Genomic DNA, 54,843 nt, shown 5'->3' with positions numbered 1-54,843 from the left:
CCGTTTCTACACGCATTGGGCGCGGCGCTGGGCTGGCTGGTCTACCTGAGCTCGCCTTCCTACCGCCGCCGCATGCGCGACAACATGGCGCAGGCCGGCTATTCCCGTCACCTGTCGGCCGCCATCTCCGAGGCCGGCAAGAGCATCGTCGAGCTGCCCTTCATCTGGTGCGCCAAGCCGGAGCGCGTGTCGCGCCACGCCACCGACGAGAACTGGGCCATCGTCCAAGCCGAACTCGATGCCGGCCGCGGCATCGTGTTCCTGACGCCCCACCTGGGCTGCTTTGAAATCGTCGCGCAGGAAATCGCGCTGCGCACCGAGCTGATGGTGATGTACCGCCCGCCCAAGAAAGCCGCGCTGAAGCCGCTGATCGAAGGCGCCCGCGCGCGCGACAACCTGCTGCTGGCGCCGGCCAATATGTCCGGCGTGCGCATGCTGGCCAAGTGCCTCAAGAAAGGCAAGCCGATCGGCCTGCTGCCGGACCAGGTGCCGCAGGAAGGCGAAGGCGTGTGGGCCACGTTCTTCGGCCGCGCCGCCTACACCATGACCTTGCCGGCCAAGCTGGCGCAGCTGGGCGACGCCACCGTCATCGTCACCTATGCCGAGCGCCTGCCGGGCGGCAAGGGCTATGTGATCCGCTTCGTGCCCTTCGACGGCACCTTGGACGGCAGCGCCGCCGAGCAGGCGCAGGCCATCAACCACGCGATGGAGCGCCTGATCGCGCGCAGCCCGACCCAGTATTTCTGGAGCTACAACCGCTACAAGGTGCCGGCCGGCATCGATGCGCCCGACTCTACGCCCTCCTCGGGAGAACAGGCATGAAGCTGCTGTTAGGAATCATGTGGCTGCTGCACTGGCTGCCGCTGCCGGTGCTGGGCCGTTTCGGCGACGCCGTCGGCAGCCTGCTGTTCCTGGTGATGCGTGCGCGCCGCCATATCACGCTGACCAATCTGCGCCTGTGCATGCCGGAGCTGAGCGAGGCCGAACGCACCGTCATCGCCCGCCGCCACTTCCAGGCGTACTCGCGCAGCGTGTGGGAGCGCGGCATCCTGTGGTGGGCGTCTGAGGCAAGGCTGAAGCGCCTGATCAGGATCGAGCCGGGCCCGGTGCCGGTGGAGGAAATGACGGCCAGGCCGACCATCCTGCTGTGCCCGCACTTCGTCTGCCTGGACGTGGCCGGCGCCTCGATCGCGATGGTGACCAGCGCCTCGTCCATGTACGTGCAGCAAAAGAACGCCGCCTTCGACCAGGTGCTGCGCGCCGGCCGCGCCCGCTTCAAGCCGGTCAAGCTGTTCACCCGCCAGGACGGCATCAAGCCCATCCTGCGGGCGCTGCGGGACAAGCTGCCCTACTTCATGCTGCCGGACATGGACTTCGGCGAAAAGGACGCCGAGTTCGTGCCCTTCTTCGGCATCGAGGCGGCCACGCTGACCGCCACCGCCCGCATCGCCGCCACCACCGGCGCCCAGGTGATGCCGGTGATCGCCACCTTCCTGCCCGGTTACCAGGGCTGGCGTGTGAAATTCTATCCAGTGTGGGACAATTACCCTGGTCCCGACATGGTTGCCGCCACCCGCCGCATGAACGAGTTCATCGAGGAGCGCGTGCGCGAAGCCCCGGCTGAATATTTCTGGACGCATAAACGGTTCAAGACGCGCCCGAACGGCGAAGCTTCGCTGTACCAGCGTTCCAAGTAACAACACAGGCAGCAGATGAAACTCAAATTCACCAAAATGCATGGCGCCGGCAATGACTTCGTGGTCATCGACGGCATCAACCAGGACATCGACTTTTCGGCCGCGCAATGGCAGCTGCTGGGCGACCGCCGCTTCGGCGTGGGCGCCGACCAGATCCTGCTGGTGGAAAAACCGACCGAGGCCGGCTGCGATTTCCGCTACCGCATCTTCAACGCCGACGGCGGCGAGGTCGAGCAATGCGGCAACGGCTCGCGCGCCTTCGTCAAGTTCGTCGCGGAAAAAGGCCTGACCGCGCAGCGCAGCATCACGGTGCAGACCAAGGCCGGCGTGATCGCGCCCCGCCTGGAAGCGGACGGCAGCATCACCGTCGACATGGGCGCGCCGGTGCTCGAGCCGCAGCGCGTGCCGTTCGACGCCGACGGCCTGCACGGCGAACGCCAGGGCGACGACACGCTGTGGCCGCTGGTGCTGGAACTGGGCGGCGCGCGCGAGAGCGTGCTGATTTCGGTGGTATCGATGGGCAATCCGCACGCGGTGCAGATCGTCGACGATGTCGACGCCGCCCCGGTCGAACTGACCGGCCCGCTGATCGAGCACCACGCGCGCTTCCCCAACCGGGTCAACGCCGGCTTCATGCAGATCGTCGGCCGCCACCACATCAAGCTGCGCGTGTTCGAGCGCGGCGTCGGCGAAACCCTGGCTTGCGGCACCGGCTCCTGTGCGGCCGTGGTGGCCGGCATCCGCCGCGGCTTGCTGGACAGCCCGGTGCAGGTCGACGCGCGCGGCGGCCAGCTGTCGATCAGCTGGGCGGGCGAGGGCCAGCCGGTGTGGCTGACCGGCCCGGCGGTGACGGTGTTCGAAGGCGAGATCGAGATTTAAGGCGCGGGATTTAAGGCGCGAGATTTAAGGAGGCAACTCAGGCGGCGACTCAGGCCGCCAGCCGGTCGTCGTCGGCCGGTTGCCAGGTCTTCAGCCGGTACAGGCGCTGGCGGTAATTGCCCTCCAGGCCGTCCGGGCCGTTGTCGAGATGCTCGAACAGACGGCCGATGCGGTCCAGCGCCTGGCGTTCGCGCGCGGTGCGCAGCAGCACCAGACGCCGCTTGCTGCGGCCATAACTGGCGCGGATATCCACCACCAGGCAATGGCCCTGGTCGGCCGCCTTCACATCCAGCAGCAGCGCTTCCGCCCGGCTCAGGCCGAACAGCTCGGCCAACTCCAGCCGCGCCGCCAGCAGGGGCTGGCTTTCCAGCGCTTCGCGCGTCTTGCCACACAAAATCTCATCGGCCCAGTCCGACGCCTTGGGCGCCGCCGCGATGCGCGCCAGCGCCGTTTCCGCTTCCTCGCAGCCCTGGGCCGCCGCCTTCTGCAACCAGTAGGCGGCGCGCACGTCGCTGTGTTCGTCGGTGCGGCGGTTGCGCCACGCGTACATGCCGCACTCCAGCTGCGCGGCGCAATGCCCCATGTCGGCCGCGCGTTCCAGGTAGGCCTGGGCTTCCGCCACGCAGCGCTGCGAAAATTCCGGTTTCAGATAAATCCGCGACAGCGCATACCAGGCTTCGGCCAGACCCTGGTCGCCGGCCTGGGTCAGCCAGCGGATCGCGCGCTTGAAGTTGACGGCGGCGATGCCGTTGAGCTGCCGCTTGCCGTCGCCGTCCATGCGGGCAAACCACAGGCCCAGCGCCAGCTGGGCGTGGCGGTCGCCGCCGTGGGCGGCCAGTTCGCGGCAGTGATGCAGCGCGTCCCGGTGCTCCGTGTGGCTGTCGAACAGCTCGGCGCAGCGCGCCAGCAAGGTCAGTTGGGCCGGTTCCAGCGGCCAGTCGGCGGCACGGGCCGCTTCGGCGTCGGCCGGGGCGTCGGCGAGCAGCTTGCGCGCCAAGGGCAAGGCGCGTTGCAGAAACGCCGCGCGGTCGCCGTGCCAGGCCTGCTCCAGCACGGCGTACTGGGCGGCGGCCAGGCCGCTGTCGGCAGCCCGCGCCAGCCACTGCTGGCGGACGCTGGCGCGATGCGGCCCCGGGCCGCGCCGCGACGGCAGGGGCGCCAGCGGCGCCGACGACGGCGGCTGCGCGCCGGACTGGTGCGCCAGCAACCATTGCGCTTCGGCCGAGCCGCTGCGCGCGGCCGTCTCCAGCGCCCGCAAAGCCTTGTCGCGCAAATGCGACGTTTCTTGCCCCGCCGCCCGGTTCAACACCAGTTGCGCCAGCACCAGGCCGGCCTGTTCGACGCCGGCGTCGTAGGCGCGGTCATACCAGGACAGCACCGCCGGCAGGCAGTGCTGGGCATGTTCGAAGGGAACGTAGCTGCCGATCAACATCCAGGCTTCATCCTGCTCCTGCAGCGCGGCGCGGTTGAGCCAGTGCAGGGCGGTAGGCAGACTGAGCGGCAAGCTGGCGCCGCCGAACAGGTAGAGCTTGCCCAACGCCAGCTGACAGACCGCATCTCCCGCACGCGCGCCCCGGATGATCCCTAACTCTTCTCGATTAGCCATCGTCTCACTATTAGTCCGATTCATCGAAGTGGCGATACGGCCATGCGGCCTGCATGACCGTTGCTGCTTATGAGTGTAGCGTGCGATCCGCGCCACACACTAAACAATATGCAAAGCGCTTTGATTTCGCACAAACGCCCTACCCCGCTTCGCCCTGTACGCTAGAGCTGTTTTGATGCCTGAATGAAAGGAAATAATAGCGAAACAGGCCCTCATGGCCTGCCAATCAAGCGTTTCAAAAATACAACAAGAAGCCCGGTTTCTTTGGCTTTCGACCAAAACTAGCCGTCATAATCAACCATTCCAGCGTTTTTGACCCGGCGGGATATTAAGGTTCCTACCAACCAAGGGTCGAAGTACGCGACCTGCTAGCTTTGGATGTATGCATGTTCACTCATAAAGGAATAACTCAAATGAAAAAATCTTTAGTGGCTCTGGCTCTCATGGGCGTATTTGCTGGCGCATACGCGCAGTCGTCCGTGACCATCTATGGCACTGTAGATGCAGGGATTTCCAAGCGCACCGGCACCACCACCCAGGTCGGCAAACGCGACAACAACAAACTCGGTTTCAAAGGCATCGAAGATCTGGGCAGCGGCCTGAAGGCCATCTTCCAGCTGGAAATCCGCTACGAGCCGGACACCGGCACGATTGAAAACACCTCCGGCGCCAACAGCCGTCCACTGTTCCAGGGCCAGAGCCGCGTCGGCCTGCAGGGCGACTTCGGTACCGTGCGCCTGGGCCGTGGCCTGACCGCCTTCCAGGAAACCAGCACCGCCTTCGAACCATGGAGCGGCATGCCTGGCGTGGCCGGCTACCAGACCGACCTGCAAGTGGCCGGCTACACCAGCGATCCGCTGAGCCCGCTCGGCAACTCGAACAACCGCTTCTCGAACGCGGTGTTCTATAACACCCCGATGATCGCCGACATCTTCCAGCTCAACGTCACCGTCGCCGCCAAGGAAGCCAACAACAGCCCGGCCATCATCGGCAAGGGCACCGCCGCCGCACCGCAATTCGCGGCCAACGCAGCCCCGCTGACCACGCCTTACTCGCTGAGCGCCACCGCCGCCAACGGCCCGTTCGCCGCCTACGCCGCCTACGAGAAGAACGCCATCGAAACCAAACTGTGGTCGGTTGGCGCATCGTTCAAGCCGATCAACGAGCTGAAACTGATGGGCTCCTACCAGAAGCAGGATCAGAGCAGCAGCACGCTGATCAATCCAAACACCAAGGCATGGCTGCTGGGCGCCAACTACACCGTCGGCGCCGGCCTGATCCGCGTTGGCTATGGCCAGAAGACTCCGGACAACAGCCTGGGCAACCCAGCCCTGGTCAAGACCAAGCAGGCGTCGATCGGCTACGACTACAACCTGTCGGCCCGTACCTATCTGTATGTTGATGCCTCGAACAAGAAGGCAGCTACCACGCTGAATTTCTACAGCCTCGGTATCCACCACAACTTCTAAGCCGCGCAGTCGGCAAGAACTGCCGGCGCTTGGGTTGGGGAATGACGGGCATGGGCAACCATGTCCGTTTTTTTTCGTTTAGAATGACTGTGCCTTTCCAACCTCGCCAATAAAGTACCTCAATGACTGTCCCACTGGATCACACCCTCGTCGCGCAATACCTGACCGAACACCCGAATTTCTTCGAAGAGCACGCTGAATTGCTGGGGGAAATCAAACTGGCCAGCCCGCTGACGGGACGCGCCGTATCGCTGCAAGAGCGCCAGATGGAAGTGATGCGCGACAAGTACAAGGCGCTGGAATTGCGCATGAGCAATTTGATGCGCCTGGCGTCGGAAAACGAAGCGATCGCCAACAAATTCCACCGCTGGACCAAGGTGCTGCTGGAAGCCGAAGATGTGGGTTCCATGCCACACGCCGTGGTCAGCGGCCTGAAGTCCAGTTTTGATGTACCGCAGGTCACGCTGCGCATCTGGGACACCGCCCCCGACTACCTCGGCGAATGGTTCGTCAACGGCGTGTCGGAAGATGCGCGCATCTTCGCCAACAGCCTGATGGCGCCATACTGCGGCACCAACAAGGATTTCGAAGCGGTGCGCTGGCTGCAGGACGCCACCGGCATCACCTCCACCGTCATCATCCCGCTGCGCAAGCCCGGCAACAAGCATGCCTTCGGCCTGCTGATCATGGGCTCGGCCGATCCGGCGCGCTTCACCTCGTTGATGGCCACCGATTTCCTGGTCCACATCGGCGAAACCACCAGCACCGCGCTGGCCTGGCTGCTGGCCTGAGCGCCGCCATGAGCGCCGAACCAGACAGCAAGCTGGCCTGGATCGACGCTTACCTGGCCCATCTGCGCGACCAGCGCCGGCTGTCGCCGCACACCGTCAGCGCCTATGGGCGCGATCTCCAGGAATTGGCCAAGCTGTCCGCCGGCCAGGACTGGCAGCAGCTCGACCATTTCACCATCCGCCGCCTGACCGCCAAGCTGCACGCGCGCGCGCTCGACCCGCGCTCGATCGCCCGCAAGCTGTCCAGCTGGCGCGGCTTTTTCGACTGGCTGGGCGGCCAGACCGCGCTGGCGGCCAACCCGGTGCAGGGCGTGCGCGCCCCCAAGCGCGCCCGCACGCTGCCGCGCGCGCTGTCGGTGGACGACGCCGTGCAACTGGTGGCGCCAGCGCGGCCGCACGCCGGCGCGGCCCCGGAAGCGGCCGAGCTGTGCAACCGCGCCATGTTCGAACTGTTGTATTCCAGCGGCTTGCGGGTGTCCGAGCTGGCCGGGCTGGACCTGGCCGCCGGCAAGGACGCGCTGGGCTGGGTGGCGCTGGACAACCGCGAAGTCATCGTCACCGGCAAGGGCAACAAGCAGCGCGTGGTGCCGGTGGGCGCGGCCGCGCTGGAGGCGCTGGCGGCCTGGATCGCCGTGCGGCCTGCGCCCTCGGACGGCGGCAACGCCCTGTTCCTCAGCACGCGCGGCACGCGGGTGTCGCCGCGGGTGATACAGCAGCGTTTGCAGGCCCATGGCGTGGCCCAGGGCGCGCCGGTGCATGTGCACCCACACATGCTGCGCCACTCGTTCGCCTCGCACGTGCTGCAATCGTCGGGCGACCTGCGGGCGGTGCAGGAAATGCTGGGCCACTCCAGCATCAGCTCGACCCAGGTCTACACCGCGCTGGACTTCCAGCACCTGGCCGAGGTGTACGACAAGGCCCACCCGCGCGCCAAGGTGAAATAGCCGGCACCCGTACTGACGTTGCTCAATCGGACGAATTGCTAGCCCAGGCCAAATTCCGGCATAATCGGCCGGTTGCATTTCCGCATTTGATCCCCATCTAGGGTTTCCTCCTAGACCAGACTGGTAAGCACCATGGCACTGATACCGACCACCATCCTCACCGGCTTCCTCGGCGCCGGCAAGACCACCCTGCTGAACCGCATCCTGCAGGAACAGCACGGCATGCGCATCGCCGTCATCGAAAACGAGTTTGGGCAGGAAAACATCGACAACGAGATCCTGGTGCAGGACAGCGGCGAACAGATCGTGGAAATGAACAACGGCTGCATCTGCTGCACCGTGCGTGGCGACCTGATCGTCGCCCTGAGCGGGCTGGCGCAGAAGCGCGAAGCCGGCGAACTGCATTTCGACCGCGTCGTCATCGAGACCACCGGCCTCGCCAATCCCGGCCCGGTGGCGCAGACCTTCTTCGTCGACGAGGAAGTGGGCGCTCACTACATGCTGGACGCCGTGGTCACCGTGGTGGACGCCCGCCACGCGATGGACCAGCTGGACCAGCACGAGGAAGCCCAGCGCCAGGTCGGTTTCGCCGACAAGCTGCTGCTGTCCAAGACCGACCTGGCCAGCGCCGAGGAGGTGGCCACGCTGACCGCCCGCCTCAAGCGCATCAATCCGCGCGCGCCGATCAGCACGGCCGATTTCGGCCGCGCCCCGCTGTCCGAGGTGCTGGACCTGAAGGGCTTCAACCTGAACGACAAGCTGGAACTGGACCCGGACTTCCTGGAAACCGACCAGGCCCACGACGACGACCACGTGCATGACGAACACTGCGGCCATCATCACGGCCACGACCACGGCCACCACCACGAGGAACACGGCCACAACCACCACCATGCCCACCACAGCGACGATATCGCGGCGTTTGTGTTCAAAAGTACACGCCCGTTCGACACCGCCAAGCTCGACGAGTTCCTTGGCGGCCTGGTAAATGTCTACGGTCCTCGCATGCTGCGCTACAAAGGCGTATTGTTCATGAAAGACGCCGATCGTAAAGTAGTGTTCCAGGGCGTGCACCAGATCATGGGCAGCGACCTGGGCGCCAAATGGGGAGAAAACGACGTTCGAGGCAGCAAAATGGTATTTATCGGTAAAAATCTGCCGAAAGATATCTTTATTAGCGGTTTAGAACAATGTCTGGTATAAACTATCCGGGTTTTGTGGGGATGGCTGAATAGCCACAAACTCCGGGCTGATTAATTGAAAACTCTGTCGTATCGAAGGTAAGCGAAGTTATGACCACCAAAACTAATAAATCGACCCCCGCCGCCGCCGACCGCATCCTGACCGAAGAAGAAATTCTGAAGATGGATGAAAAGGATTATATGAATCCGGCGCAATTGGCCTTCTTCAAAGCCAAGCTGCAAGCGCTTGAAAAAGAATTGTTGAAGAACGCCGGCGAAACCACCGAACACCTGCGCGAAACCGTGCTGGTGCCGGACCCGGCCGACCGCGCCACCATCGAAGAAGAACACGCGCTGGAACTGCGCACCCGCGACCGCGAGCGCAAGCTGCTGAAAAAGGTCCAGCAATCGATCGTCACCATCGACGGCGGCGACTACGGCTGGTGCGAAGAAACCGGCGAACCGATCGGCATTCCACGCCTGATCGCCCGTCCGACCGCCACGCTGTCGCTGGAAGCCCAGCAGCGCCGCGAACTGAAGCAGAAACTGTACGGCGATTAATTCGCTGGGTCTTTAAAAAAAGCACGCAGCCGCGTGCTTTTTTTTACGGCAAACACGAGGATCAGCGTGGGACTGTTCTCCATCTTCAAGAAGACCGACGCACCCGCCCCGCAATCGAGCAACGACGATGACGAGGCGGCGCGGCTGGCCGCCAACAGCGAAGCCGAACGCCTGCAGCAGCAGGCGCGCCAGCGCGAGATCGCCCGCGCCACTGCGATGAAGATCGACGCCATCGAATCGGCGATGACCTTCGACATTTTCAACGAGCCGGAGCCGGCCTGGGGCAGCCAGCGCGCCACCCGCCCGGCCAGGCCCAAGGCCGCCGCCCACGCCGACGGCGGCCCCGACACGCAAGCATTGGCCGACATCCCCACCACCCTGCTGCTGCGCGACGACGACCTGCCGCAACTGGCCGTGGCCGCCGAGACCGCCCCGGTGGTGGAAGAGATCGCCATCCTGTACGCCAACGGCCAGGGCGCCGTGGCCGAGCAGCTGCTCAACGCCAGCCTGGCCGACGCCGCCGGCGACCGCACCGTCTGGTGGATGCTGTTCGACCTGTACCAGGTCAGCGGCCAGCGCGACCGCTTCGACAACCTGTCGATCGACTACGCCAGCACCTTCGAGACCTCGCCGCCGCCGTGGAACGCGCCGGCCGCGCTGGCCGCGTCCTCGCCCGACTTTGCCGGCCTGACGCCGACCGAAGCCTTCGCCGGCGTGCTCGACCAGCACATCGACGCCCAGCTGGAGCGGCTGCGCCAGTCGGCCGCCAACAGCCCGGTGCTGCGGCTGGAATTTTCCCGCGTGACGGCGGTCGAGGCGGCCGGCTGCGCGCTGCTGCTGGACACGCTGCGCAAGCTGCAAGCCCAGCAGCGCGAGCTGATCCTGGTGGGCGCCGACGGCCTGGCCGCGCTGATACGCTCCGGCATCGCCATCGGCCGCCGCGACGACACCGAGGCGCCGTGGCTGCTGCTGCTGGAGCTGCTGCAACTGCTGAACCGCGAAAAACAGTTCGAGGAAATCGGCATGGACTACTGCGTCACCTTCGAAGTGTCGCCGCCGTCGTTCACGGCGCCGCACAAGGTGGCCACAGCGACAGCCGCGGCCCAGCACGTGTCCGCGTCGCCGGACCGCTTCATGCTGCCGCCGCTGCTGGAAGGCCAGCTCGGCCCTTTACTCGGCCAGATCCAGCACTATGCCGATCAATACCAGACCCTGGTGTTCGACTGCTCGCGCCTGACGCGCATCGACTACGCCTGCGCCAACCAGCTGCACGCCAGCCTGGCCCAGTTGGGCAAGAAGATCGAATTCCGCGACGTCAACCACCTGGTGACGGCGCTGCTGCGCCTGCTGGGCTATGCCGACATCGCCAGGATCTACCCGCACAAATATTAGTACCCCACAAGCAAGGGGTCAGACCCCATACGGGGTCTGACCCCGGTGCAGCGCAGTGCGGGGTGAAGCGCTTGCAATTGCGATATCCAGCCCCATTTTTCAGTCTTGAAGCAGTCTGCGTCATTACTTTGAGGTAACTATGGAACAATTTCACGGCACCACCATCCTGTGCGTACGTCGCGGCAAGCAAGTCGCGCTGGGCGGCGACGGCCAGGTCACGCTGGGCAACATCGTCATGAAGGGCACGGCCCGCAAGGTGCGCAAGGTCTACCAGGGCAAGGTGCTGGTCGGCTTCGCCGGCGGCACCGCCGACGCCTTCACCCTGCTCGACCGCTTTGAAGGCAAGCTGGAAAAACACCAGGGCAATCTGCTGCGCGCCTCGGTCGAGCTGGCCAAGGACTGGCGCACCGACCGCGTGCTGCGCCGCCTGGAAGCGATGCTGCTGGTGGCCGACAGTGAATCGACCTTGGTGATCACCGGCAACGGCGACGTGCTCGAGCCTGAAGACGGCATCGGCGCCATCGGCTCCGGCGGCACCTACGCGCAATCGGCGGCCAAGGCGCTGGTGGAAAATACGGAACTGTCGCCGTCGGAAGTCGTCAAAAAGTCACTGACCATCGCCGGCGAATTGTGCATCTACACCAATCTGAACCACATCATCGAGACACTGGACCCAGCATGAACATGACCCCGAAGGAAATCGTCGGCGAGCTCGACAAACATGTGGTCGGCCAGGGCAACGCCAAGAAGGCGGTGGCCATCGCGCTGCGCAACCGCTGGCGCCGCCAGCAGGTCGAGGAACCGCTGCGCCACGAGATCACGCCGAAAAACATCCTGATGATAGGCCCGACCGGCGTCGGCAAGACCGAGATCGCGCGCCGCCTGGCCAAGCTGGCCGACGCGCCCTTCATCAAGATCGAAGCCACCAAGTTCACCGAGGTCGGCTATGTCGGCCGCGACGTCGACACCATCATCCGCGACCTGATCGACATCGGCGTCAAGCAGACCCGTTCGGCCGAGATGGCCAAGGTGCGCACCCGCGCCGAGGACGCGGCCGAAGACCGCGTGCTCGACATCCTGCTGCCGCCGGCGCGCGACTTCGGCTTCCACCAGGCCACGCCGTCGGATACGCCGAAGGAAGGCAAGGAAGGCGACAGCACCCGCCAGACCTTCCGCAAGCGCCTGCGCCAGGGCGAGCTGGACGACAAGGAAATCGAGATCGAGCTGGCCGAGAACGGCCCGCAGATGGAGATCATGGCGCCGCCCGGCATGGAGGAAATGACCGAGCAGATCAAGTCCATGTTCTCCGGCATCGGCGGCAGCCGCAAGAAGGCGCGCAAGGTCAAGATCAAGGAAGCGATGAAGGTGCTGATCGACGAGGAAGCCGCCAAGCTGGTCAACGACGACGAGATGAAGCAGAAGGCCATCCAGAACGTCGAGCAGAACGGCATCGTGTTCCTCGACGAGATCGACAAGATCGCCTCGCGCTCGGAAGTGGGCGGCGCCGACGTCTCGCGCGCCGGCGTGCAGCGCGACCTGCTGCCGCTGGTCGAGGGCACGACCGTCAACACCAAGTACGGCATGATCAAGACCGACCACATCCTGTTCATCGCCTCGGGCGCCTTCCACCTGGCCAAGCCGTCCGACCTGATCCCCGAACTGCAGGGCCGCTTCCCGATCCGGGTCGAGCTGGAGTCGCTGTCGATCGCCGATTTCGAACGCATCCTGACCAGCACCGACGCCTGCCTGACCAAGCAGTACGAGGCGCTGCTGGCCACCGAGAACGTCACCATCGAGTTCGCGCCGGAAGGCATCACGCGGCTGGCGGAAATCGCCTACTCGGTCAACGAGCGCACCGAGAACATCGGCGCGCGCCGGCTGTACACGGTGATGGAAAAGCTGCTGGAAGAACTGTCCTTCACGGCCAGCGACGACAGCGGCAAGCTCATCACCATCGATGCGGCCTACGTCAACGCGCGGCTCGACGCGCTGGCGGTCAACGAAGACCTGTCGCGCTACGTGCTTTAATTGTTTCGCTAAGGAGCCGGGATCATGGCCAACAAGGCGCTGTCCACGCGGCAGAAGATGACGATACGGGTCGAGCCGTCGCAGAAGCCGCCGCGCAATCCGGTGGCGCTGGCGGCCAAGGCGCGCGCCGGTGGCGCCGGTCCGCACGCCAAGCCGGTGTCGACCGACCGCCAGGCCGCCAAGCGCCTGCTGGCGAAGATCAGCCTGAAGCCGGACCCGGAGGAAAAATAACCGTTAGCGGACGCCGGTAGTGGCGTCCGCTCTCGGGTTATCCGGTGCCATCCCTGCTGCGAGGGACAGCGTGCCGCAGTGTCCCCCACTTCCGCGCGATGTACCACCCGATTATTCCAAGCCCCGCTTTTCACGCCGGCGAGTACCGTGTTACGATACCTTTTGTTTTTTTACCAAGGCAGGGTATGAGCTCACCGGAATTGCTGCTGCAAGTGTTGCGGACCCAGATGCGGGCCGCCGGCGTCACCTACAAAATGCTGGCCGAACGGATCGCCATGAGCGAGTCCAGCGTCAAGCGCATGTTCGGCCAGCAGGACATGTCGCTGTCGCGGCTGGCGCAAATCTGCAAGGCGGCGGGGGTGGCGATGGAGGACGTGCTGCGCGGCGCGGCCGACGCCACGCCGCAGGCGGACGCGCTGACGCTGACGCAGGAAAAGTCGCTGCTGGCGCAGCCGCACCTGCTGCTGATGGCGATCTGCTGCCTGGGCCACTGGACGCTGGAGCAGGTGCTGGAAACCTACAACCTGACCGAACCCGAATGCATCCTGCTGCTGGCCGAGCTGGACCGGCTGGGGGTGATCGAACTGAAGCCGCTCAACCGCTACCGCCTGCGCGTGTCGAACGCCTTCCGCTGGCTGCCGGACGGGCCGGTGCAGCAATTCTTCCGCGAGCACGCGGTGGCCGATTACTTCAGCGGCAGCTTCGACGGCGCCGGCGAAACCCTGCTGTGCCTGCCGGCGCGGCTGTCGCTGCCCAGCGCCGAGGAACTGGTGGGCCGCATCCAGCAGCTGGCCGGCGACCTGGCGCGGCTGCACCAGGGCGACCGCAAGCTGGCGCCGCAGGAGCGCGACGGCTTCACCCTGCTGGTCGGCTTCCGCTCGTGGGAATTCGCCGCCTTCACCGCGCTGCGGCGCGCGCCGTCAACCACAACTGGCTACCAGATAGGACCGAGGAACAGGTAGGCGCTGGAGTTGCCGCCCTTGGTGGTGCCGGCGCCCAGGTACAGCGGGCCGAAACGCGTATCGACCGCGAAGAAGCCGCTGGCGGCCTGGTGCAGCGAACCCCAGCGCAGCGGACTGGTCGGGCTATAGGCGCCGCCCGCCTCCAGCGAAAAGCCCAGCCGCACATCGCCGCCCAGCGCGGCCGGCATCGCGCCTATGCTGCGCGCCATCACCACCCGTCCCAGCAAGGTGCGGTCGCCGACGATGGACTGCGGCGTCGAGCCGGACAGGCGCAGGAAGCCGCCCAGGTTGTTCGACGAGGCGCCGCCCTGGCTGCGCGACCACTCCGCATACACATGGCCGGCCCAGCGGTCCACGTGGAAGGCCTGCAAGCCCTGCACGGACTGGTTGGTCGGCACGGCGCCGGTGGCGCGGCTGTGCATCAGGCGCTGCCAGCCCAGCGCGAACAGCGTGCCGCGCGTCGGGAAGGCCACCGTATCGAGGCTGTCGACACTGAAGGACAGCTGCTGCACGGTCTGTATATCGCTGCTCTCGGTGAGCTCTTCCGGTATGCTCTGGTGATACACCTGCTTCTCGCGCGTCACGCTGTAGCGGACATCGCCCCAATGGCCCAGCTGGCGCCCCAGCGACAAGCCGCCGCCCTGGTTGTTGTAGGCATAGCGCGCCTGGCGGAAACCGCTCGGGTTGAAGAGATCGATAGCCGACGAGTTGTAATGCAACTCCGGCGCCACATACCATTGCGATCCCGCGCCCAGCGGCTGCCAGAACTGCACGCCCAGCGCGCGCTCGGTGCCGACCCGGCCGATGGTGCGCAGCTCGGCGCCCCAGTCGTTCAGCGACGACAGCACATGCATCACCTTCAGCTCGAAGGCATTATTCTCGGAGAAATCGCTGGTCAGCTCCAGGCCCACGCGCAGGCGGCTGCGCGCCCAGTCGGCCTCGGTCGGCTTGATCAGTACGCTGCGGCCGTCCTTGTCGTCGTGGATTTCGGTTTCCACCCGCGCCAGGTCGCCGCGCCCGAACAGCTGGTTGCCGGCCGCCTGCGCCTGTTCGCTGGTGACCATCTGCCCCACCTGCAAGCCGGACTGTACTTCCAGCACCTTCGGATTGATGCGGCCGCTCGGCGCCACCTCCAGCTTGGTCAGCCGCACCGGCTGGTCGATGCCCACCGGCGCCGACAGGCGCTTGAGTTCATACGAGGCGTACTGCGCCTCCGGCAGGGACAGCTTGACCAGCTGCGCGCTCATGGACCGCACCGCCGCCTCGCCGGCCTTCATGGCGCGGTCGTGGCGGGCAAAATCGAGGAAGCCGATGCCGCCCAGGTCCGGCGCCAGCAGGATGTCATCGGGACGCAGCTCCTTGAGCGAGCGCTGGACGTTCTGCTCGGTCAGGATTTGCAGCATCTGCTGCGCCACGCTGACCGCGCTGATCAATTCCTTTTCCTGCGCCAGCGGCGTGCCGACGTTGACGGCGATGATGATGTCGGCGCCCATGTCGCGCGCCACGTCCACCGGCAGGTTGCGCACCAGGCCACCATCGACCAGCAGCCGCTGGTTGACGCGCACCGGCGCGAACACGCCCGGCACCGCCAGCGAAGCGCGCATCGCCAGGAACAGCGGCGTGTCGTTCAGCTCCACCAGCTCGCCCGTCACCAGGTCGGAGGCGACCGAGCGGAATGGCAGTTGCAGCAGGTTGACCGGCTTGTCGCGCGCGCCATGCGGCAGCACGCGGGTCAGCGCCAGTTCCAGCGCCTCGTTGCCGGCGGCGGCCGGCGGCAGCGAGACCCCATCCAGCTTGGCGCCGAACTCGATGCGCGACGGCAGCAGCAGGTCTTCCTCGCGACGGCGGTACACCAGCTCGTCGCGCGGCGGACGGTCGGCCACCACGGCATTCCAGTCGGTGCGGCGCACCAACTGCTCCAGCTGCTCGACCGAGCTGCCGGCCGCGTAGGCGCCGCCGACCACGCTGCCCATGCTGGTGCCGACCACGAAGTCCACCGGCACGCGCAATTCCTGCAAGGCGCGCAGCACGCCGATATGGGCGAAGCCGCGCGCGCCGCCGCCGGACAGCACCAGCGCGACTTTCGGCCGCGGCTTGATGGAGGCGTCGGCAGCGACCGAGGTGGCGCCGGTCGCGGTTTGCGCGGCGGCAGGCGCACCGATGGCGGCCGCCAAGAAAAAGCCGCAGCAAAAAGCTGCGGCCAGGGTACGGGATATCACCATGGGCATGGCCTATTGTGTGCGGTCGAAACCGGGAACGGGGGCGATCGTGGTGCCGGACACGCTGGAGCGCGGCGGTGGCTGCGGCTGCGGCTGCGGCTGCGGCGGTTGCTGTTGCGGCGGCGCTTGCGGTGTCGGCGGCGCGATCGGCGGCAACGGTGGCTGGCCCGCGCCGGGCAGCAGCGACGGCGGCGGACCGCCGGCGGCAGCGGCGCCGGCATCGGTGGCCAGCTCCACGCGCTTGAGGGCGCCGCCTTCGGACAGCATCACGTATTTCGGATGGACTTCCTTCACCGTCACGCCGGGCACCACCTCGCGGCCCACGCCCAGCGCCATCGGCTGCTGGCCGTCGACCACGATGATGGCGGCGCTGTCGCTGCCGCCGTTGCGCGCGGCGATCACGCCCTTGAGCTGGTAGTTGCTGACCGCGGCGACCGTGATCTGGCCGCCGAACAGGCCCTTGGCCGCCTCGATATTCAAGGGCGCGGCGAACTGCTGCGGCGGCGCGGCGATCGCGCGCTGCTGCGGCTTGAACAATTGCAGGCCCCAGTAGGCCAGCGACGCCGACAACAGCACCACGGCAAGGACGGTAACGAATAATGGCAAACGCTTCATGGTTCTCTTTGCTTCCTCAGCGTACCAGCTGATTAATTTCGATGATAGGCATCAGGACCGCCAGCACGATCAGCAGCACCACCACGCCCATCGCCAGGATCAGCGCCGGTTCCAGCAGGCCGGCGATGGTCAGCGTGCGGCGCTCCAGGTCGGACTCCTGGGCGGCGGCGGCCCGGTCCAGCATGGCCGGCAGCTCGCCGGTGATTTCGCCGGCCCGTATCATGTGGATCAGCATCGGCGGAAAATGCTTTTGCGCCGACAGCGAGCGCGCCAGGCTGACGCCCTCGCGCACCGCGTCGCTGGCCTCGTCCACCAGCTCCTGCATGGCGACGTTGGACAGCGTATCGCGGCTGGTCTCCAGTGCGCGCAGGATGGGCACGCCGGAACCGGTGGTGATCGCCAGCGTGCTGGCGAAACGCGCCGTGTTCAGGCTGCGCTCGAACTTGCCGTACAGCGGCGCGGTCAGCAGCCAGGTGTGCCAGCGCCGCTTCAGCGCGGGATTCTGCAGGGCCCGGCGCCACATGAACCAGGCGCCCACCAGCAGGATCGCCACCACGATGCCGTAGTTGCGCACGAAGTCCGACACCGCCAGCATGATGACGGTCAGGATCGGCAGCTTCTGCTTGGTGTTGGCGAACACCGAGACGATCTGCGGCACCACGTAGGTCAGCAGGAAGATCACGATGGAGAACGCCACCACCGTCACGATGGCCGGATAGGTGAAGGCCAGCTTGACCTTCTGGATCAGCGCATTGCGGCGCTCGATGTAGTCGGCAAGGCGCGACAGCACGCGCGACAGCTGGCCGATCTGCTCGCCGGAGGCGACCAGCGCGCGGTAGATCTCGGCGAAGTCGCGCGGGTGCCGTCCCAGCACGTCGGACAGCGCGGCGCCGCCGATCACTTCGGAACGGATCGAGGCGATCAGGTCGCGCATGTAGGGACGCTCGGCCTGCTCCAGCAGGGCGGTGAAGGCCTGCTCCAGCGGCAGCCCCGCTTCCAGCAGGCTGGCCAGCTGGCGCGTGAACAGCGCCAGCTCGGTGGCGGACAAGCGCTCGCCGAAGCCGCGGCTCTTGGTCACGCCGGCGGCGTCGACCTGCGCGGCGATGGCGTCCACCTTCAGCGGCACCAGGCCTTGCGTGCGCAGCTCGGAACGGGCCGAACGCGCGCTGTCGGCATTGAGCACGCCCTTCTTGGTGGCGCCGCCGGCGTCGACGGCTTCATAACGGAATGCGGGCATCTTCGGTCGCCTAGTCTTTGGTCACGCGCAGCAGTTCGGCCTGCGTGGTCACGCCGGCGGCCAGCCAACGCTCGCCGTCCTCGCGCATGGTCTGCATGCCGCCCGCCACCGCCGCCGCCTTGACCTCGGCCTCGGAAGCGCGGTTGTGGATCTGCGCGCGGATCTGCTCCGTCGTCTGCAGGAATTCGTACACGCCGACCCGGCCCTGGTAGCCGGTGTGGCCGCAATGCTCGCAGCCGACCGCGTGCCACTGCTTGCCGTCGAAGGTCTTGCAGCTGCCGCACAGTTTGCGCACCAGCCGCTGCGCCAGCACGCCCAGCAGCGACGACGACAGCAGGAACGGTTCGATGCCCATGTCCAGCAAGCGCGTGACCGCCGCGGCGGCGTCGTTGGTGTGCAAGGTCGCCAGCACCAGGTGGCCGGTCAGCGAAGCCTGCACCGCGATCTGCGCGGTTTCCAGGTCGCGGATCTCGCCGATCATGATCACGTCCGGATCCTGGCGCAGGATGGCGCGCAGCGCCTTGGCGAAGGTCATGTCGATGCGCGGGTTGACCTGGGTCTGGCCGACGCCGTTCAAGTCGTACTCGATCGGGTCTTCCACCGTCATGATGTTGGTGGTGGCCGCGTTCAGCAGCGACAGCGCGGCGTACAAGGTGGTGGTCTTGCCCGAGCCGGTAGGCCCGGTCACCAGCACGATGCCGTGCGGCTGGTTGATCAGCGCGTCGAACTCCGGCAGCATGGTCTCGCTCATGCCCAGGTGGTTCAGGTCCAGACGGCCGGCTTCCTTGTCCAGCAAACGCAGCACCGCGCGTTCGCCGTGGCCGGTCGGCAGCGTCGACACGCGCACGTCGACCGGCTTGCCGCCGATGCGCAGCGTGATGCGGCCGTCCTGCGGCAGGCGCTTCTCGGCGATGTCCAGCTGCGCCATGATCTTGATGCGCGAGATCAGCGAACCGTGGATGGCCTTGCGCGGACGAACCACGTCGCGCAGCGAACCGTCGACGCGGAAGCGCACCACCGAGGTCTGCTCGAACGGCTCGATGTGGATGTCGGAGGCGCTGTCGCGCAGCGCCTGCGTCAACAGCGCGTTGATCATGCGGATCACCGGTGCGTCGTCGGACGATTCCAGCAGGTCTTCGATGGCCGGCACGTCCTGCAGCAGCTTGGTCAGATCGAGGTCGGCGTCGAATTCCTCGGCCACCATCGAGGCGTTGCCGCCCGAGCTGGCGTAGGCCGCGGCGATGGCGATTTCCAGGTCGGCGCGCGGCATGCTTTTGAGCTGGACGCGGCCGAAACGGCGCGACACTTCGGCGATGGCCGCCGGCGCGGTGGCGCCGCAGACCAGCACGTCCACCGTGTGTTCGGCTTCGTCGCTCTGCTGCGCCAGCACCACGAAATCGCGGGCGAAAGCGTAGGGTAGGAGATTGCTCATATTACTTCTGCTTGGTTGGTTCGCCGGCGCCCGGTTCGCGCACCGGTGTCGGCGCGGAAGGCAGCGGACGCACCAAGGTGCCGCCCAGCGGCGCACCGTCTTTCAGCGCGGGCAGCATGGGCTGGCCCAGATCTTTGACCAGGATGCTCTCCGGCGGCTGGATCGCTTCCTGCTGGCCGCGCATGTAGTCGTAGCGGTCGGTGGCCAGCGAGGTGCTCTGCTCCTTGTTGCGGATCACCACGGGGCGCAGGAACACCATCAGGTTGGTCTTCTTGCGGGTGCGGGTCTGGAACTTGAACAGATTGCCCAGCACCGGAATGTCGCCCAGGCCGCGCACCTTGTCGACGCCGTCGCCTTCGGTGTCCTCGATCAGGCCGCCCAGCACGATGATCTGGCCGTCGTCGGCGATGACGTTGTTCTCGATCACGCGCTTGTTGATGGTGATGCCGGCGGCCGCCGTCAGCGTGGTCTTGTCGACGCTGGAGGTCTCGTGGTAAATCGCCAGCTTGACCGTGCCGCCTTCGGAAATCTGCGGACGCACCTTCAGCGTCAGGCCCACTTCCTTGCGGTCGATGGTCTGGAACGGATTGTTGTTGGTGCCGGAGGTGGTGGTGAACTGGCCGGTCAGGATAGGCACGTTCTGACCGACCGAGATGGTGGCCAGTTCGTTGTCGAGCGTGATCATGTTAGGCGTCGACAGCACGTTGGCGTTGCCGTCCGATTCCAGCGAGCGCGCCAGCGCGCCCAGGCCAAGGCCGCCGGCGACCTGCTTGAACACGCCGATGGTCAGGCCGGCGCCCGGCAGCGCCGAGGTGGTGCTGGTGGTGCTGGTGCCCTTGCCGAGCAGCGAAGTGGCCAAGTTGCCGATGTTGTTGCCGCCGCTCGAATACGACTGCAGGCCGCCGACGCGGTAGGTGCTGTTCTCGTTGCCGGTCGCGCCCACCCACTGCACGCCGAACTCGGACGCCTTGTCGGACGAGACTTCGACGATCAGCGATTCGATGTAGACCTGCGCGCGGCGCACGTCCAGCTGGTCGATCACGGCGCGCAGGTTGCGGTACACGGATTCCGGCGCGGTGATGATCAGGGTGTTGGTGGTGGAATCGGCCTGGATGTAGCCGGCCGTGCCGCCGCCCTGTTGTTGCTGCTGGCCGGAGCCGGTCAGCAGTGGATTGGACGGGCCGCTGCTGGTGCTGCCGCCGCCGCCCATGCCGCCGCCGGTATTGCTGCTTTGTCCGCCCAGGCCACCCTGGCCCTGGCCTTGGCCGGTCTGGCCGGTGCCGCCGACGCCGGTGGCGTTGGCCGCCGAGGTGTCGCCCGACACCACCGAGCGCAAGGTCTGCGCCAGCTTGGCCGCTTCGGCGTTCTTCAGGTAGACCACGTGGACGTTGCCCAGTTCCTGGGTCGGCTGATCGAGCTTGGCGATCAACGACTTGGCCAGGTTGGAGCGGGCCGCCGACGGCGCGCGCAGGATCAGCGAATTGGTGCGCGGATCGGCCAGCACGCTGACCTTGCCCGCGTCGCCGGCGCCGGCGCCGCTGTCCATCAGTTTGTTGACCATGGCCGCCAGGTCGCTGGCGATGGCGTAGCGCACCGGGATCACATCGAGGTCGGCGACGGCCGGCGCGTCCAGCGCGGCGACGATCTTGGCCAGGCGCTTGACGTTGTCGGCGTAGTCGGTGACGACCACGGTGTTATTGCCCGGATTGGCGTTGATGGTGTTGTTCGGCGAGATCAGCGGACGCAGCACCGTCACCACGTTGGCCGCCGACTCGTAGTTCAGATGGAAGATCTGGCTGACCACCTGGTCGCCCTTGGCCGTGGCCTGGCCGGCGCCGATCTGGGTCGGACCCGCCTGCAGCTTGGCGTCCGCCTCCGGCACCACCTTGGCGTAGCCGTCGCCGCTGACCACCGCATAGCCTTGCAGGCGCAGCGCGGAAGTGAGCAAGCCGAAGGCCTGCGATTTGGTGACCGGTTTTTCCGACACCACCGTCAGCGTGCCCTTGACGCGCGGGTCGATCACGAAGGTGATGTTGGTGTAGTGGCCCACCGCCTTGATCACCGACTCGATGTCGGCACCGACAAAGTTCAGCGCGGCGTCGTCGGCCGCGGCGTGCGCGGCCAGCGGCAGCAGCGCCAGCAACGGCGTCACGACCGGCACGACGCTGGTCGCACAGCACAGCATCGCACCCGCGCTCAGGCGGCGCAGCGCGGGAAGGTTGGATTTGCTCACGGACTGTTTTTTCATTGTCTGAACTTTTATCTGAACTTAGTGGAACTCTAAAGCGATGATGTTGCGCTCACTATTCGGTTTGCGCTGGCCCAGCAAATTCAACAGATTGGCCAGCTGCTCTTCAAATCCTTTTGCTGCCTCGGCCTGCCCGGAAAACTGCAGGCGGCCGTTATTCAGGTTGCCGGAACCGCTCAGCAGCAGCGGCCCCTTGACGGAATTGAGCGTCAATCCCGCCGACTGCCCGTGCCAGTCCAGCGCCAGCGCGTAGCTGCCCAGCGGCCGCACCGACGACAGCCGCGAAGCCATGTCCGTCATCTCCAGCGTGGTGCGGCCGTTGATCGACACTTGGCGGTCGGCCAGCGCCAGCTCCAGCGCGGTCCACGACAGCCGCATGGTGCCGCTGGGCGCCACGGTGTTGAGCGGCGCGCCCAGCCCGGCCAGGCCCTCGGCCGGCAGCAGCAACGCCGATGGACTGAGCTGCCAGTGCGACCAGCTGCCCTTGAAGGTCAGCGGCTGCGCCAGCGCCTCGCTGTTTTCCAGTTGCAGGTCGACCATGCCGACCAGCGCCAGCGGCGAAATCTTCCAGCTGAAACGGCCCGGCAGCAGCGGCGTGACCGGGCTGTTGCCGCCGGCCGCGCCGCCGATAAAGGCCGAACCGCGCCACAGCGTACCCTGCGCGTCCCCCAGCGTCAAACGGCCTGCCGTGCGCGACTCCACCAGGGAGCCCAGCCAGGCGGCCGGAAAGAACACCGCCAGCGTCGCCGCCACGCTCAGCGCGATCGTCAGCAACCATAGCACGGCGCGCTTCATGGACAACCTTTTTGCATCATCGGCCGCCCGCGTTCTGGCGCAGCGTCAGCGTGGCGTTGACCATGCCGGCGGTGTCCTGCGCGCTGATGTTCGCTTCCGAGACGGCGATGCGGCTTTCGGTGCGGATCGCGTCCAGCCAGGCCATCAGGCCGGGGAAGGACACGCCGTTCATCTGCACCTTGGCATATTCGCCGGTGACGGACACCGATTGCGTCACCAGGCCGCGCGCTGTCAGGCCGGCGTTGAGCATCTCGCGCGTCATCGGCGCCGGGGCGATGGTGTTCTGGCCGCGCAGGGCGGCCGCTTCCAGCGCCAACGCCTGCAGTTCGGCGGCCTGCTGGCGCAGTTCCGGCAGCGACTTGCGCAGCTTGGCGCCGCCGTCCAGCGCCGGCGCGATCAGCAGCGAATAAAACACCGCCAGGCCCAGCACGGCGCCGCCGATGCCGAGGAATTTGCGTTCCTGCTCGGTGCGTTCGCTCCAGAAGGCCGAGGCGCGGCCGCGGTACTCTTGTATCGTCAATGTCAGCTTGCTCATGATTTTCCTCCGCCCATGCCGCTCAGCGGACGTATTTGCCAGGTGCCCGGACGGTCTTCCGACAGGTCCAGCTTGCGCGCCGCCAGCGCGGAGCGCAGCTGCGCCAGCGTGCCGGTATCGACGGTGTTCGGCTTCACTTTCATTTGCAGCGCGTGCTCGCGGTATTCCAGCGTGGCGATGATGTCCTTGCGCGGCAACACGCCCAGCGCTTCGCCGAGGGCGGCGCTCAGCGCGGTGAATTCATCGGCGGCCGGCTGGCCGCCGTCGGCCTTGGCCAGCGCGATGTTCTTGCGCATCTGCGCGGCCGGGTCGAGTATCACCAGCTCTTTCGGATAGGCGGCCTTGAAGGTTTGCAGCATCGCCAGGCTGACGGCGTCGGCCTCGCGCTTGAGGCGCAGCCATTCGACGTTCAGGCCCACCACGTTGACCAGCAGCGCCAGCGCGGCGATGCGCAGCGGCCAGCGCCAGCGCTGCCATTGGCGCGCGGAGGCGCCGCTGGCGCCCAGCGCCGGCGCCAGGTCCAGCCCCGCCGAGCGGGAGGCGGCCACCCAGTGCGCCCAGTGGTCTTCCAGCAGCGTAATCCCGTGGCCAATATCGTGGCCGGCTTCGACGTTGGCCACCAGCGGCGCGAACTGCGTCATCTGCTGCGGCGACAGGTACAGCGTGACCGGCTCGTCGCCCGCCATCGCGCGCAGCGTTTGCAGCGCGGCTTGCGGCTGCGCCGGCAAGGTCAGGCCCAGGCCCATGGTTTGCGACTGGCGCAGTATCAGTTCGAAACCGGCGTCGCCGGTGCTCAGCGCGGCCGAGACGGAACCCGGCTGGAACGGCAGGCACAGTTGCGCCGGCAGCACCGAGATGTGGTGCGCGCCCTGCGCCATCAGCGCCTTGACCAGCACTTCGATCCAGCTGCGCTGGACCACGGCCACCGTGCGGCCGCCCTCGGCGTCGGCGGCGCCGGCCGCCAGCACGCAGTCGGCCGGATCGCCCAGCACCTGTTCTTCCACCAGCGCCGGCAGCGCGGCCTTCAGGCGCGCGGCGGACAGGGGGGGCGCCACCACGCGCAGCAGCGTGACGTCGGTGGCGGCCAGCAGCAGCACCACGCGGCGCGCCGATTTCACCAGGTCCGACAGGTTGCCCAGCGGCGAAGCGCCCTGTTGCAGCAGATTGCCGCCATCGCCCACCAGCGCGAACGGGCAGGTCTGGGCCGCGCCGCTGTCGACGCTGGCCTTGGCCGGATAGCGGATAAGTAGTGTAGTCAAAGGGTCTCGCTTTCGTTCACGCTGTCGTTCATAGCTGTTCTAGTTTTCCCGTATCCATAGCACTGTCGTGATGCCGTTCGGCGCCCGCTGCATCAGCGACTGCGTATCCAGCGCCGCCCGGTCCAGCCTCACCCGGCTGTAGGCCAGGAAGTAGCTGCTCTTGACGTCGTACGGCACCTTGGGTTTCTTGCCTGCCACCTGCGACACTGCATCGAAGTTTTGCTTGTCGCGATAATAGCTGCGTTGCCGCGCATTCACCATGGCCGCTGCCTCCGACAGCGACAGCTGCTCGTACATCGCCGACAGCAGTTCGGCCGACACGGTGTTGACGTTCAAATCAGTGTTCCGCGCCGGCAGGATGATGACGAAGTCGCGCAAGCGCTCGATCGTCTGCGGCGTAAAGCCGCTCACCGCCAGCAAATCCTCCACCCGCAACAGATCGATCGGCTGCGGGCCGGTGGCCTGGGGCGACTGCTGGCCCGATGTACCTGCACCTGCACCTGCGCCTGCACCTGTTCCCGTACCTGCTCCGGTTCCGGCACCCGTACCGCCTCCTTGCTGCCCCAGCTGCGGCGTCGCCGTCTGCGCGCTTGCCACCTGGGTGGCCACTGCCTGCGCCAGCGACGGGTCGAGCTTCAGATTGGTCAGCAGCCGCGCGAACACATCCTGTTGATCGCGCTGCGGCTGACGATTCTGGGCCAAATTAGCAAGATTGTAACGCGACTGCGCATCAATCATCTTGCCGGAAAGGGTGGCGTTGAAATTTTCCGCCTCGGCGCGTTCGCGCTCGATGTAATCGTCCAGCCGCGTTTCTTCCAGCGGCGTGGCCCAGATGCCGCCCGCCTGCGTGACCAATTGCGAATCCAGGAAATCCTGGTACAGCACCAGCCGGCTCAGATCCAGCGCGCCGCGCACGATCCAGCGCGTTTGCAGTTGCAGGCGCTGGTTCTCCATCGAACGCACCTGCACCTGCTGCTGCCAGAACAGGCTGGCGACGATGGTCACCGCCAGCGTCGTCAGCAACAACGCCGTGATGACGGCCACGCCGCGCTGGCGCCGCAGCTTCACAGCGCCCCCAGCAGGAAGGATTTGGTCATCGGCACTTCCTGGCCATCCAGCACCATCGACACCTCCATGCCGGTCGGCGCACCGTTGGCCGGCGCCGGCATCACGCCCGCCGCCTGCACCCAGCCCTGCGTGCTCCAGAAGCGCATCGCCATGCGCTGCACGCCAGATTTCAGCGCCACGCTGGCGGCCGGATCGGCGTCGCTGTTGGCCGCCTGCCATAGCGCGTCCAGCTGCGCCAGGTCGCGCGTGCCGGCCGATTCGCGCCGCGTCAGCATGCCGTCGCGCACGCGGTAGGACACCACCTCGACCCGCGTGGCCTCGTTCTCGGCCAGCACCAGGCGCACCAGCGTGATGCGGCCGTCTTCCGCGCTCAGGATGGTGCGCGTGCCGATCAGCGACTGCGGCGCCAGATTGGCGCAATCGCTTTGCAGCTGGGCGAAGGCCAGTTGCAGGCCGCGCGTCTGCTCCATCTGCGCGGTCAGCGCGCTGCGCGAGCGGATGATGCCGTCCAGCCCGCGCCAGCCCAGCACCGCGACGATGGCGAGGATCGAAATCGCCACCAGCAGTTCGATCAGCGTGAAGCCGCGTGCGCGGCGCAGTGGCGGCGTCATTGGTTCAATACCAGTTGGACCAGCTTGATGATGCGCCGGTCCGGCGCGGCCTGGTCGTAGACGCTGACCTCGACCCGGCGGAAGCGCGGGTTCGGGCTGGCGATCACTTCCTCCTGGCACATCAGCTTCATGTCGCCCTGCGGGCATTCGAAGGTTTGCTTGCCGACCGCCGGGAACTGGCGCGTCAGGCGCAGCTGCACCAGCCGGTTCTCGGCCGACCAGGTGGCCATCATCGCGCCGCGCAGGCCGTCGCTGTTTTGCGTCAAGCTGCCGACCGCGCGCAGCGAAGCGCCCAGCGCGGTGCCGACGATCACCAGCGCCACCAGCACTTCCAGCAGGGTAAAGCCGCGTTGTCGATGAAGGCGCATCTAGTCCACCGTGAAATGGCCGATGCCGTCGGCGCGGATGGCGATGCTGGCATCGCCGGCGCTGAGGGTCAGCACGAAGGGTTTGTCGACCGGCTCGCGGCCGAAGACGATGCGCAGGTTGGCGTCGGCGACGTTGGGAGGCGGATCGAGCATCAGCGTAATCGGGGCGTGCTTGAATTCGCGCTCGCGCAGCAGGTCGTCCTGCACCGCCACGTCCCATTGCTTGTCGTTGCGGATCAGGAAGCGGTAGCCGTCCGCCCCCGCCTCGAAGGCGATCTGGCGATTGCGCACGATGGCCTCGTCGCGCGCCAGTTGCAGCAGCAGCGCCACGCGCTGCGCGTCTTCACGCAGCGACTGCTTCTGGCCCGGCAGCGCGTTGAGCGACACCAGTCCCAGCGTGACGCCCAGGATGACCATCACCACCAGCAGTTCGATCAGCGTGAAACCACGCTGGCGGGCGGCGCGCATAAGCCGTGCTCCCCCTGCGATCAGTTATCCCAGGAGCCGATGTCGGCATCGTCGCCGGTGCCGCCCGGCGCGCCGTCGGCGCCGTAGGAGAACACGTCGACCTCGCCCTTGATGCCCGGCGACAGGAACTGGTATGGGTTGCCCCACGGGTCTTTCGGCATTTTTTCCAGGTAGCCGCCGGCTTTCCAGCCGTTGGCGGACGGGCCGGCGGTCGGCTTGGTCAGCAGCGCCTGCAGGCCTTGCTCGGTGGTCGGATAGCGCTGGTTATCGAGCTTGTACAGCTTGAGCGCCTGCATGACGGTGGCGATATCGACCTTGGCGGCGGCCACTTTGGACTCGCCGGTGCGGCTCAGCAGCTTGGGCACGACCAGCGCCGCCAGCACGCCCATGATGACCACCACCACCATGATTTCGATCAGCGTAAAGCCGCGCGAGGCGGCACGACGGGGCAGGGAGAGTTTTTTCATATTCGATGACAAATTAAAATGATTGCAGAGTATAAGGCTGAATCGGCGCCAGCGGCACCCTAAAACGAGTTTTGCGCCGGGAGGCTTAAATGGAGCTTAACCCGGGGCCCGACCGGACGCCTGCGCGCCCGGTTTTACCGCGTTTTACTCAATCATGTTGACGGGCGGTGGCGTCGATGCGGCGCAGCGCGCCGTCGTTGCCGCCGCCGTTAATGTCCGCCACGGCGGCTGCGGTTCTCGCAGCCTGCGGCCCATCCTTGGCGAACGGCGCGATGCCCAGCGCGGTGTCGATCTCCTGCGGGTAGATCACATAGCCGCGCGTGATCACCGCCGCCACCTTGCGGACGTCGGCGATATCCTTGGTCGGATCGCCGTCCACCAGCACCAGGTCGGCCAGCTTGCCGGCGGCGATGCTGCCGCGGTCGTTGATGGTGCGGGTGTAGCGGGCGCCGTTGCGGGTGGCCACCTGCAGGGCCTGGGCCGGCGTCAGGCCGGCCTTGACCAGCAGCGCCAGCTCCGAATGCAGCGTGAAGCCGGGAATGTCGTCGGTGCCGGCGACGATGGGCACGCCGGCCTTGTACATGATGCCGACGAATTCCACCATCTTGGCGTAGGACTGCTGATAGCGCTTGAGCGTATCGGCACCTTCGATCTTCATGGCGCCGACGGCGAAGCCGCGCGCCACGTCCGGCGGCATGTTGGCGGCGAAGGCGCGGTACGGCTCGTTGACGTCGCCGTCCTTCTGCTGGATGAAGGCGAACGCCGACAGCGTCGGGTCGATCGAAATCTGCTTCTTCACCAGGCCGGCGACGAAGTCCTTGAACGGCTTGGTGTTGAAGTCCATGCCGGCGACTTTTTCGGCCGGCAGCAGGAAGCGGTTCAGGTTGCGGGTTTCGGTGTCCGGCTTGACCAGGAAGTTCAGCAGCACCTGGTTGATGTGCTGGATCTCGTCGTAGCCGGCGTCCAGCGCCTCCTGCGCGCGCAGGCCGGCCGGGATGTGGCCGGACACGCGCATGCCGCGGCTGTGGGCGTAGGCCACGGTGTCCTTCAGGATGGCTTTCGGGAAGGAGTTGTAGATCTTCAGCTGCGGGTAGCCGTGCTCCGCGTACCAGTCGATCGCATCCTTCGCGCCCGGCAGGTCCTTGATGGTGAAACCGTTCATGGCGCTGAACGGGCTCTCCCCTTCCAGGAAGCCGGCCGGCACCACCTGCGGCGCCAGCAGCTTGCCGGCGGCGGTTTCGTCCAGCATCGCCTGCAGCTGCTTGTTGTCGTTGCCCATGTCGCGCACGCTGGTCACGCCGGTGGACATGTTGAGCGCGCCGGACCAGCGGTCGACGTGGCCGTGCATATCGAACAGGCCGGGCAGCACGATGCGGCCGCCGGCGTCGATGGTGTTGTCGGCGCCACGCACCGGCGAGCCGGCCGGCAGCACGGCTGTGATGCGGCCGCGCAGCACGTAGATGTCGGACGGCGCGCCGACGGTGGCTTTGTCGCTGTCGAACACGCGGGCGTTGCGCACCAGGGTCAGGCCGGTCAGCGGATGCTGCAGCTTGGCGGCCAGGTCTTCCAGCATCTTGCTCTCGGCCTGCTTCTGGCGCGCGGCCAGCGCTGGCGCGGCGCCCTGCCAGCCCTCTTCCAGCATGTTGGCGAAGCCGGGGATGATCACGCCGAACAGGCGTGGCTTGGTACCGCTGGTGGCCCAGTAGAACGACGGCGACAGGCCGACGCCGGTCTGCGCCAGCAGCTGCACGGTTTGTTTCTGGCCGCTGTCGCTGTTCACTTCCAGCGTATCGAGCACGGTCTGCGACAGCGTGCCCGATGGCAGCAGCGCCATTTTATGTCCGGGCGCGGCGTCCAGCGCGGTGATGTAGGCCGAGACGGTTTCGAAGGAGCCGTTCAGCGGCAGGTAGCCGGCCGGGCCGCTGACGGCCTTCTTGCCCTGCTCCGAGGTGGACTTCCACTCGGCCTGGTCGCCCTTGCGCTCGAAGCGCTCGTCGACCACCGCGCCGAAGGTGGAGTTGCCCTTGACGCTGTACTCGGTCATCACGCCGTCGGCGCCCATGCGGAATTGCTCCGCCAGTTCCGGGCCGCGGCCGTTGTTCTTGAAGATGAAACGTACCTTGGTCAGGCCGTCGTCCTGGTGCTCGACGGCTTGTTCGCCGATTTGCTTGCCGCTTTCCGAGATGATCAGGTACTTGGTGCTGGTGGCTGCCTGTGCGGCGAACGCCGCGGCCAACGCCAGCGGCAATACAGCGAGTCGTTTCATCAACAAGGTAAGTCTCCTTCGGTTAGTATTATTTTTTTGCGCAGACCGGGCAATCGCCGTTGCGCCCCACACCTATGCTGGTCCACTCCATGTGCAGACCGTCCAACATCAACAGGCGCCCCGCCAGCGAGACGCCCACGCCCATCAGCAGCTTGAGCGCTTCCGCCGCCTGCATGGCGCCCACCACGCCCACCAGCGGCGCGAACACGCCCATGGTGGAACAGGCCACATCTTCAAACTGCTGGTCCTGCGGGAACAGGCAGGAGTAGCAGGGCTGCGCGCCGCCGCGCGGATCGAACACGCTGACCTGGCCGTCGAAGCGTATCACCGCGCCCGACACCAGCGGCTTGTCCAGCGCGACGCAGGCGCGGTTGACGGCGTGGCGGGTGGCGAAGTTGTCGGTGCAGTCGAGCACCACGTCGGCCTGCGCCACCAGCCCGGCCAGGCGGGCGTCGTCGACGCGTTCATTGAGCGCGGTGACGGTGATTTCTGGATTGATCTGCGCCAGCGTGATGCGCGCCGATTCGGCCTTGGACTGGCCGACCCGCTCCGTGGTGTGGGCGATCTGGCGCTGCAGGTTGGTGAGGTCGACGGTGTCGTTGTCGACCAGCGTGATGTGGCCGACGCCGGCCGAGGCCAGGTACATGGCGGCCGGCGAACCGAGGCCGCCGGCGCCGATCACCAGCGCATGCGCGGCCAGCAGCTTTTGCTGGCCTTCGATGCCGATTTCGTCGAGCAGGATGTGGCGCGAATAGCGCAGCAGTTGCGAGTCGTTCATGGTCTCGGAGCGGCGGCGCGCCCGTCGTTTATGGAGTTACGGGTTGTTTCAAGGCCGGCTTTTTTTCGCTGGCCTTGGGCTTGGATTCCGGCTTGACGGCCGGTTTGGCGGCTGGCTTGATGTCGGTCTTGTCGGCCTTGCTGTCCGACTTGATCTCGCCGACTTCGCCGCCGGCGGCGGGCGCCGCCTCCACTTTCGACAGCTTGACCGGCAAGCCCTTGAAATGGTTGATCGCCTGCGCCAGCTGGAAGTCGTCCTTGGAGCCGAATTCCACCGGCTTGGCTTTCTTCGCCTGCGCGATCGCGCCCTGGCCCTCTTCCAGCTCGTCGCGCTGCGCGCTCAGGGCTTTCTTGGCGGCGCCGTCGCCGTCCGGGTCCTTGTCGTTGTTCAGGTGCTTGGTCAGGTCGGCTTCGCGCACGCGCAGGCTGTTCAAGCCGTCGCCGTCGGCGGTTTCATCGACCATCAGGTCCGGCACGATGCCGCGCGCCTGGATCGAGCGGTTGTGCGGCGTGTAGTAGCGCGCCGTGGTCAGCTTGACGGCGGTGTCGGCGGTCAGCTGGCGCAGCGTCTGCACCGAGCCCTTGCCGAAAGTCTGCGTGCCCATGATGGTGGCGCGCTTGTAGTCCTGCAGCGCGCCGGCGACGATCTCGGAGGCCGAGGCCGAACCGGCGTTCACCAGCACCACCATCGGCACGTCCTTGAGCGCGGCCGGCAGCTTGGCCAGCGGATCGTTCTTGGCGCGCGCCGAATAGAACTCGCTGCGGCCGTAGAAGGTCTGCTTGGAGTCGAGCAGCTGGCCGTTGGTCGAGACGATCACCGCATCCTTGGGCAGGAAGGCGGCCGAGACGCCGATCGCGCCCGGCACCACGCCGCCCGGATCGTTGCGCAGGTCCAGCACCAGGCCCTTGATGTGCGGGTCTTGCGCGTACAGGGCGGTGATCTTCCTGGCCATGTCCTCGACGGTGGGCTCCTGGAACTGCGAGATGCGCAGCCAGGCGTAACCCGGCTCGATGATCTTGGCCTTGACGCTCTGCACGCGGATCTCCTCGCGCGCGATGGTCAGGATGATGGGCTTGTCCTCGTCCTTGCGGCTGATGGTGACGGTGACCTTGGAATGTGGCTCGCCGCGCATCTTCTTGACGCTTTCGTCCAGCGACATGCCCTTGATCGGCGTGCCGTCGATGCGGGTGATCAGGTCGCCGGTCTTGATGCCGGCCTTGAAGGCGGGCGAATCCTCGATCGGCGAGACGACTTTGATGTAGCCGTCTTCCATGCCGACTTCGACGCCGATACCGACGAATTTGCCGGCCACGGTCTCGCGCATTTCGCGGAAGGCTTTCTTATCGAGGTAGACCGAGTGCGGATCGAGCGACGACACCATGCCGGAGATGGCTTCGGTGAGCAGCTTCTTGTCGTCGACGTTTTCGACGTAGTCGGTCTTGATCAGGCCGAACACGTCGGACAACTGGCGCAGCTCTTCGAGCGGCAGCGGCGAACCGGTGACCTTTTGCGCGATGGCGGAAAACTGCAAGGAGACGGCGACACCAGCCACCATACCCAGGCCGATCAGGCCGATGCTCTTGACTTTGTTGCCCATTTTTTCCGCGAACCTTAAAACTTGACCCAGCCAGCCGGATCGAATGCCGTGCCCTGATGGCGAAGCTCAAAGTATAGCCCCGATTCCTCGTTGCCGCCGCTGTTACCTGCGCTGGCGATCGAGTCGCCAGGCTTGACGACGTCGCCGACCCGTTTCAGCAGCGACTCGCAATTGCCGTAGATGCTCCAGTACTGGCCGCCGTGGTCGACGATGATCATGTTGCCGAAGCCGCGCAGCCAGTCCGAGAAGATGACCTTGCCGCTGGCGACGGAGCGGATCTCGGCGCCTTCGCCGGTGCGGATGAACACGCCCTTCCAGCTTGGGCCGTCGCCGCGCTTGGTGCCGAACCTGGCGGCGATCTTGCCGCTGACGGGCGCGCGCAGCTGGCCTTTGAGGCTGACGAAGGGCGCGCCGGACGGCACGGCCGGGGCCAAAGCGATGTCGGCTGCCTTGGCCGCCGGCTTGGCCGGTTCTTCCTCGCGCGGCGCCGGCTTGAGCGGTTCCGCCGGTTTCGGCGGCGGCGTTTGCTGCGCCACTTTGGGCGGCTCGGTCTCGATGGTGTCGGGCTTGGACGGCGTCGGCGCCGGCTTGATGGTGCCCGATTTGCCGGCATTGGCCTTGGCCAGGCGCTGGCGCTCGGCTTCGACGGCGGCCTTGGCCTTGGCCAGCGCGCGCGCCTCGGCTTCGGCCTTGGTCTTGGCTTCGGCTTCCGCCCTGGCGCGGGCGGCAGCCAGTTGTTCCTGGCGTTTTTTCTCGGCGGCGGCGGCGATCGCCTGCTCCTGGATCAGCTTGCCCAGCTTGTCGACCAGGCCGGTCAGGCGCTGCTCGTCGCGCTCGACGTTGCCGGCTTCCTTGCGCTGGGCCACCAGCTTTTTCGACAGCGAGGCCAGCAAGTTGGCGCGGCGGGTCTTTTCCTGCTCCAGCTTGGCCTTCTGCTCCATTTCCTCGGCGGCGATTTCCTGCAGCTCGTCCTTGGCGTTTTGCGCCTCGGCCTGGTTGACCTCGACCGCCTTCAGGTTGGCGCGCAGCGCGTCCAGCAGGCGCGCCTGGGCCTGCGACACGTAGGACATCATTTGCAGGTCGCGGTTGATGCGGTTGGGGTTGTCGCCGGACAGCAGCAGCTTGATGCGGTCCTCGTTGCCGGCGACGTACTGGTCGCGCAGCAGCTTGGCCAGCTGCTGCTTTTGCTGGGCGACCGTGGCCGCCAGCTTGTCGTGCTCGACGGCCAGCTGCTGCAGCTTGGTGTTGGTGTCGCCCTGCTCCTGCGCCAGGTCGCGCAGCGAGCGGTTGGCGTCCGAGATCGCCTGCTCGGACTCGGCCAGCGTGTCGGCCGCGTCGTCCTTGGCGCTCTCTGTCTTGCCGATGTCTTTTTTGAGCGCGCTGAGCTTTTGCTGCAAGCCGGCGCGCTCGGCCTCGGCCGCCGCTTTCTGCTTGCTGCGCTCGGTGGTCTTGTTGAACGGCGCGGCGTGCGCCCCGTTCAACATCAGCAGCAACAACGCCGCACTGGTGGCGGCGCCGCGCCAGCCTCGGAAGGAAGAATGCGACAAATTACTTGGCCTTGCCCTGGTTGGCCACGGCCGCCTGGGCTGCGGCGATGGCGTCGGCGTCACCCAGGTAGTAGTGGCGGATCGGCTTCAGGTTCTCGTCCAGCTCGTAGACCAGCGGCTGGCCGTTCGGGATGTTGAGGCCGACGATGTCGTTGTCGCTGATGCCGTCGAGCATCTTAATCAGCGCGCGCAGGCTGTTGCCGTGGGCCGAGATGATGATCTTCTTGCCGGCGCGGATGGCCGGGGCGATTTCCTCGTCCCACACCGGCATCACGCGCGCCACGGTGTCCTTCAGGCATTCGGTCAGCGGGATCTGCGACTTGTCCAGGCCGGCGTAGCGCGGGTCGTTGAAGGAGGCGCGGTCGTCGTTCTCGGCCAGCGGCGGCGGCGGGGTGTCGTAGCTGCGGCGCCATACCAGCACCTGGTCGTCGCCGTACTTGGCGGCGGTTTCGCCCTTGTCCAGGCCTTGCAGGGCGCCGTAGTGGCGCTCGTTCAGGCGCCAGTCGTTCTTGACCGGCAGGTACATCATATCCATCTCGTCCATGGTCAGCCACAGCGTGCGGATCGCGCGCTTGAGCACCGAAGTGTAGGCCAGGTCGAAGGTGTAGCCGGACTCTTTCAGTACCTTGCCGGCCGCCTTGGCTTCGGCAATGCCCTTCTCGGTCAGGTCGACGTCGGTCCAGCCGGTGAAGCGGTTCGAGAGGTTCCAGGTGGACTCGCCATGGCGCATGAATACGATTTTATACATTTGAACTATCTTCAAAAAGGATTGAACGGGACGGAAAACCGGTACTGCGAGAACTCTTCCAGCTTCTATTTTATAATGCGCGGATTGACTTAAACCATTGGAACCCCGTGAAATTCTTCATTGACAATATTTTCATCATCGCCATCGTGCTCCTTTCGGGCGGCGCCCTGCTCTGGCCGGTACTGACGCAGCGCGGCAAACGCGCCAGCGCGCAAGAGGTGACGCTGTTGATCAACCGTAGCAAAGCCACCATTGTAGACGTTCGCGACGCAACGGAATTTGCTGCCGGTCACTTGCCAGAAGCCAAGAATATTCCGCTGGGCGAGCTGTCCAACCGCCTCGGCGAGCTGGAGAAGTTCAAGACCAAGAGCGTGATCGTGGTCTGCAAGACGGGCGCGCGCGCCTCGTCGGCGGCCGCCAAACTGGCCAAAGCCGGCTTTACGGACGTGGTCAACCTGGACGGCGGCATTGCCGCATGGCAAAAAGCCGGCCTGCCGCTGGCCAAATAAGGAGCACAAGATGACTGCCCGTGTAATCATGTACACCACCGCCGTTTGCCCCTACTGCGTGCGCGCCGAGCGCCTGCTGGAATCGAAGGGCGTGACCGGCCTCGAAAAGATCCGCGTCGATCTCGACCCGGAGCAGCGCGTGCTGATGATGCAAAAGACCGGCCGCCGCACCGTGCCGCAGATCTACATCGGCGACACCCATGTCGGCGGTTTCGACGATTTGTATGCGCTCGATCAAGCTGGCGGCCTGTCCCCCTTGTTAAATGGCTAATCACCCCCAAATACAACGAGAGGGCCGCAGAAATAGTTTGAAACCATAATGGTTTTGATACAATTGCCCTCGCGTTTGATTTGAGCTCCATACCAAGCAAACTTATTCTGAGCGGCCCGTGCCGCTCGTTTTCACTATAACGAAAGCGTTCCATGTCTGACGAAAACCTGCAACCAGTATTCCAAATCCAACGCGTCTACCTGAAAGACATGTCGCTGGAACAACCGAACTCCCCATCGATCTTCCTGGAACAGGAAGCACCGACCATCGAAGTCGCCCTGGACGTTGGCGCCGAGCCGCTGGCCGATGGCGTGTTCGAGTCGACCGTCACCATCACCGTGACCGCCAAAGTCAAAGACAAGGTCGCTTTCCTGGTTGAAGGCAAGCAAGCCGGTATCTTCGAAGCGCGCAACATTCCTGCAGAGCAGCTCGATCCGCTGCTGGGCATCGGTTGCCCGAACATCGTCTACCCTTACCTGCGCGCCAACATCGCCGACGTGATCACCCGTGCCGGTTTCCCACCAGTGCACCTGGCTGAGATCAACTTCGAAGTGTTCTACCAGCAGCGTATGCAAGCGATCGCCGACGCGGCCGCCGCAGCACCAGCAGCAACCGACGGCGCTGCCACCACGCACTAAGTCGTACTGAAGTACTTCGCTGCCGGGCGCCACGTCCGGCAGCGGTATCACCCCGACATGCCGCGCCTTTGCGCGCTGTCCATCTGCAAGGTAAGCCATGACATTTCCCCGTTTGATCGCCAGTCTGACCATGCTGTTGGCCATGAGCGCCAGCCACGCGTTCGACTTCAAAACGGTGGGCGCCGCACCCGTCATCCTGTACGACGCGCCATCGACCAAGGGCGGCAAGCTGTTTGTCGTGCCGCGCGGCGCGCCGCTGGAAGTGGTGCTGGCCTATGGCGAATGGCTGAAGGTGCGCGACGTCACCGGCGAACTGGCCTGGACCGAGGCCAAGGGCCTGGTCGGCAAGCGCAACGTCATCATCCGCACCCCCAACCTGAAAATCCGCGCCACGCCGGACGACAGCGCCGCGCCGGTCTTCACCGCCGACAAGGGCGTGCTGCTGGAAGTGACCGAAGCGGCCGCCGGCGGCTGGCTCAAGGTGCGTCATCGCGACGGCCTGGTCGGTTACGTCAAGAATTCCGAAGTCTGGGGCATATAATTGCCGTAGCGGCGACATCCGGTCGCCGAATGAGGTCCCATGCAAGATAATCCAAACAAACCAGCGGCGACGGTCCGCAAGGTGGCTGTGCTCGGCGCAGGCGCCTGGGGCACCGCTGTCGCCATGGCGCTGGCCCAGCGTCACGACGTGATGCTGTGGGGCCGCAACAGCGACGCCCTGCAAGAGATGGCGCGCGCGCGCGAAAACACCGGCTACCTGCCTGGTTATCCCTTCCCCGACGGCCTCCGGGTCGCCGCCGATTTCGACGCCGCGCTGGCCCATGTGGCCGGCCCGGACAGCCTGCTGATCGCCGCCTGCCCGGTGGCTGGCCTGCGGCCGCTGCTGGAGCAGTTGAAATCGCGGGCGATCCCGAACGTGGTGTGGCTGTGCAAGGGCTTCGAATATGGCACCGGCTTGCTGCCGCACCAGATCGTGCGCGAAGTGCTGGGCGCGGGCGCGGCCGGCGGCGCATTGTCGGGACCGTCGTTTGCGCAGGAAGTGGCGAAAGGCTTGCCATGCGCGCTGACCATCGCCTCCGACTCGGCGGCCTTGCGCGACTGCGTGGTGGCGACCGTCCACGGCGGCAATATCCGCGTGTATTCCAGCGAAGACCTGGTCGGCGTCGAGGTGGGCGGCGCAGTGAAAAACGTGCTGGCCATCGCCACCGGCGTGGCCGACGGCCTGGGCCTGGGCTTGAACGCGCGCGCCGCGCTGATCACGCGCGGCCTGGCGGAAATCACCCGGCTCGGCACCACGCTGGGCGGGCACACCGAGACCTTCATGGGCCTGACCGGCATGGGCGACCTGATTTTGACCTGCACCGGCGACCTGTCGCGCAACCGCCGCGTCGGCCTCGGGCTGGCGCAGGGCAAGCCGCTGGACGTCATCGTGCAGGAGCTGGGCCATGTGGCCGAAGGCGTGCCGTGCTCGAAGGCCGTGCGCGAACTGGCGGCCAGGCTGGGCGTCGACATGCCGATCACCAACGCGGTGGCCGGCGTGCTGTTCGACGGCGACCAGCCGCAGGCGATGGTCTCGCGCCTGCTGGCGCGCGATCCGCGCGACGAAAAGGCGAAGCGCTAACCAACGTCATTCCCGCGAAAGCGGGAATCCATACTGAGCATCCGGACACGCGTTCCATGGATTCCCGCTTTCGCGGGAATGACGGCAGCGGCGGTTATTCGGTTTCTTCTTCCTTCGCGGCGCGCATCCATTCGACCAGCGGGTACGCATCCTTCAGCCCGCTGGCGATCATCGGTACCAGCAGTTCCGGCTTGTTCATCGGCAGGTCGATCTCGGTCCAGACAAAGAAACTCTTCAGCTTGATGTATTCGATGTGCTCGTGCTCGGGGTCGAAACCCTTGGGCGGGCGCATCAGCTTGCCTTCGTTCTGGATGTCGCCGAAGGTGGCTTTCAACTTCTTGTTCTTCAGCACCTTGCTGAAGCCGGCCGCGTCGTCGACCATGTGCTGGCGCAGCGCCTTCAGGCGCGACGGCGGCGGCATGTATTCGCCGGCACCGAACAGCAACTTGCCGCTGCCGTCGATCTGCATATAGTAGGTCGGTCCGCCGGCCTTGCTCGGACGGCGCAAATCGTTCGGCGCCACCGCGGCCGAGAAGCGCGTCTTGTACGGGCTCTTGTCATGCGCGAAACGCACGTCGCGGTTGATGCGGAACATCGCCTTCTTCGGGTTGCAGAACTTGACGGCCGCATCGAACTTGCCCAGCTCGATAATCATGTCCGTCACCACTTGCAGGAATTCTTCGCGCAGGATGTCGTAGCGCGGTTTGTTCATGATGAACCAGGGACGGTTGTTGTTGTCCGCCAGTTCCTTGAGGAATTGAGTCAGGTCGCGCAGATGCATTAAGGTTCCTTATTTGGCGCCGGCCGGACGCTTGCCGACCGTGATGTCCAGCGTGGTCTCGCGGCTCTTGCGCAAGACCGTCATTTTAGCTTTTCCGCCAGGAACAAGTTGGGCGATCACATTCAGCATCTCGTTGGTGTCCGCCACCGGCTTGTCGTCCACCGACAGCAGGATGTCGCCGGGCTTCATGCCGCCCTTGTCGGCCGGGCCGTTGCGCACCACGCCGGCGATGATGGCGCCGCTCTGGCGCTTCAGGCCGAAGCTCGACGCCAGCTCCGGCGTGATCTCCTGCGTTTCGACGCCGATCCAGCCGCGCACCACGTGGCCGGACTTGATGATGGCCTCCATCACCGACTTGGCGGTCGACACCGGAATGGCGAAGCCGATGCCGACCGAGCCGCCCGACTGCGAATAAATCGCCGAATTGATGCCCAGCAGGTTGCCGTTGGCATCGACCAGCGCGCCGCCGGAGTTGCCGAAGTTGATCGCGGCGTCGGTCTGGATGAAGTTCTCGAAGTGATTGATGTGCAGGTTGTTGCGCCCCAGCGCAGAGATGATGCCCATCGTCACCGTCTGGCCGACGCCGAAGGGATTGCCGATGGCCAGCACCACGTCGCCCACCTGCGCCTGCTCGGCCTGGCCCAGCACGATCACCGGCAGCTTGTCGAGCTCGATCTTGATGACGGCCAGGTCGGTCTCGGGATCGGTGCCGACCACCTTGGCGGCGGCCTTGCGGCCGTCGGCCAGCATGACCTCGATTTCGTCGGCCGCTTCCACCACGTGGTTGTTGGTCAGGATATAGCCTTCGCCGGAGACGATGACGCCCGAACCCAGGCTGGATTCCTCGTCGTCGTTCTCGCCGTCATGATCGCGGTCGCGGTCGCCGAAGAATTTTTTAAAGAAGGGATCGCGCAGCAGCGGATGCTTGCCGCGCTTGGGTTTCTTGCTGGTGATGATGTTGACCACGGCCGGCATGGCCCGCCCGGCCGCCGCCCGGTAGGAGCCGACCGCCACACCCGGCGCCTTGCCCGGCGCCGCCTCCAGCATCGCGGCCGGGTGGTCGGCGCTGCCCATCTGCTGGACGCGCACCGGCGCGCGCCGCTCCGGCCCCACGGCCGCGTAGACGAAATACAGTGCCAGTACGACGGTCACCGTTTGCGCAAACAATAACCAGAGTCGTCGCATAGCATCCTGCCGTCCGCCGGACGGCGTCCTTGTTATTTCTTGAGGGAGTCGCGGATCTCGCGCAGCAGCACGATATCTTCCGGCGTCGGCGCCGGCGCCGCGGCCGCTTCAGCCGCCGCTTCCTTGGTGTTCAGGGTGCGCGCCTTGTTCATCAGGCGCACCATCTGGAAGATCACGAAGGCCAGGATGATGAAGTTCAGCAGGATGGTGGCGAAATTGCCGTAGGCCCACACGGCGCCCAGCTTTTTCGCCTCGACCAGGCTCAGGTGCGGATCCTGGCCGTTGAGGCCGATGTAATAATTGGCGAAATCCAGGCCGCCGAACAGTTTGCCGATCGGCGGCATGATGATGTCGGCCACCAGCGAATCGACGATCTTGCCGAAAGCGCCACCGATGATCACACCCACAGCGAGGTCGACCACGTTGCCCTTCATCGCGAATTCTTTAAATTCCTGCATCATTGTCATTTTCTTATCCCCGCTGTGGTCATTTGTGAACAAAACTGCGTCTGGATCATACTATTTTTCCAATTAGATTCCAAACGCGCGCCCCCCGTGCGCATTTGGGTACCGAATTACGATATAAATTTGTCTTGTGTCAATATCTATGGCTTGCGCCCCGCCAGTAGGGCATAGCTCGGCGGAATTCAAGTCCAAAACGGTGCGCAAATCGGCCCAATTGGGGTTACGGCAACGTTTTTGCTTTAATTCGTATCACGCTTACCTTATAATTTAAGGTTGCTAGAAGCTATATTCGTGCTTCAACAAGTTTCAGGTTTTGTTCTCGGTTCTCGGATTTTGTTCGCACTTTGACTGATTGGGGTTTGTATGAGTATCGAAAAGCAGGTCGATTCCGGCCGTCGCGGATTGCTCGTCGCAACAGGCGCGGCGGGTGGTGTAGTGGGTCTGGCAACCGCCGGAGCACTGGTTAGCACGTTCCAACCGTCCGAGCGCGCAAAAGCCGCCGGCGCACCGGTGGAAGTGGATATTTCCAGCCTCAATCCCGGCGAAATGAAGACCGTCGAATGGCGCGGCAAACCGGTCTGGATCATCAAGCGTACCCCTGAAATGGTGGCCTCGCTGAAAAAGACCGACGGCAAAGTGGCCGACGCCGACTCCAAGCGCAACCCGGACGAGTTCACCCCGGAATACGCCCGTAACGAATGGCGCTCGCGCAAGCCAGAACTGCTGATCGCGGTCGGCATCTGTACCCACCTGGGCTGCTCGCCTTCGTCCAAATTCACCCCGGGCCCGCAGCCATCGCTGCCGGACGACTGGGAGGGCGGCTTCCTGTGCCCATGCCACGGCTCGACCTTCGATATGGCCGGCCGCGTGTTCAAGAACAAGCCGGCGCCGGACAATCTGCAAGTGCCGCGTCATATGTTCCTGAGCGACACCAAGCTGATCATTGGTAAAGACGAGAAAGGCGAGGCGTAAATCATGGCGGCTTTCAAAGAGACAAAATTCCCGGCCGATGCACCGGCCGCACAAAAAGCGCTGGGCTGGGTCGACGACCGCTTCCCGCTCACCAAGCTGTGGAATGACCAATGGGGCAAGTACTACGCTCCGAAAAACTTCAACTTCTGGTACATCTTCGGCTCGCTGGCCATGCTGGTGCTGGTGCTGCAGATCGTCACCGGCATCTTCCTGACCATGCACTACAAGCCGGACGCCAACCTGGCCTTCGGTTCGGTCGAATACATCATGCGCGAAGTACCGTGGGGCTGGCTGGTGCGTTACATGCACTCGACCGGCGCCTCGGCCTTCTTCATCATCGTCTACCTGCACATGACGCGCGGCCTGCTGTACGGCTCGTACCGCAAGCCACGTGAACTGATCTGGCTGTTCGGTTTCGCCATCTTCCTGTGCCTGATGGCCGAAGCGTTCTTCGGCTACCTGCTGCCATGGGGCCAGATGTCGTACTGGGGCGCACAAGTGATCGTCAACCTGTTCGGCGCGATTCCGCTGATCGGCCCTGACCTGTCGCTGTGGATCCGCGGCGACTACGTGGTGTCCGACGCCACCCTGAACCGCTTCTTCGCCTTCCACGTGATCGCGATCCCGCTGGTTCTGCTGGGTCTGGTGGCTGCCCACCTGATCGCGCTGCACGAAGTCGGCTCGAGCAACCCGGACGGCATCGAAGTGAAGGAAAACCTGGGCGCCGACGGCCACCCGGTCGATTCGATTCCTTCGCACCCTTACTACACCGTGCACGACCTGTTCGGCGTGTCGGTATTCCTGCTGATCTTCAGCACCGTGGTGTTCTTCGCCCCGGAAATGGGCGGCTACTTCCTGGAATATAACAACTTCCTGCCGGGCGATTCGCTGAAGACCCCGCTGCACATCGCGCCGACCTGGTACTTCACCGCGTTCTACTCGGTGCTGCGCGCCACCACCGCCGACTTCATGTGGGTGCTGATGTTCTTCGTCGCCGCCTACGTGGTGTTCGTGTGGCTGAAGTCGCGCCTGTCGAGCATGGTGAAAACCGCCATCGCCGTGATCGCGCTGGTGGCCATCATCGGCATGCTGCCGCAGGTGCTGGACGCCAAGTTCTGGGGCGTGGTGTTCTTCGGTGGTTCGGTGGTGATCCTGGCCTTCCTGCCTTGGCTGGACAAGTCGCCGGTCAAGTCGATCCGCTACCGCCCAAGCTGGCACAAATACGTGTACGCCGTGTTCTTCTTCTGCTTCCTGTCGCTGGGCTACCTGGGTACCCTGCCGCCGACCGAAGGCCGCACGCTGTTCTCGCAAGTATGCACCCTGCTTTACTTTAGCTTCTTCCTGTTCATGCCATGGTGGAGCGCCATGGGCACGTTCAAGAAGGTCCCGGACCGCGTAGTGTTCCACGCGCACTGATCGACCACCTCGGCTAAAGTACACAAAGGACATTACATGAATTTTCCTAAAAAACTGCTCGCCATCCTGGCATTGCTGCCGGGTCTGGCACTGGCTAACGAAGGCGGCATCGCGCTGGACAAGGCGCCGGACCGCTCGAATAACATGGCAGCACTGCAACATGGCGCCAAGCTGTTCGTCAATTACTGCCTGAACTGCCATAATGCGTCCTCGATGCGCTACAACCGTCTGCGCGACCTCGGCCTGACGGAAGAGCAAATCAAGGCCAACTTGCTGTTCACCGGCGATAAAGTCGGCGAAATGATGACCACCACCATGAACCCGAAAGATGCGAAAGCATGGTTCGGCGTGGTGCCGCCGGACCTGTCCGTCATTTCGCGCGCGAAATCGTCGGGCGCCGGCAGCGGCGGCGACTATCTGTACACCTATCTGCGCACCTTCTACAAGGACGACACCCGCCCGACCGGCTGGAACAACCTGGTGGTCAACAATGTGGCGATGCCGCATGTGTTGTGGGAACTGCAAGGCGTGCAGAAGGTCACGATGAAGGAAGTGGCCGACCCGCACGAAGAGGGTAAGATGACGCATCAATTTGCCGGTTTCGAGCAAGTCACGCCGGGCAAGCTGAGCAAACTGGAATATGACACTGCGGTGGCCGACCTGGTCGGTTACATGGAGTGGATGGCGGAGCCTGCAGCGCAGACCCGCAAAAAACTGGGCGTGGCGGTGGTGCTGTTCATGTCCCTGTTCGCCTTCCTGGCATGGCGCCTGAACGCGTCGTTCTGGAAAGAAGTTAAATAATCGAGAGCGCCGGCTGGCCGGCGCTTGTTTTGCGATGCCCGCGTTGGCGGGCGATCGATCCGGGGTGATCCGTTCGCGGCTTCACCCCCTTTGTTTCTAAGGAACTATAAAAATGATGGTTCTCTACTCGGGTACAACCTGCCCATTTTCGCAACGCTGCCGTCTGGTCCTGTTTGAAAAAGGCATGGACTTCGAAGTGCGCGATGTCGACTTGTTCAACAAGCCGGAAGACATCTCGACCATGAATCCTTATGGTCAGGTGCCTATCCTGGTCGAACGTGAATTGATCCTGTACGAATCGAACATCATCAATGAGTACATCGACGAACGCTTCCCGCATCCGCAACTGATGCCGGCCGATCCGCTGATGCGCGCGCGCGCGCGCCTAATGCTGTTCAATTTCGAGAAGGAATTGTTCGTTCACGTGCACGTGCTGGAAAGCGAACGCGCCAAGAGCAACGACAAGAGCCACGACAAGGCCCGCGCAGAAATCCGCGACCGCCTGACCACGCTCGCGCCGCTGTTCCTGAAGAACAAGTACATGCTCGGCGATGAGTTCTCGATGCTAGACGTGGCGGTTGCGCCGCTGCTGTGGCGTCTGGATCACTACGGCATCGAACTGTCGAAGACCGCGGCCCCGCTGATGAAGTACGCCGAGCGCATCTTCTCGCGCCCTGCCTACATCGAAGCGCTGACGCCGTCGGAAAAGGTCATGCGCCGTTAATTCGGACGCTGGCCGTTTTACTTGAAGTCTATCGGCGCGTTTGCCGGCCTTAGTTGGCGGCGCGCCGGGTTCTACTGCAGTCTGGAATACCATGTCTGAAATCTCAACCAAGCCCTACATGCTGCGCGCCATTTATGAGTGGTGCACGGACAGCGGCTATACGCCCTACCTCGCCGTCAAGGTCGACGCCTCGACCACGGTGCCGATGGAATATGTGAAAAAAGGCGAAATCGTCCTCAACATCAGCTTCGGCGCCACCTCGGGCCTGAAGATGGACAACGACAGCATCCGCTTCCACGCGCGCTTCGGCGGCGTCTCGCGCGAGATCTACGTCCCGGTCAACAACGTCATGGCGATCTATGCCAACGAGAACGGCCAGGGGATGGCGTTCGAGCCGCAGGTGGGCTTTGCCGAGCCGGTGGCGGAAGAAGAAACCAGCGCGCCGGCGCCGGTGCTGGCAGCTGTTCCAGCGCCTGCGCAAGAGGCCAAGAGCGAGGCTCCAAGCGCTCCGGACGACGATAACGAGCCGCCAAAAAAGGGCGGCCGGCCTACTCTTACGCGAATTAAATAGCGTATAATTCGCCCCGTACAAGTTTCGCCGACTTAGCTCATTTGGTAGAGCAGTTGATTTGTAATCATCAGGTGGCCAGTTCGAAACCGGCAGTCGGCACCAGAAATACGTAGTAATATCAAAGGGTTACGGGCTTCGGCATGTAACCCTTTTCGTTTTCCCGCATCTCATCAAGCGCCTCGGTATTGCTTTGAAAGCGCACCAAACTGCAGTCGGCCCAATAGTCAACGCGATAGATTGGCACGCGCTAAAGTGGCAGGACTGATGCGTTTAGGCCGACTCTTGCGCGCTTCAGCCAGTGAGCCGATTGATATTGAACAGTAAGCTTCAAGCTGCTCCGCGTCCTCATGCAGAATATGGAGCCTTAATTTGGCTCCGTCTAGCAAAATCTCCAAATGAAAACCTTCCGCAGTGGCGACGACTTTGCGAAATGCTGCGATCTTCGAGCAGTCCACAGCAACATCCCCCATTCTGACCCAGTACGAACTTCTTTTCATTTTATAGCCTCGTTCGCCGATATGGCATTTCACAGTAGCACGCATCCAGCTATGTTGTACGATCTCATTTGCGGTCCACGAGAACAGAACCGCGTACCGTTGCCACCGAAAGACCGGCGCGGCAAGCATCGGAGCATAATGCCCCTTTTACCATCTGGGAGACCGTCGTGCCTCAATATCAAGTCTGGTACAAGGGAAATGCCGAGCCACTAGCGTTTGCATCGATAGGCCGGCTGAGTGACGCCGAAATCGTCGGCAAAATCCTGGAGAAGGAGCACATCATCGGCTCCCTGGTTACGGACAAGAACAAGGGCCAGGCCGACGACGTAGAGCCGCCGCTAAGCGAAACCATCCAGCGCAATGGCCTCGCTCCCGTCAAGTACATCATGGATGAAAGCGAGATGATTGTAATCGGATGAACACGCTTCATACAGACGAGCTGACAGTCTGGAGTGTTCGTCGATGTGTTGCGATGTTCCTGGATCGGCGCCATCGCCCCATACGCCATCCAGCTCTCAACCAAGCTCACGATCGAGGCGGCCAAATCCAGTTATGACGATAAATCTACTGTGCCAGGGCTGATTTCCGACGGCGCCAGAACGCTACGAACCCGCTTGCGCCGGTAAGCTCCGTAGCCGACATGGCAAAGCCAGTACACCAACAAGGCCAGGATCAGCAACGCCGGTGCATTCAGCGCCCCCGAGTCCCGCACCGCTTTCGGAAAGACCTGCTGCTGCCCCAGGAACAGGGAATTAGCCGCAATGAAAAAGGCGACGGTCATGCGCCACAGATGGCGGGCCACGCGCGTCGCCCCGGTGACGCCACGGTTCAGGATCAATCGCAGATCGCCCACCGCAGCGATGCTGCCGATGATCACGAATAAGACAAAGGCCGCGCCCGGCTGGCCATCCAACTTCCCAGTCGCGCTCTGTGCGGCCAGCCAGAAGAAATAGGCGCCGGCAATGGTGACGCCCAACGACGTCAAGAGCACGCCGTAGTCGAAGCGGCCGACCTGGCCGGGCTTGCGCTTGACGGCGGTCCACGAGGTTAAGACCAGGTAAAAGGTCAGCACGCCGGCGACTACCGAAGCGCGCTCGGGAGTCGGCAGGAACGGCGCCACGCAGGCGCCGATCCCGGACATCAGCATCATCGCCACGGCAAATATTTTTCCGGCCAAGCGGTGCAGGTCGGAACCCTTGCGGAACACGAAGGCGGCCACGCCGGACAGGATGCCGACGCTGCCGGCGCCGATGTGCAGGTACAAGACCGCCGCAGCGGCAACGTGAACCAGGACTGAGCTGGCGGGATCAACATACAGTATGGTCATTTTCGATAACTCCGAAGTAATGTGGATAGCGCGGAAAAATTTATGGCCGCTGGCGCTCGAAGAAGGCCCAGATCATGGCCGGCCCGTTGGGCTCCATCGGCGACGGCCCCAACAGGCGCGGGCGGCGCGCATACGGCTGTGGCAAGCCGTGACCGCCGCCATGTATGGTCACCAGCTCGACCTCGGTCCTGCCATCGTTGCTCCAGCGGGACTGCTCGACGCTGACGTCCTCTGCCGCTGGTGTCCGGCTGATTCGGGGCGCACCGGCAAGCTGGCTGCGATCCGCGAAATACTGAGCCGATGCGATCGACGAAATGACCTGCCCGCCCTTGTAGAACAGCCCCAACAGGTTGATCTCGCCGCCTGCGTAGGGCACCAGAGGATCCTTGGTGCCGTTCATGATCATCACCGAAGTGGTCTGCGCCACAGGCTTGCATTGGAAATTCTGCGCCGCCGGCAGATTGGCGATCACTGCGGCCACCGCGCGGTAACGGGTCGGTTGTTCCAGCGCCAGGCGTATCGCCATCGAGCCGCCGTTCGACACGCCGGCGGCAAACACCCGCGTCGGATCGAGGCCGATTTCGCCGACCAGCTTGTCGACCATGGCGTCCAGAAAGCGCACATCGTCAGCGCTGACGCCGTTCACCTTGGCGTCACCGATCGAGCTGCAGTCATTCCAGTCGAAGGCGTAGGACTTCGGGTAGACCACGGCGAAGCCATGCTGGTCGGCCAGGCGTTCGAAGCTATAACCGGTGCCGACGCGAACTTGCTGGATGCCTTCCCCTGAACCATGCATCACCACCACCAGCGGCGCGCCTTTGGGCAAGCCCTTGGGCACATACGTCCGGTAGCTGCGTGTCAAGCCGGCCACTTCGATGGTGCCCTGGCTCAGCGTACCGGACAGCTGCGGCTTCTCGGGATCGGGGGTGTAGACAAAATAGCCGAGCAGGCCGGCCAGCACAGCCACCAGGGCGAGCAGGCCCAAGAAGGAAAACATCAGGAAACGCAGAACTTTTTTCATGGCAAGGCTCTCGTTGTTGCGAAAACGTCCACCTTACCAGCATGACCCAGACGGGCCAAGCCGCAAGCGACCGGCTACGCCTGCGCCGGCACAAACCACGTCCTGGCGCGACGAACGACGCCGGCGCCCGCGCGGAGCCCCTCCGGACTCGCTCATCCCGCCAGGCCGTGGCTGAATACCCGCGCGCCGTCGTTCGTCCGATACGCCGTTTGCGTGGGGCGGCAGCGCAATACCATGGTGCTGTCCTTGCGAGATCCGCCACCCACCGCTCTGCTTCTCGCTTCTTCAACCGCCCACTTTAAGACCAGGCCGACCATGAAAATTCAACGCATTCATCCACGCAAAACCCTTGCAACCGCCATCGCGATGGCCACGCTGGCGCTGTTGGCCGGCATGGGCACAGCCCAGGCTGCCATCTTCAAGGATGCGCAGTTTGAGTCGCTGCAAGACGCCGGCAACTACGTCGAACTGGAGCGGCAGGCGCAAACCCGTTTGAAGGCCGATGCCGGAGATGCCGAGGCCAGCGCGGCCCTGTCCCTGGCGCTGACCTTCATCGACGCCGGCGACGCCAAACGGCTGGAAGCCGGCGCCAAGCAGGCCAAACGATGCGTCGAACAGCATCCGGCGGCGGCGGTGTGCCATCTGGCGACGGCGCAGAACCTGAGCATGCAGATGCTCAGCGTTGGCATGTTCAAGGCCATGCGCATGCTCGATACCTTGAAAGAGTCCTGGAGCCGCACGCTGGAACTGGCCCCCGACAGCTTCGTGGCCCGCGTTCAGTTGGCCAAGCTCTACCTGACGGTGCCCGGCATGATGGGCGGCAGCGTTTCCAAGGCCAAGGAGCTGGAGGCCGCCGTGCGCGCCAGCCAACCTGAAACGGCGCGCATCATCCGCGTCAACATCGCTGCCGAAGCCAAGCAATGGGGCGCGATGGAGGGCGAGTTGTCGGTGCTCAAACCAGGCAAGGATGCCGCCATGCGGGAGGAAATTCGCAACGCCACCATGCAGCTGGCACAGGTCTTCCTGGCGGACGGCAAAGACCTGGCCAAGGCCAGGAGTCTGTATGCGACCCTGCTGCGCGACCAGCCCGACCATGCCGCCGGCTACTACGGGCTCGGCCGGGTCCTTACCCAGATGGGCCAGGCGGACGAAGCGATTCGCAACTTTGAACGCGCCAAGACCATGACCGGCGCCGACGGCTTCCCGATCGACCACCGCCTGGGCGACGCCTATCTGGCCAAAGGCGACAAGGCGCAGGCCAGGGCGGCCTATGAACGCTTCATCGCGAACAAACGCGCCAATCCGGCCAATCTCGACGACGCGCGCAAGAGCCTGGCCAAGCTTGGCTGAACGAATCGAGCGCAGCGTTGGCGCTAAGCCGCTGCCGCCCTTCGACCATACATCCATCGAGTATCATATGGACATGCCATCCGACCAGTCAGCCCGCTTCAACGATCCCGCCGCGCCCGCCAACTGGCGCGCCATGTTCGGCTGGCGCCGGCTGCGCACCGTCGCCATCCTCTGTACGCTGATCATCCTGCTGTTCAGCTTTGGCTGGAAGGCGGGCCTGTCCGTTCTCGTGACCAGGATATTCTGCGTCGGCCTGGCGTTGCTGCTGGTCTTCGGCCTGTTCGAACAATGGCCGCGCCGCCTGCCCAAGTGGATGGCCCGCTGGGTCCTGCAAGTCGCGGCAGTCGGCGTGACGGTGCCGATCACCATGTTCATCGCCTACATGTGGAGTACCGCGCCGGGCGCGCCGATGTTCTGGAACGAGCCGGACCGGCTGGAAGGCTTCGTGACCTTCACTTTGCTGGGCATGCTGCTCGCGCCCTGGACCGCGCTGACGGCCCTGCTGCGCCAGCGCGAAGCGACGGTGGAAGAGCAGGCCATCGGCTTCGAGCTGGAGCGCAGCGAGATGGCGCGGGCCGCGCTCGACGCCCGCATGCGCCTGCTCACCGCCCAGGTGCAGCCGCATTTCCTGTTCAACACCCTGGCCAATGTACAGGCCTTGGTGGAGGCCGGCTCGCCGCGCGCGCCGCAGCTGCTGCAAAGCCTGACGGCCTATTTGCGCGCCGCCGTGCCCCGGCTCGACGGCTCGACCAACACGCTGGGCCAGGAACTCGAACTGGTGCGCGCCTATCTGGAGTTGATGCAGATGCGCATGCCCGACCGGCTCGCCTTCGAGCTGCACATCGGCAGCGGCGGGCATCTGCTGCACTGCCCGCCGATGACGCTGCTGACCCTGGTTGAGAATGCGGTCCAACATGGCATCGACCCGAGCGAAGAAGGCGGCCGTATCGACGTGCATGCCGAATTGCTCGCGGCGGAAGGCGACACGCCGCGTTGCCGCCTGACCGTCATCGACACCGGCATCGGCCTGCAGGCGACCGGCCGCGGCCTCGGCACCGGTCTGGCGGCGCTGCGCGAGCGGCTCAATTGGGCCTACCGGGGCAGCGCGACGCTCGACCTGGTCGAAGTGCAGCCACACGGTGTACAAGTGACCATTGAATTCAATATCGAGCCAATATGACCACCACCATCAGCGCCCTGATTGCCGACGACGAACCGCTGCTGCGCGAGATTCTTGAAGCCCGGCTGGCCGCCGCCTGGCCGGAGTTACAGATCGTCGCGCAGGCGCGCAACGGCCGCCAGGCGATCGAGCTGTTCGAGCAACATCTGCCGACGATCTGCTTTCTGGACATGCATATGCCGGGCCTGAACGGCATCGAAGTCGCGCGCCACATCGGCAAACGCTCGCATCTGGTGTTCGTCACCGCCTTTGACCAGTACGCGCTGGATGCCTTCGAACATGGCGTGCTGGACTACCTCGTCAAACCCGTCACCGCCGCCCGCCTGGCGGAAACGGTGGAGCGCCTGAAAGCGCGCACCCAAACGGCGCAACCGGCGGTGCACACCGAGGCGCTGCTGGCGCAACTGGCCGAGCGGCTCAAGCTCGGCCAGCCCGAGGCGCTGCGCTGGCTGCGCGCGACGGTGGGCGGCTCCTTGCGGATGATACCGGTCGACGATATCGACTATCTGAAGAGCGATACGAAATACACCCTGGTGGCCTTCCGCGACGAAGGGCAGCCCGCCGAGGCGCTGATACGCATGCCGCTGAAGGAGCTGATTGCGCAACTCGACCCGCAGCTGTTTGCGCAGGTGCATCGCTCGGTGGCGGTCAATCTGCGGGCGATACGCTGCGTCACCCGGGGCGAAAACGAGACCGCCGACATCGAGCTCAAAGGACGTAGCGAACGCCTGCCAGTCAGCCGCAGCTACTTGCAGTTCTTCAAAGAGATGTAAGCCTGCCCGCCATCAAAAACCACCTGCGGGACTGCCAGTCGGCGCCTCGGCTGGTGTCGTCGATACGAACCAGCGCCGGAGCGCCTGCTCCAATCCGCAGGTGTCGTTCTCCGTCCCTACCCAGGCAACGCACGCGTCGGGACGGATCAGCATCGTCGGCCCGGTATCGACGCCCACGCAACGTATTCTCTGCGTCGCGGCAGCGACCATCATCGATGCCGTCCTCCCAGCTGAAGCATCGAGCAGAACGCCCCTTCCGTCCTGCATGAGATCGTAGAGCGAGGCGCCGCCTGTGCTGCCGGCGACCGGCCGGTCGTCCACCAAGCGCCCCACCTCATCCAGTGCCGACCCAAGATCGTATCGCGTGGCCAGTCCGCTCGTCATCGCGCCGATGAGCCGGTTGACATCATCGAATTGCAACAGATCCGCCATCAGCTCGCGCATCGCGCCCGCTTGCGGATCGGGCCGCATGATGGCGATCTGGGCCAAGGTATTGGCCAGCACCGCCTGGGCCACGGGCCGCCGTTCGGTTGTGTAGGTATCGAGCAGGCAGTCGGGCATCTCGCCCCGGATCACCGCCGCAAGCTTCCAGCCAAGGTTGGCCGCGTCCACCAGGCCGAGGCCCAGGCCCTGTCCGCCGAACGGCGTATGGACATGCGCCGCATCGCCGGCCAGCAGCACCCGGCCGCGACGATAGGTATCGACCAGCCGGGTATTGTCGGTCCACCGGCTGCCGCTTTCAAGCGCCCTCACCCGGACCTCCGCACCGCTGACGCGGCGCAGTACGGCCTCGACCTCCTCCCGCGTAACCGGAGCCTGCCGGTCTTCGGGCGGCCCACTGAAATCCAGCATCAGCAACCGGCCCGGCGCCGGGCCAAAGGAAAACATGCCGCCCGATGTGCGGTGCCAGCCGAGCGGCAACAGGCGCTCCGGCTGGTCGATCTCGGCGACGGCCTGATAAAACGTCAGCGTCGGCGGTGTGCCGGGAAAATCAAACCCAGCCATCTTGCGGACGAGGCTGCGCCCGCCGTCGCAACCCACGAGATAGGCGCAGCCAATACGGCCGGCGCCGCCTGGCGCTGTCCATTCGACGTCGACACCGTCCGCCTGCTGGACGAATGCGGTGACCTCGCACTGGCGGCGCACCTCGATACCCAGTGCCTGCGCGCGCTCGGCCAGCATGGCTTCAAGCGCCTGCTGATCCACTGGACGGGGACGCCGTTCCGGCTCTTTCTGCGCGTCCTTGCGTATCAAAGACAGGCCGGCGAAATGGCCGCTGAACTTCGACGTCCGGCCACGCAATACCGCCCCCGCCTGCTCAATCTCGGCGAAGCTGCGCGCTTCTGCCACGGCGATGGCCTCGGCCATGCCGCGACGCATTAACGCTTCCACGCCCAGCGGTCCGATGCCAAACGCCTTCATCGCCGTGCTCGGGGCGGCCAGGCGTTCCAGCACGAGGACACGCGCGCCACCCAAGGTAAGTTCGATCGCGGTCAGCAGCCCGACCGGTCCCGCGCCCACAACGACAACATCCACTTGCTCATTCATATACTCAATCCCAATATATACTCAGTATATGTAAACTATGCTATCATCCGCTGCATGTCAATCCCAACCGATCTTCGATCCCGCAAACGCCTCGCCACGCGACAAAGCATTTCCAATGCCGCCACGCGCCTGTTCCTTGAACGGGGCTTCGATCATGTGACGGTGGACGACATTGCGGCGGCGGCCGACGTCGGGCGGATGACGGTGTTCAACCACTTCCCCCGCAAGGAGGACATGTTCTTCGATCGCGACGAAGAAGTCCGCGAGATGCTGCGCTTGGCCTTGCGGGAACGCGATCCCCAGGTCGCTCCAATCGAGGCATTGCGCCTGCTCGCCCATCGGCTGGTCGAGGAACAAAGCCCTTACACCAGATTTTCCGCAGCAAGTCAGGGCTTCATCGAGACGATCGAAGGCAGCGCAACCCTCAAGGCGCGGGCCAGGGCGATCCGCGACGAAATCGCGCAGGTGGTGGCGGTGACGTTGTCCGAGTGCGCAGGGCGGGAGCCGGGCGACCCCGACGCTCATCTGGCAGCCGGCCTGCTGCTGGCGACGTGGACCGTCGCCCTGATCCAGGCTCACCAGACCTACCGGCAAGGGCGTGATACCGAGCAGGCAAAAGCCGTCTTTCTCGCCGTTGTCGATAAAGGAAGCGCGGGCCTGCATGCCGCCATGGCAGGCACGCCTTACGCCTGAACGAGCAACTTCGTGAGCCAAAACCCGCGCTTGGATATGCAGAAATATTCCGTCTGTGCCGAACGCCGGTGGAACGACGCTGCGCTACACTAGCCGCTCGCCCACCTGCCTGAGGAATCGAGACATGACACGCAAAACCGCTGCCGATTTTGACCCGGAAGTATTGAAGCTGTTCGACCAGTACGTGCACGGCGGCATCACGCGACGTGATTTCCTGTCCTCGGCAACACGCTATGCCGTGGGCGGCACCACCGCCGCCGGCCTGCTCGGCGCGCTCAGCCCGAGCTTCGCCGCACCGCTGGTCACCCCGGACGACCGCCGCATCAAGACCCGCTATGTCGAACTGCCTTCGCCGCAGGGCAACGGCACCGTGCGCGGCTACCTGGTCTCGCCGGCCGACGCCAAGGGCAAGCTGCCACTGGTGCTGGTGGTGCACGAGAATCGCGGCCTGAACCCGCACATCGAAGACGTCGCCCGCCGCCTGGCGCTGGACGGCTTCATCGCCTTCGCGCCGGACGCCTTGTTCACCCTGGGCGGCTACCCCGGCGACGAGGACAAGGCGCGCGCCCTGTTCAGCAAGCTGGACCAACCCAAGACCCGCGCCGACTTCGTCGCCTCGGCCCGCTGGCTGCAGCAACAGCCGGAAGGCAACGGCAAGCTCGGCGTGGTCGGCTTCTGCTTCGGCGGCGGCATCGCCAACTATCTGGCCACGCAGCTACCGGAACTGGCGGCGGCCGTGCCGTTCTACGGCGGCCAACCGGGGGCGGCGGACGCGGCGCGCATCAAGGCCCACCTGCTGATCCACGACGCCGGCAACGACGAGCGCATCCGCGCCGGCTGGCCCGCCTACGAACAGGCGTTGAAGGACGCCGGCGCGAGTTACCAGTACCACGTCTACCCAGGCGTCGAACACGGCTTCAACAACGACACCACGCCGCGCTACGACGCCGCCTCCGCCAAGCTGGCCTGGCAGCGCACGACCGACTTCTTCCGCACACGGCTGGCCTGACGCGCCCGGCTACTCGTATTTGGCCGCCAGCCGCTGCCACTCGGGATCGTCCTTGAGCTGCCGGATCACCGGGGCGATCTTTTCATAGATCGCCCCCTTGGCGCGCGGCACCAGAAAGCGCCGTTCGGTGGCCTGCGACGGCAGCTCGTGCAGCTGGAATTTGTCCGCCTCCACCGCGTGCACCTTCAGGTAGTAGCGCACCACCGATTCGGCGGCGGTCACGCTGTCCACTCGTCCAAACCGCAATTTCTCCAGATTGTTGTCGTCGCTGATGGCGTCGCTGCGAACCAGCCCCTGCAGGCGCATCCACGCTTCCAGGTCGGGATAGCTGTAGCCGAGCACCATGCCGACCGTGCGGCCGCTCAGCGCGCCAGGCTTGGACACATTGAAAGCCTGCCCCGCCGGCAGCACGATCACATAGCGGTCGATGTCGAACGGCACCGTCCACAGGTATTTTTTCTGACCGACGTCGTTGAACCAGTGCGGCATCATGCCGATGACGATGCCGTCCAGCTCGCCCCGCTCCACTTGCAGCTGCAGGCGCTTGCGCGGCAGATAGATCAACTTGAAACTCAGCTGGCCGAGTTTTTTACGGTTCAGGTAATCCACCAGGTCGGGGTAGATGCCGCTGCCGTCGGCCAGCATCAGGGGCGCGACACGGGCGCTGGTGTAGACGTTGACGACCTCGCCCCGCGCCGCTCCATGGAGCACGCCCAAGCACAGCATCGCCAGTGCCGTCAGGAACTTTTTCATACTTGAATATAGCATGTCAGCGATTTAAGCCCATCCTAACCTAGCCAGCCGTCCGCTTGCTACAATGGTCGGATGCGTAATGTCCTAGCCCTCTTTGTTGCCCTGGTTTTCGTGCTGTACAGCTCCGTGCTGGCGGCAGCGCCCACGCATACCTGCTGCAAGAGCGCCGATTGCCCGGTGACCCAGTGTGTGGCGGCCGATTGCCTGCCGTCGGCGATGCCGGCGGCCTTGGGCGATATCGCGCTGCCGGTCGCGCCGCCCGCCAGCGAGGCGGCGCAATGTCCGGCCCCGGCCATCCTGCCCAGCCCGCCTACCAAAGTGTGGTGTCCTCCCGACTGACGGTAAAAGTGTTTCAGATCAAGCACATAACTTTTACTTTTATAAGGAAACACCATGAAATCGATCATCATCAAGGCATCCGCCGTGACCGCCGTCCTGCTGGCATCCGCCGGCGCCTACGCCAGCACCATGGATTGCTGCGGCGGCCTGGAATGCTGCGTCAAGATGCTGGCCTGCTGCTTCTAAGCGCTAGACCATAAGAAAGGGCCCTGCGGGGCCCTTTCTTCGTTTTAGGACTTGGCGAAGGCCAGGAAGTCGGCGTTGAAGCGGTCCTTGTGGGTGTCGGTCAAGCCGTGCGGCGCGCCGGGGTAGGTGATCAGCTTGGCGTGCTTGACGATGGCGGCCGAGGCGCGGCCGGCGGCGTCGATCGGCACGATCTGGTCGTCCTCGCCGTGGATGAT

57 protein-coding genes and 1 tRNA gene (1 of these 58 only partly in view) are annotated in these 54,843 nt (G+C 64.8%); 32 read left to right on the top strand and 26 right to left on the bottom strand.

Annotated elements, in window-relative coordinates:
* The 3 genes in view from RUGAMON1_RS30770 to dapF are tightly spaced (at most 15 nt apart) and all read left to right on the top strand, a layout consistent with a single transcriptional unit that may run on beyond the window.
* Positions 1-822, top strand: the 3' portion of a protein-coding gene (locus RUGAMON1_RS30770) for a lysophospholipid acyltransferase family protein (RefSeq protein WP_445234081.1). 42 nt of this gene lie to the left of the window's left edge; only the last 822 of its 864 coding nucleotides appear in the window; its start codon lies off the left edge, out of view; it ends in the stop codon at positions 820-822.
* Positions 819-1,697 carry an LpxL/LpxP family acyltransferase gene (locus tag RUGAMON1_RS30765; RefSeq protein ID WP_445234080.1) on the top strand — a complete coding sequence of 293 codons (879 nt, stop codon included), beginning with the start codon at positions 819-821 and terminating at the stop codon, positions 1,695-1,697. The genes RUGAMON1_RS30770 and RUGAMON1_RS30765 overlap by 4 nt, the downstream gene beginning before the upstream one ends.
* 15 nt (positions 1,698-1,712) lie before the next feature.
* Positions 1,713-2,576 carry a diaminopimelate epimerase gene (gene dapF, locus RUGAMON1_RS30760; protein WP_445234079.1) on the top strand — a complete coding sequence of 288 codons (864 nt, stop codon included), beginning with the start codon at positions 1,713-1,715 and terminating at the stop codon, positions 2,574-2,576.
* 49 nt (positions 2,577-2,625) lie between these two features.
* Here dapF and RUGAMON1_RS30755 read toward each other — a convergent pair whose 3' ends face one another.
* Positions 2,626-4,182, bottom strand: a complete 1,557-nt coding sequence (locus tag RUGAMON1_RS30755) for a tetratricopeptide repeat protein (protein WP_445234078.1) — start codon at positions 4,180-4,182, stop codon at positions 2,626-2,628.
* A 413-nt stretch (positions 4,183-4,595) separates the two neighbouring features.
* Here RUGAMON1_RS30755 and RUGAMON1_RS30750 point away from each other — a divergent pair, with 413 nt between their 5' ends.
* The 10 genes from RUGAMON1_RS30750 to RUGAMON1_RS30705 all read left to right on the top strand — a co-directional run bounded on the left by RUGAMON1_RS30750 (position 4,596) and on the right by RUGAMON1_RS30705 (position 13,741).
* A complete protein-coding gene (locus RUGAMON1_RS30750) occupies positions 4,596-5,651 on the top strand; it encodes a porin (protein WP_445234077.1) in 1,056 nt (351 codons plus the stop codon).
* A 122-nt stretch (positions 5,652-5,773) separates the two neighbouring features.
* A complete protein-coding gene (locus RUGAMON1_RS30745; RefSeq protein ID WP_445234076.1) occupies positions 5,774-6,442 on the top strand; it encodes a DUF484 family protein in 669 nt (222 codons plus the stop codon).
* Positions 6,443-6,450: 8 nt separating this feature from the next.
* Positions 6,451-7,386: a tyrosine recombinase XerC gene (gene xerC / locus RUGAMON1_RS30740; protein ID WP_445234075.1), complete on the top strand. Its 936-nt coding sequence runs from the start codon at positions 6,451-6,453 to the stop codon at positions 7,384-7,386.
* A 132-nt stretch (positions 7,387-7,518) separates the two neighbouring features.
* Positions 7,519-8,589 (top strand): CobW family GTP-binding protein, encoded by a 1,071-nt coding sequence (locus tag RUGAMON1_RS30735; RefSeq protein ID WP_445234074.1) that lies wholly within the window; start codon positions 7,519-7,521, stop codon positions 8,587-8,589.
* An 89-nt stretch (positions 8,590-8,678) separates the two neighbouring features.
* On the top strand, positions 8,679-9,128 hold the full coding sequence (gene dksA, locus RUGAMON1_RS30730; RefSeq protein WP_217943515.1) for an RNA polymerase-binding protein DksA: 450 nt from the start codon (positions 8,679-8,681) through the stop codon (positions 9,126-9,128).
* A 66-nt stretch (positions 9,129-9,194) separates the two neighbouring features.
* Positions 9,195-10,520 carry an STAS domain-containing protein gene (locus RUGAMON1_RS30725; protein WP_445234073.1) on the top strand — a complete coding sequence of 442 codons (1,326 nt, stop codon included), beginning with the start codon at positions 9,195-9,197 and terminating at the stop codon, positions 10,518-10,520.
* Positions 10,521-10,659: 139 nt separating this feature from the next.
* The gene (hslV, locus tag RUGAMON1_RS30720) at positions 10,660-11,202 is read left to right on the top strand and encodes an ATP-dependent protease subunit HslV (protein WP_445234072.1); all 543 of its coding nucleotides are present in this window, start codon (positions 10,660-10,662) and stop codon (positions 11,200-11,202) included.
* The gene (gene hslU, locus RUGAMON1_RS30715; RefSeq protein ID WP_445234071.1) at positions 11,199-12,548 is read left to right on the top strand and encodes an ATP-dependent protease ATPase subunit HslU; all 1,350 of its coding nucleotides are present in this window, start codon (positions 11,199-11,201) and stop codon (positions 12,546-12,548) included. The genes hslV and hslU overlap by 4 nt, the downstream gene beginning before the upstream one ends.
* A 24-nt stretch (positions 12,549-12,572) precedes the next feature.
* Positions 12,573-12,779, top strand: a complete 207-nt coding sequence (locus tag RUGAMON1_RS30710) for a hypothetical protein (protein ID WP_445234070.1) — start codon at positions 12,573-12,575, stop codon at positions 12,777-12,779.
* Between the two features lie 185 nt (positions 12,780-12,964).
* Entirely contained in the window at positions 12,965-13,741 is a 777-nt protein-coding gene (locus tag RUGAMON1_RS30705) for a helix-turn-helix domain-containing protein (RefSeq protein ID WP_445234069.1), read from the top strand.
* Here the strand turns inward: RUGAMON1_RS30705 and RUGAMON1_RS30700 are convergent.
* The 18 genes from RUGAMON1_RS30700 to gpmA all read right to left on the bottom strand — a co-directional run bounded on the left by RUGAMON1_RS30700 (position 13,714) and on the right by gpmA (position 33,999).
* Positions 13,714-15,963: a patatin-like phospholipase family protein gene (locus tag RUGAMON1_RS30700; protein WP_445234068.1), complete on the bottom strand. Its 2,250-nt coding sequence runs from the start codon at positions 15,961-15,963 to the stop codon at positions 13,714-13,716. The two genes, RUGAMON1_RS30705 and RUGAMON1_RS30700, sit on opposite strands and share 28 nt — an antisense overlap.
* A gap of 9 nt (positions 15,964-15,972) precedes the next feature.
* Positions 15,973-16,575, bottom strand: coding sequence for a type II secretion system protein N (locus RUGAMON1_RS30695; RefSeq protein ID WP_445234067.1), 603 nt, complete (start codon positions 16,573-16,575; stop codon positions 15,973-15,975).
* 16 nt (positions 16,576-16,591) lie between these two features.
* Positions 16,592-17,812, bottom strand: a complete 1,221-nt coding sequence (gspF, locus tag RUGAMON1_RS30690; RefSeq protein ID WP_445234066.1) for a type II secretion system inner membrane protein GspF — start codon at positions 17,810-17,812, stop codon at positions 16,592-16,594.
* 10 nt (positions 17,813-17,822) lie between these two features.
* Positions 17,823-19,244, bottom strand: a complete 1,422-nt coding sequence (gene gspE / locus RUGAMON1_RS30685) for a type II secretion system ATPase GspE (RefSeq protein ID WP_445234065.1) — start codon at positions 19,242-19,244, stop codon at positions 17,823-17,825.
* Position 19,245: 1 nt separating this feature from the next.
* Entirely contained in the window at positions 19,246-21,492 is a 2,247-nt protein-coding gene (gene gspD, locus RUGAMON1_RS30680; protein ID WP_445234064.1) for a type II secretion system secretin GspD, read from the bottom strand.
* 21 nt (positions 21,493-21,513) lie between these two features.
* On the bottom strand, positions 21,514-22,287 hold the full coding sequence (locus tag RUGAMON1_RS30675; protein ID WP_445234063.1) for a type II secretion system protein N: 774 nt from the start codon (positions 22,285-22,287) through the stop codon (positions 21,514-21,516).
* Between the two features lie 16 nt (positions 22,288-22,303).
* Positions 22,304-22,822: a type II secretion system protein M gene (locus tag RUGAMON1_RS30670; protein ID WP_445234062.1), complete on the bottom strand. Its 519-nt coding sequence runs from the start codon at positions 22,820-22,822 to the stop codon at positions 22,304-22,306.
* Positions 22,819-24,081 (bottom strand): type II secretion system protein GspL, encoded by a 1,263-nt coding sequence (gspL, locus tag RUGAMON1_RS30665; RefSeq protein WP_445234061.1) that lies wholly within the window; start codon positions 24,079-24,081, stop codon positions 22,819-22,821. Before gspL ends, RUGAMON1_RS30670 begins: the two co-directional genes overlap by 4 nt.
* Positions 24,082-24,120: 39 nt before the next feature.
* Positions 24,121-25,149, bottom strand: a complete 1,029-nt coding sequence (gspK, locus tag RUGAMON1_RS30660; RefSeq protein ID WP_445234060.1) for a type II secretion system minor pseudopilin GspK — start codon at positions 25,147-25,149, stop codon at positions 24,121-24,123.
* Positions 25,146-25,760, bottom strand: coding sequence for a PulJ/GspJ family protein (locus RUGAMON1_RS30655; RefSeq protein WP_445234059.1), 615 nt, complete (start codon positions 25,758-25,760; stop codon positions 25,146-25,148). Before RUGAMON1_RS30655 ends, gspK begins: the two co-directional genes overlap by 4 nt.
* Positions 25,757-26,128 (bottom strand): type II secretion system minor pseudopilin GspI, encoded by a 372-nt coding sequence (gspI, locus tag RUGAMON1_RS30650; RefSeq protein WP_445234058.1) that lies wholly within the window; start codon positions 26,126-26,128, stop codon positions 25,757-25,759. The genes RUGAMON1_RS30655 and gspI overlap by 4 nt, the downstream gene beginning before the upstream one ends.
* Positions 26,129-26,596, bottom strand: coding sequence for a GspH/FimT family pseudopilin (locus tag RUGAMON1_RS30645; RefSeq protein WP_445234057.1), 468 nt, complete (start codon positions 26,594-26,596; stop codon positions 26,129-26,131).
* A 20-nt stretch (positions 26,597-26,616) separates the two neighbouring features.
* Positions 26,617-27,063, bottom strand: a complete 447-nt coding sequence (gene gspG / locus RUGAMON1_RS30640) for a type II secretion system major pseudopilin GspG (protein WP_445234056.1) — start codon at positions 27,061-27,063, stop codon at positions 26,617-26,619.
* Between the two features lie 148 nt (positions 27,064-27,211).
* Positions 27,212-29,329, bottom strand: coding sequence for an amidohydrolase family protein (locus tag RUGAMON1_RS30635; RefSeq protein ID WP_445234055.1), 2,118 nt, complete (start codon positions 29,327-29,329; stop codon positions 27,212-27,214).
* Between the two features lie 28 nt (positions 29,330-29,357).
* On the bottom strand, positions 29,358-30,107 hold the full coding sequence (locus RUGAMON1_RS30630) for a HesA/MoeB/ThiF family protein (protein WP_445234054.1): 750 nt from the start codon (positions 30,105-30,107) through the stop codon (positions 29,358-29,360).
* Between the two features lie 28 nt (positions 30,108-30,135).
* Positions 30,136-31,704 carry a S41 family peptidase gene (locus tag RUGAMON1_RS30625; protein ID WP_445234053.1) on the bottom strand — a complete coding sequence of 523 codons (1,569 nt, stop codon included), beginning with the start codon at positions 31,702-31,704 and terminating at the stop codon, positions 30,136-30,138.
* A 14-nt stretch (positions 31,705-31,718) separates the two neighbouring features.
* Positions 31,719-33,188 carry a murein hydrolase activator EnvC family protein gene (locus tag RUGAMON1_RS30620; protein WP_445234118.1) on the bottom strand — a complete coding sequence of 490 codons (1,470 nt, stop codon included), beginning with the start codon at positions 33,186-33,188 and terminating at the stop codon, positions 31,719-31,721.
* A gap of 64 nt (positions 33,189-33,252) precedes the next feature.
* On the bottom strand, positions 33,253-33,999 hold the full coding sequence (gene gpmA, locus RUGAMON1_RS30615; RefSeq protein WP_008443959.1) for a 2,3-diphosphoglycerate-dependent phosphoglycerate mutase: 747 nt from the start codon (positions 33,997-33,999) through the stop codon (positions 33,253-33,255).
* Positions 34,000-34,106: 107 nt separating this feature from the next.
* Here gpmA and RUGAMON1_RS30610 point away from each other — a divergent pair, with 107 nt between their 5' ends.
* The 5 genes from RUGAMON1_RS30610 to RUGAMON1_RS30590 all read left to right on the top strand — a co-directional run bounded on the left by RUGAMON1_RS30610 (position 34,107) and on the right by RUGAMON1_RS30590 (position 37,038).
* Positions 34,107-34,508 carry a rhodanese-like domain-containing protein gene (locus RUGAMON1_RS30610; RefSeq protein WP_445234052.1) on the top strand — a complete coding sequence of 134 codons (402 nt, stop codon included), beginning with the start codon at positions 34,107-34,109 and terminating at the stop codon, positions 34,506-34,508.
* Between the two features lie 10 nt (positions 34,509-34,518).
* Positions 34,519-34,779: a glutaredoxin 3 gene (gene grxC, locus RUGAMON1_RS30605; RefSeq protein WP_070271488.1), complete on the top strand. Its 261-nt coding sequence runs from the start codon at positions 34,519-34,521 to the stop codon at positions 34,777-34,779.
* Between the two features lie 152 nt (positions 34,780-34,931).
* Entirely contained in the window at positions 34,932-35,417 is a 486-nt protein-coding gene (gene secB / locus RUGAMON1_RS30600; RefSeq protein ID WP_217943493.1) for a protein-export chaperone SecB, read from the top strand.
* Positions 35,418-35,514: 97 nt separating this feature from the next.
* Positions 35,515-35,958, top strand: coding sequence for an SH3 domain-containing protein (locus tag RUGAMON1_RS30595; protein WP_445234051.1), 444 nt, complete (start codon positions 35,515-35,517; stop codon positions 35,956-35,958).
* A 39-nt stretch (positions 35,959-35,997) separates the two neighbouring features.
* Positions 35,998-37,038: an NAD(P)H-dependent glycerol-3-phosphate dehydrogenase gene (locus RUGAMON1_RS30590; protein WP_445234050.1), complete on the top strand. Its 1,041-nt coding sequence runs from the start codon at positions 35,998-36,000 to the stop codon at positions 37,036-37,038.
* Between the two features lie 94 nt (positions 37,039-37,132).
* Here the strand turns inward: RUGAMON1_RS30590 and RUGAMON1_RS30585 are convergent, their stop codons facing one another.
* Genes RUGAMON1_RS30585 through mscL form a run of 3 tightly spaced genes read right to left on the bottom strand, consistent with a single transcriptional unit; the run spans position 37,133 to position 39,471 of the window.
* Positions 37,133-37,819 carry a DUF2461 domain-containing protein gene (locus tag RUGAMON1_RS30585; RefSeq protein ID WP_445234049.1) on the bottom strand — a complete coding sequence of 229 codons (687 nt, stop codon included), beginning with the start codon at positions 37,817-37,819 and terminating at the stop codon, positions 37,133-37,135.
* Positions 37,820-37,828: 9 nt separating this feature from the next.
* The gene (locus RUGAMON1_RS30580) at positions 37,829-39,004 is read right to left on the bottom strand and encodes a Do family serine endopeptidase (RefSeq protein WP_445234048.1); all 1,176 of its coding nucleotides are present in this window, start codon (positions 39,002-39,004) and stop codon (positions 37,829-37,831) included.
* A gap of 32 nt (positions 39,005-39,036) precedes the next feature.
* Complete coding sequence (gene mscL / locus RUGAMON1_RS30575; RefSeq protein ID WP_445234047.1) at positions 39,037-39,471, bottom strand: large conductance mechanosensitive channel protein MscL; 435 nt, start codon at positions 39,469-39,471, stop codon at positions 39,037-39,039.
* Between the two features lie 360 nt (positions 39,472-39,831).
* Between mscL and petA the strand changes: the two genes are divergently transcribed.
* The 7 genes from petA to RUGAMON1_RS30540 all read left to right on the top strand — a co-directional run bounded on the left by petA (position 39,832) and on the right by RUGAMON1_RS30540 (position 44,868).
* Positions 39,832-40,440, top strand: a complete 609-nt coding sequence (gene petA, locus RUGAMON1_RS30570) for a ubiquinol-cytochrome c reductase iron-sulfur subunit (RefSeq protein ID WP_116993704.1) — start codon at positions 39,832-39,834, stop codon at positions 40,438-40,440.
* Between the two features lie 3 nt (positions 40,441-40,443).
* Positions 40,444-41,856: a cytochrome b gene (locus RUGAMON1_RS30565; RefSeq protein WP_445234046.1), complete on the top strand. Its 1,413-nt coding sequence runs from the start codon at positions 40,444-40,446 to the stop codon at positions 41,854-41,856.
* A gap of 36 nt (positions 41,857-41,892) precedes the next feature.
* A complete protein-coding gene (locus tag RUGAMON1_RS30560; RefSeq protein WP_445234045.1) occupies positions 41,893-42,657 on the top strand; it encodes a cytochrome c1 in 765 nt (254 codons plus the stop codon).
* Positions 42,658-42,769: 112 nt separating this feature from the next.
* Complete coding sequence (locus RUGAMON1_RS30555; protein WP_008443913.1) at positions 42,770-43,381, top strand: glutathione S-transferase N-terminal domain-containing protein; 612 nt, start codon at positions 42,770-42,772, stop codon at positions 43,379-43,381.
* A 91-nt stretch (positions 43,382-43,472) separates the two neighbouring features.
* Positions 43,473-43,952, top strand: a complete 480-nt coding sequence (locus tag RUGAMON1_RS30550) for a ClpXP protease specificity-enhancing factor (RefSeq protein ID WP_445234044.1) — start codon at positions 43,473-43,475, stop codon at positions 43,950-43,952.
* Positions 43,953-43,978: 26 nt separating this feature from the next.
* Positions 43,979-44,054: transfer RNA gene (locus RUGAMON1_RS30545), tRNA-Thr, on the top strand.
* Between the two features lie 562 nt (positions 44,055-44,616).
* A complete protein-coding gene (locus RUGAMON1_RS30540) occupies positions 44,617-44,868 on the top strand; it encodes a hypothetical protein (protein WP_445234043.1) in 252 nt (83 codons plus the stop codon).
* 131 nt (positions 44,869-44,999) lie between these two features.
* On the opposite strand, the gene RUGAMON1_RS30535 is transcribed toward RUGAMON1_RS30540, so the two are convergent.
* Positions 45,000-45,776: a DUF2306 domain-containing protein gene (locus RUGAMON1_RS30535; protein WP_445234042.1), complete on the bottom strand. Its 777-nt coding sequence runs from the start codon at positions 45,774-45,776 to the stop codon at positions 45,000-45,002.
* A gap of 40 nt (positions 45,777-45,816) precedes the next feature.
* Entirely contained in the window at positions 45,817-46,797 is a 981-nt protein-coding gene (locus RUGAMON1_RS30530) for a CE1 family esterase (protein ID WP_445234041.1), read from the bottom strand.
* A 315-nt stretch (positions 46,798-47,112) separates the two neighbouring features.
* On the opposite strand from RUGAMON1_RS30530, the gene RUGAMON1_RS30525 reads away from it, so the two are divergent.
* The 3 genes from RUGAMON1_RS30525 (at position 47,113) to RUGAMON1_RS30515 (ending at position 50,100) form a co-directional block, all read left to right on the top strand.
* A complete protein-coding gene (locus RUGAMON1_RS30525) occupies positions 47,113-48,147 on the top strand; it encodes a tetratricopeptide repeat protein (protein WP_445234040.1) in 1,035 nt (344 codons plus the stop codon).
* 67 nt (positions 48,148-48,214) lie between these two features.
* Positions 48,215-49,327 (top strand): sensor histidine kinase, encoded by a 1,113-nt coding sequence (locus tag RUGAMON1_RS30520; RefSeq protein ID WP_445234039.1) that lies wholly within the window; start codon positions 48,215-48,217, stop codon positions 49,325-49,327.
* Positions 49,324-50,100, top strand: a complete 777-nt coding sequence (locus RUGAMON1_RS30515) for a LytR/AlgR family response regulator transcription factor (protein ID WP_445234038.1) — start codon at positions 49,324-49,326, stop codon at positions 50,098-50,100. Before RUGAMON1_RS30520 ends, RUGAMON1_RS30515 begins: the two co-directional genes overlap by 4 nt.
* 12 nt (positions 50,101-50,112) lie before the next feature.
* On the opposite strand, the gene RUGAMON1_RS30510 is transcribed toward RUGAMON1_RS30515, so the two are convergent.
* Positions 50,113-51,648, bottom strand: coding sequence for an FAD-dependent monooxygenase (locus RUGAMON1_RS30510; protein WP_445234037.1), 1,536 nt, complete (start codon positions 51,646-51,648; stop codon positions 50,113-50,115).
* A 54-nt stretch (positions 51,649-51,702) separates the two neighbouring features.
* Here RUGAMON1_RS30510 and RUGAMON1_RS30505 point away from each other — a divergent pair, with 54 nt between their 5' ends.
* Both RUGAMON1_RS30505 and RUGAMON1_RS30500 read left to right on the top strand, forming a co-directional pair.
* On the top strand, positions 51,703-52,341 hold the full coding sequence (locus RUGAMON1_RS30505; protein ID WP_445234036.1) for a TetR/AcrR family transcriptional regulator: 639 nt from the start codon (positions 51,703-51,705) through the stop codon (positions 52,339-52,341).
* Positions 52,342-52,465: 124 nt separating this feature from the next.
* On the top strand, positions 52,466-53,350 hold the full coding sequence (locus RUGAMON1_RS30500) for a dienelactone hydrolase family protein (RefSeq protein WP_445234035.1): 885 nt from the start codon (positions 52,466-52,468) through the stop codon (positions 53,348-53,350).
* Between the two features lie 9 nt (positions 53,351-53,359).
* Here the strand turns inward: RUGAMON1_RS30500 and RUGAMON1_RS30495 are convergent, their stop codons facing one another.
* A complete protein-coding gene (locus RUGAMON1_RS30495) occupies positions 53,360-54,103 on the bottom strand; it encodes a substrate-binding periplasmic protein (RefSeq protein WP_445234034.1) in 744 nt (247 codons plus the stop codon).
* 72 nt (positions 54,104-54,175) lie between these two features.
* Between RUGAMON1_RS30495 and RUGAMON1_RS30490 the strand changes: the two genes are divergently transcribed.
* The gene (locus tag RUGAMON1_RS30490; protein ID WP_445234033.1) at positions 54,176-54,442 is read left to right on the top strand and encodes a hypothetical protein; all 267 of its coding nucleotides are present in this window, start codon (positions 54,176-54,178) and stop codon (positions 54,440-54,442) included.
* Between the two features lie 54 nt (positions 54,443-54,496).
* Positions 54,497-54,628: a hypothetical protein gene (locus RUGAMON1_RS30485; RefSeq protein WP_332853414.1), complete on the top strand. Its 132-nt coding sequence runs from the start codon at positions 54,497-54,499 to the stop codon at positions 54,626-54,628.
* Positions 54,629-54,843 lie beyond the last annotated feature (215 nt).

Source organism: Duganella rhizosphaerae, from assembly GCF_040364205.1.
GTDB classification, from domain to species: domain Bacteria; phylum Pseudomonadota; class Gammaproteobacteria; order Burkholderiales; family Burkholderiaceae_D; genus Rugamonas; species Rugamonas rhizosphaerae.
Note: the sequence above shows the minus strand (reverse complement) of the source record. Positions and strands in the feature narration are given on the sequence as shown.

Bases quoted from the DNA above. Each gene is read 5' to 3' on its own strand.
- RUGAMON1_RS30700 (WP_445234068.1), bottom strand. From the start codon at position 15,963: ATGGTGATATCCCGTACCCTGGCCGCAGCTTTTTGCTGCGGCTTTTTC.
- RUGAMON1_RS30555 (WP_008443913.1), top strand. From the start codon at position 42,770: ATGATGGTTCTCTACTCGGGTACAACCTGCCCATTTTCGCAACGCTGC.
- RUGAMON1_RS30670 (WP_445234062.1), bottom strand. From the start codon at position 22,822: ATGAGCAAGCTGACATTGACGATACAAGAGTACCGCGGCCGCGCCTCG.
- gspF (WP_445234066.1), bottom strand. From the start codon at position 17,812: ATGCCCGCATTCCGTTATGAAGCCGTCGACGCCGGCGGCGCCACCAAG.
- RUGAMON1_RS30550 (WP_445234044.1), top strand. From the start codon at position 43,473: ATGTCTGAAATCTCAACCAAGCCCTACATGCTGCGCGCCATTTATGAG.
- RUGAMON1_RS30505 (WP_445234036.1), top strand. From the start codon at position 51,703: ATGTCAATCCCAACCGATCTTCGATCCCGCAAACGCCTCGCCACGCGA.
- dapF (WP_445234079.1), top strand. From the start codon at position 1,713: ATGAAACTCAAATTCACCAAAATGCATGGCGCCGGCAATGACTTCGTG.
- RUGAMON1_RS30495 (WP_445234034.1), bottom strand. From the start codon at position 54,103: ATGAAAAAGTTCCTGACGGCACTGGCGATGCTGTGCTTGGGCGTGCTC.
- dksA (WP_217943515.1), top strand. From the start codon at position 8,679: ATGACCACCAAAACTAATAAATCGACCCCCGCCGCCGCCGACCGCATC.
- RUGAMON1_RS30765 (WP_445234080.1), top strand. From the start codon at position 819: ATGAAGCTGCTGTTAGGAATCATGTGGCTGCTGCACTGGCTGCCGCTG.
- petA (WP_116993704.1), top strand. From the start codon at position 39,832: ATGAGTATCGAAAAGCAGGTCGATTCCGGCCGTCGCGGATTGCTCGTC.
- RUGAMON1_RS30580 (WP_445234048.1), bottom strand. From the start codon at position 39,004: ATGCGACGACTCTGGTTATTGTTTGCGCAAACGGTGACCGTCGTACTG.
- RUGAMON1_RS30645 (WP_445234057.1), bottom strand. From the start codon at position 26,596: ATGCGCGCCGCCCGCCAGCGTGGTTTCACGCTGATCGAACTGCTGGTG.
- RUGAMON1_RS30745 (WP_445234076.1), top strand. From the start codon at position 5,774: ATGACTGTCCCACTGGATCACACCCTCGTCGCGCAATACCTGACCGAA.
- gspD (WP_445234064.1), bottom strand. From the start codon at position 21,492: ATGAAAAAACAGTCCGTGAGCAAATCCAACCTTCCCGCGCTGCGCCGC.
- RUGAMON1_RS30530 (WP_445234041.1), bottom strand. From the start codon at position 46,797: ATGAAAAAAGTTCTGCGTTTCCTGATGTTTTCCTTCTTGGGCCTGCTC.
- RUGAMON1_RS30675 (WP_445234063.1), bottom strand. From the start codon at position 22,287: ATGAAGCGCGCCGTGCTATGGTTGCTGACGATCGCGCTGAGCGTGGCG.
- RUGAMON1_RS30565 (WP_445234046.1), top strand. From the start codon at position 40,444: ATGGCGGCTTTCAAAGAGACAAAATTCCCGGCCGATGCACCGGCCGCA.
- RUGAMON1_RS30625 (WP_445234053.1), bottom strand. From the start codon at position 31,704: ATGGGCAACAAAGTCAAGAGCATCGGCCTGATCGGCCTGGGTATGGTG.
- RUGAMON1_RS30710 (WP_445234070.1), top strand. From the start codon at position 12,573: ATGGCCAACAAGGCGCTGTCCACGCGGCAGAAGATGACGATACGGGTC.
- gspG (WP_445234056.1), bottom strand. From the start codon at position 27,063: ATGAAAAAACTCTCCCTGCCCCGTCGTGCCGCCTCGCGCGGCTTTACG.
- RUGAMON1_RS30595 (WP_445234051.1), top strand. From the start codon at position 35,515: ATGACATTTCCCCGTTTGATCGCCAGTCTGACCATGCTGTTGGCCATG.
- RUGAMON1_RS30735 (WP_445234074.1), top strand. From the start codon at position 7,519: ATGGCACTGATACCGACCACCATCCTCACCGGCTTCCTCGGCGCCGGC.
- RUGAMON1_RS30655 (WP_445234059.1), bottom strand. From the start codon at position 25,760: ATGACGCCGCCACTGCGCCGCGCACGCGGCTTCACGCTGATCGAACTG.
- RUGAMON1_RS30535 (WP_445234042.1), bottom strand. From the start codon at position 45,776: ATGACCATACTGTATGTTGATCCCGCCAGCTCAGTCCTGGTTCACGTT.
- RUGAMON1_RS30485 (WP_332853414.1), top strand. From the start codon at position 54,497: ATGAAATCGATCATCATCAAGGCATCCGCCGTGACCGCCGTCCTGCTG.
- RUGAMON1_RS30750 (WP_445234077.1), top strand. From the start codon at position 4,596: ATGAAAAAATCTTTAGTGGCTCTGGCTCTCATGGGCGTATTTGCTGGC.
- RUGAMON1_RS30590 (WP_445234050.1), top strand. From the start codon at position 35,998: ATGCAAGATAATCCAAACAAACCAGCGGCGACGGTCCGCAAGGTGGCT.
- RUGAMON1_RS30500 (WP_445234035.1), top strand. From the start codon at position 52,466: ATGACACGCAAAACCGCTGCCGATTTTGACCCGGAAGTATTGAAGCTG.
- RUGAMON1_RS30490 (WP_445234033.1), top strand. From the start codon at position 54,176: ATGCGTAATGTCCTAGCCCTCTTTGTTGCCCTGGTTTTCGTGCTGTAC.
- hslU (WP_445234071.1), top strand. From the start codon at position 11,199: ATGAACATGACCCCGAAGGAAATCGTCGGCGAGCTCGACAAACATGTG.
- gpmA (WP_008443959.1), bottom strand. From the start codon at position 33,999: ATGTATAAAATCGTATTCATGCGCCATGGCGAGTCCACCTGGAACCTC.
- gspI (WP_445234058.1), bottom strand. From the start codon at position 26,128: ATGCGCCTTCATCGACAACGCGGCTTTACCCTGCTGGAAGTGCTGGTG.
- RUGAMON1_RS30695 (WP_445234067.1), bottom strand. From the start codon at position 16,575: ATGAAGCGTTTGCCATTATTCGTTACCGTCCTTGCCGTGGTGCTGTTG.
- RUGAMON1_RS30560 (WP_445234045.1), top strand. From the start codon at position 41,893: ATGAATTTTCCTAAAAAACTGCTCGCCATCCTGGCATTGCTGCCGGGT.
- RUGAMON1_RS30630 (WP_445234054.1), bottom strand. From the start codon at position 30,107: ATGAACGACTCGCAACTGCTGCGCTATTCGCGCCACATCCTGCTCGAC.
- RUGAMON1_RS30525 (WP_445234040.1), top strand. From the start codon at position 47,113: ATGAAAATTCAACGCATTCATCCACGCAAAACCCTTGCAACCGCCATC.
- RUGAMON1_RS30620 (WP_445234118.1), bottom strand. From the start codon at position 33,188: ATGTTGAACGGGGCGCACGCCGCGCCGTTCAACAAGACCACCGAGCGC.
- RUGAMON1_RS30585 (WP_445234049.1), bottom strand. From the start codon at position 37,819: ATGCATCTGCGCGACCTGACTCAATTCCTCAAGGAACTGGCGGACAAC.
- grxC (WP_070271488.1), top strand. From the start codon at position 34,519: ATGACTGCCCGTGTAATCATGTACACCACCGCCGTTTGCCCCTACTGC.
- mscL (WP_445234047.1), bottom strand. From the start codon at position 39,471: ATGACAATGATGCAGGAATTTAAAGAATTCGCGATGAAGGGCAACGTG.
- RUGAMON1_RS30520 (WP_445234039.1), top strand. From the start codon at position 48,215: ATGGACATGCCATCCGACCAGTCAGCCCGCTTCAACGATCCCGCCGCG.
- xerC (WP_445234075.1), top strand. From the start codon at position 6,451: ATGAGCGCCGAACCAGACAGCAAGCTGGCCTGGATCGACGCTTACCTG.
- RUGAMON1_RS30515 (WP_445234038.1), top strand. From the start codon at position 49,324: ATGACCACCACCATCAGCGCCCTGATTGCCGACGACGAACCGCTGCTG.
- gspE (WP_445234065.1), bottom strand. From the start codon at position 19,244: ATGAGCAATCTCCTACCCTACGCTTTCGCCCGCGATTTCGTGGTGCTG.
- RUGAMON1_RS30705 (WP_445234069.1), top strand. From the start codon at position 12,965: ATGAGCTCACCGGAATTGCTGCTGCAAGTGTTGCGGACCCAGATGCGG.
- hslV (WP_445234072.1), top strand. From the start codon at position 10,660: ATGGAACAATTTCACGGCACCACCATCCTGTGCGTACGTCGCGGCAAG.
- RUGAMON1_RS30635 (WP_445234055.1), bottom strand. From the start codon at position 29,329: ATGAAACGACTCGCTGTATTGCCGCTGGCGTTGGCCGCGGCGTTCGCC.
- RUGAMON1_RS30755 (WP_445234078.1), bottom strand. From the start codon at position 4,182: ATGGCTAATCGAGAAGAGTTAGGGATCATCCGGGGCGCGCGTGCGGGA.
- secB (WP_217943493.1), top strand. From the start codon at position 34,932: ATGTCTGACGAAAACCTGCAACCAGTATTCCAAATCCAACGCGTCTAC.
- RUGAMON1_RS30510 (WP_445234037.1), bottom strand. From the start codon at position 51,648: ATGAATGAGCAAGTGGATGTTGTCGTTGTGGGCGCGGGACCGGTCGGG.